This is a genomic window from Falsiroseomonas sp. HW251, from assembly GCF_050563545.1.
In the GTDB taxonomy this organism is placed as follows: Bacteria; Pseudomonadota; Alphaproteobacteria; order Acetobacterales; family Acetobacteraceae; genus Falsiroseomonas.
This window is the reverse complement of the sequence record NZ_JBNXUM010000025.1, coordinates 1-54,876: the sequence shown is the minus strand read 5'-3', so window position 1 is coordinate 54,876 and position 54,876 is coordinate 1. Positions and strand designations below refer to the sequence as shown.

56 protein-coding genes are annotated in these 54,876 nt (G+C 70.8%); 26 read left to right on the top strand and 30 right to left on the bottom strand.

All coding sequences use genetic code 11. The annotated features are described in order from the left end of the window. Positions 1-77 precede the first annotated feature (77 nt). On the top strand, positions 78-641 hold the full coding sequence (locus ACLF3M_RS25460; RefSeq protein ID WP_430659797.1) for a fasciclin domain-containing protein: 564 nt from the start codon (positions 78-80) through the stop codon (positions 639-641). 104 nt (positions 642-745) lie between these two features. Here ACLF3M_RS25460 and ACLF3M_RS25455 read toward each other — a convergent pair whose 3' ends face one another. From ACLF3M_RS25455 to ACLF3M_RS25405, 11 genes are read right to left on the bottom strand one after another with little or no spacing between them, the layout of a single operon-like run. Next, positions 746-3,070: a xanthine dehydrogenase family protein molybdopterin-binding subunit gene (locus ACLF3M_RS25455; protein ID WP_430659796.1), complete on the bottom strand. Its 2,325-nt coding sequence runs from the start codon at positions 3,068-3,070 to the stop codon at positions 746-748. A 14-nt stretch (positions 3,071-3,084) separates the two neighbouring features. After that, positions 3,085-4,491 carry an FAD-dependent oxidoreductase gene (locus ACLF3M_RS25450; protein ID WP_430659795.1) on the bottom strand — a complete coding sequence of 469 codons (1,407 nt, stop codon included), beginning with the start codon at positions 4,489-4,491 and terminating at the stop codon, positions 3,085-3,087. Continuing rightward, positions 4,488-5,090 (bottom strand): cysteine hydrolase family protein, encoded by a 603-nt coding sequence (locus ACLF3M_RS25445; protein WP_430659835.1) that lies wholly within the window; start codon positions 5,088-5,090, stop codon positions 4,488-4,490. Before ACLF3M_RS25445 ends, ACLF3M_RS25450 begins: the two co-directional genes overlap by 4 nt. Before the next feature lies 1 nt (position 5,091). After that, positions 5,092-7,146: a hydantoinase/oxoprolinase family protein gene (locus ACLF3M_RS25440; protein ID WP_430659794.1), complete on the bottom strand. Its 2,055-nt coding sequence runs from the start codon at positions 7,144-7,146 to the stop codon at positions 5,092-5,094. Further along, positions 7,143-8,819, bottom strand: a complete 1,677-nt coding sequence (locus tag ACLF3M_RS25435; protein WP_430659793.1) for a hydantoinase B/oxoprolinase family protein — start codon at positions 8,817-8,819, stop codon at positions 7,143-7,145. The genes ACLF3M_RS25440 and ACLF3M_RS25435 overlap by 4 nt, the downstream gene beginning before the upstream one ends. After that, a complete protein-coding gene (locus ACLF3M_RS25430) occupies positions 8,816-10,207 on the bottom strand; it encodes an MmgE/PrpD family protein (RefSeq protein ID WP_430659792.1) in 1,392 nt (463 codons plus the stop codon). The genes ACLF3M_RS25435 and ACLF3M_RS25430 overlap by 4 nt, the downstream gene beginning before the upstream one ends. Before the next feature lie 13 nt (positions 10,208-10,220). Beyond that, positions 10,221-10,922, bottom strand: coding sequence for an ABC transporter ATP-binding protein (locus ACLF3M_RS25425; RefSeq protein ID WP_430659791.1), 702 nt, complete (start codon positions 10,920-10,922; stop codon positions 10,221-10,223). Further along, complete coding sequence (locus tag ACLF3M_RS25420; RefSeq protein WP_430659790.1) at positions 10,915-11,670, bottom strand: ABC transporter ATP-binding protein; 756 nt, start codon at positions 11,668-11,670, stop codon at positions 10,915-10,917. The genes ACLF3M_RS25425 and ACLF3M_RS25420 overlap by 8 nt, the downstream gene beginning before the upstream one ends. After that, positions 11,667-12,596 carry a branched-chain amino acid ABC transporter permease gene (locus tag ACLF3M_RS25415; protein WP_430659789.1) on the bottom strand — a complete coding sequence of 310 codons (930 nt, stop codon included), beginning with the start codon at positions 12,594-12,596 and terminating at the stop codon, positions 11,667-11,669. The genes ACLF3M_RS25420 and ACLF3M_RS25415 overlap by 4 nt, the downstream gene beginning before the upstream one ends. 14 nt (positions 12,597-12,610) lie before the next feature. Next, the gene (locus tag ACLF3M_RS25410) at positions 12,611-13,489 is read right to left on the bottom strand and encodes a branched-chain amino acid ABC transporter permease (protein ID WP_430659788.1); all 879 of its coding nucleotides are present in this window, start codon (positions 13,487-13,489) and stop codon (positions 12,611-12,613) included. Positions 13,490-13,492: 3 nt separating this feature from the next. Next, positions 13,493-14,707 carry an ABC transporter substrate-binding protein gene (locus tag ACLF3M_RS25405; protein ID WP_430659787.1) on the bottom strand — a complete coding sequence of 405 codons (1,215 nt, stop codon included), beginning with the start codon at positions 14,705-14,707 and terminating at the stop codon, positions 13,493-13,495. Between the two features lie 188 nt (positions 14,708-14,895). On the opposite strand from ACLF3M_RS25405, the gene ACLF3M_RS25400 reads away from it, so the two are divergent. The 7 genes from ACLF3M_RS25400 (at position 14,896) to phnD (ending at position 22,528) form a co-directional block, all read left to right on the top strand. Beyond that, complete coding sequence (locus ACLF3M_RS25400) at positions 14,896-15,150, top strand: hypothetical protein (RefSeq protein WP_430659786.1); 255 nt, start codon at positions 14,896-14,898, stop codon at positions 15,148-15,150. 55 nt (positions 15,151-15,205) lie between these two features. Continuing rightward, positions 15,206-16,084 (top strand): DMT family transporter, encoded by an 879-nt coding sequence (locus ACLF3M_RS25395; RefSeq protein WP_430659785.1) that lies wholly within the window; start codon positions 15,206-15,208, stop codon positions 16,082-16,084. Positions 16,085-16,221: 137 nt separating this feature from the next. Further along, positions 16,222-17,232, top strand: a complete 1,011-nt coding sequence (locus tag ACLF3M_RS25390) for an ABC transporter substrate-binding protein (RefSeq protein ID WP_430659784.1) — start codon at positions 16,222-16,224, stop codon at positions 17,230-17,232. Positions 17,233-17,252: 20 nt separating this feature from the next. Further along, positions 17,253-18,272 (top strand): ABC transporter substrate-binding protein, encoded by a 1,020-nt coding sequence (locus ACLF3M_RS25385; protein WP_430659783.1) that lies wholly within the window; start codon positions 17,253-17,255, stop codon positions 18,270-18,272. 167 nt (positions 18,273-18,439) lie between these two features. Further along, on the top strand, positions 18,440-19,933 hold the full coding sequence (locus ACLF3M_RS25380) for an amidohydrolase family protein (protein ID WP_430659782.1): 1,494 nt from the start codon (positions 18,440-18,442) through the stop codon (positions 19,931-19,933). A 95-nt stretch (positions 19,934-20,028) separates the two neighbouring features. After that, a complete protein-coding gene (locus tag ACLF3M_RS25375) occupies positions 20,029-21,462 on the top strand; it encodes a dihydroorotase (RefSeq protein WP_430659781.1) in 1,434 nt (477 codons plus the stop codon). 49 nt (positions 21,463-21,511) lie between these two features. Beyond that, positions 21,512-22,528, top strand: a complete 1,017-nt coding sequence (phnD, locus tag ACLF3M_RS25370; protein WP_430659780.1) for a phosphate/phosphite/phosphonate ABC transporter substrate-binding protein — start codon at positions 21,512-21,514, stop codon at positions 22,526-22,528. A 6-nt stretch (positions 22,529-22,534) separates the two neighbouring features. On the opposite strand, the gene ACLF3M_RS25365 is transcribed toward phnD, so the two are convergent. Together ACLF3M_RS25365 and ACLF3M_RS25360 are read right to left on the bottom strand one after the other, a co-directional pair. Continuing rightward, positions 22,535-22,870 (bottom strand): STAS domain-containing protein, encoded by a 336-nt coding sequence (locus ACLF3M_RS25365; protein WP_430659779.1) that lies wholly within the window; start codon positions 22,868-22,870, stop codon positions 22,535-22,537. Positions 22,871-22,941: 71 nt separating this feature from the next. Beyond that, positions 22,942-23,931: a Bug family tripartite tricarboxylate transporter substrate binding protein gene (locus ACLF3M_RS25360; protein ID WP_430659778.1), complete on the bottom strand. Its 990-nt coding sequence runs from the start codon at positions 23,929-23,931 to the stop codon at positions 22,942-22,944. A gap of 97 nt (positions 23,932-24,028) precedes the next feature. On the opposite strand from ACLF3M_RS25360, the gene ACLF3M_RS25355 reads away from it, so the two are divergent. Next, positions 24,029-24,766, top strand: coding sequence for an aspartate/glutamate racemase family protein (locus tag ACLF3M_RS25355; RefSeq protein ID WP_430659777.1), 738 nt, complete (start codon positions 24,029-24,031; stop codon positions 24,764-24,766). Between the two features lie 22 nt (positions 24,767-24,788). Here the strand turns inward: ACLF3M_RS25355 and ACLF3M_RS25350 are convergent, their stop codons facing one another. The 5 genes from ACLF3M_RS25350 to ACLF3M_RS25330 form a co-directional block, all read right to left on the bottom strand. Next, complete coding sequence (locus tag ACLF3M_RS25350) at positions 24,789-25,082, bottom strand: hypothetical protein (protein ID WP_430659776.1); 294 nt, start codon at positions 25,080-25,082, stop codon at positions 24,789-24,791. A gap of 207 nt (positions 25,083-25,289) precedes the next feature. Then, positions 25,290-26,027 carry a cold-shock protein gene (locus ACLF3M_RS25345; RefSeq protein ID WP_430659775.1) on the bottom strand — a complete coding sequence of 246 codons (738 nt, stop codon included), beginning with the start codon at positions 26,025-26,027 and terminating at the stop codon, positions 25,290-25,292. Positions 26,028-26,128: 101 nt separating this feature from the next. Beyond that, on the bottom strand, positions 26,129-27,388 hold the full coding sequence (locus ACLF3M_RS25340; RefSeq protein ID WP_430659774.1) for an NAD(P)/FAD-dependent oxidoreductase: 1,260 nt from the start codon (positions 27,386-27,388) through the stop codon (positions 26,129-26,131). 70 nt (positions 27,389-27,458) lie between these two features. Further along, positions 27,459-27,620 carry a hypothetical protein gene (locus ACLF3M_RS25335; protein WP_430659773.1) on the bottom strand — a complete coding sequence of 54 codons (162 nt, stop codon included), beginning with the start codon at positions 27,618-27,620 and terminating at the stop codon, positions 27,459-27,461. A 107-nt stretch (positions 27,621-27,727) separates the two neighbouring features. Continuing rightward, complete coding sequence (locus ACLF3M_RS25330) at positions 27,728-28,213, bottom strand: AtzH-like domain-containing protein (protein WP_430659772.1); 486 nt, start codon at positions 28,211-28,213, stop codon at positions 27,728-27,730. Between the two features lie 47 nt (positions 28,214-28,260). Between ACLF3M_RS25330 and ACLF3M_RS25325 the strand changes: the two genes are divergently transcribed. Together ACLF3M_RS25325 and ACLF3M_RS25320 are read left to right on the top strand one after the other, a co-directional pair. Continuing rightward, complete coding sequence (locus ACLF3M_RS25325; protein ID WP_430659771.1) at positions 28,261-28,884, top strand: M35 family metallopeptidase; 624 nt, start codon at positions 28,261-28,263, stop codon at positions 28,882-28,884. A 250-nt stretch (positions 28,885-29,134) separates the two neighbouring features. Then, positions 29,135-30,400, top strand: a complete 1,266-nt coding sequence (locus ACLF3M_RS25320) for a family 1 glycosylhydrolase (RefSeq protein WP_430659770.1) — start codon at positions 29,135-29,137, stop codon at positions 30,398-30,400. 75 nt (positions 30,401-30,475) lie between these two features. On the opposite strand, the gene ACLF3M_RS25315 is transcribed toward ACLF3M_RS25320, so the two are convergent. Both ACLF3M_RS25315 and ACLF3M_RS25310 read right to left on the bottom strand, forming a co-directional pair. Then, positions 30,476-32,176, bottom strand: coding sequence for a calcium-binding protein (locus ACLF3M_RS25315; RefSeq protein ID WP_430659769.1), 1,701 nt, complete (start codon positions 32,174-32,176; stop codon positions 30,476-30,478). Positions 32,177-32,526: 350 nt separating this feature from the next. Then, positions 32,527-33,819: a calcium-binding protein gene (locus ACLF3M_RS25310; protein WP_430659768.1), complete on the bottom strand. Its 1,293-nt coding sequence runs from the start codon at positions 33,817-33,819 to the stop codon at positions 32,527-32,529. Positions 33,820-34,076: 257 nt separating this feature from the next. Between ACLF3M_RS25310 and ACLF3M_RS25305 the strand changes: the two genes are divergently transcribed. Beyond that, positions 34,077-35,000 carry a polysaccharide deacetylase family protein gene (locus ACLF3M_RS25305; protein WP_430659767.1) on the top strand — a complete coding sequence of 308 codons (924 nt, stop codon included), beginning with the start codon at positions 34,077-34,079 and terminating at the stop codon, positions 34,998-35,000. Here the strand turns inward: ACLF3M_RS25305 and ACLF3M_RS25300 are convergent. From ACLF3M_RS25300 to ACLF3M_RS25285, 4 genes are all read right to left on the bottom strand, one after another. Then, positions 34,978-35,805, bottom strand: a complete 828-nt coding sequence (locus ACLF3M_RS25300) for a YihY/virulence factor BrkB family protein (RefSeq protein ID WP_430659766.1) — start codon at positions 35,803-35,805, stop codon at positions 34,978-34,980. The genes ACLF3M_RS25305 and ACLF3M_RS25300 overlap by 23 nt on opposite strands. 1 nt (position 35,806) lies before the next feature. Further along, the gene (locus ACLF3M_RS25295) at positions 35,807-36,832 is read right to left on the bottom strand and encodes an amino acid ABC transporter substrate-binding protein (protein ID WP_430659765.1); all 1,026 of its coding nucleotides are present in this window, start codon (positions 36,830-36,832) and stop codon (positions 35,807-35,809) included. Continuing rightward, positions 36,829-38,742, bottom strand: coding sequence for a TRAP transporter permease (locus ACLF3M_RS25290; protein WP_430659764.1), 1,914 nt, complete (start codon positions 38,740-38,742; stop codon positions 36,829-36,831). The genes ACLF3M_RS25295 and ACLF3M_RS25290 overlap by 4 nt, the downstream gene beginning before the upstream one ends. Positions 38,743-38,910: 168 nt before the next feature. Continuing rightward, positions 38,911-39,900 carry a TAXI family TRAP transporter solute-binding subunit gene (locus ACLF3M_RS25285; protein ID WP_430659763.1) on the bottom strand — a complete coding sequence of 330 codons (990 nt, stop codon included), beginning with the start codon at positions 39,898-39,900 and terminating at the stop codon, positions 38,911-38,913. Between the two features lie 123 nt (positions 39,901-40,023). On the opposite strand from ACLF3M_RS25285, the gene ACLF3M_RS25280 reads away from it, so the two are divergent. From ACLF3M_RS25280 to ACLF3M_RS25270, 3 genes are all read left to right on the top strand, one after another. Then, entirely contained in the window at positions 40,024-41,607 is a 1,584-nt protein-coding gene (locus ACLF3M_RS25280; RefSeq protein ID WP_430659762.1) for an ABC transporter substrate-binding protein, read from the top strand. A 172-nt stretch (positions 41,608-41,779) separates the two neighbouring features. Then, on the top strand, positions 41,780-42,223 hold the full coding sequence (locus tag ACLF3M_RS25275) for a CBS domain-containing protein (protein ID WP_430659761.1): 444 nt from the start codon (positions 41,780-41,782) through the stop codon (positions 42,221-42,223). Positions 42,224-42,436: 213 nt separating this feature from the next. Further along, positions 42,437-42,817 (top strand): CBS domain-containing protein, encoded by a 381-nt coding sequence (locus ACLF3M_RS25270; RefSeq protein ID WP_430659760.1) that lies wholly within the window; start codon positions 42,437-42,439, stop codon positions 42,815-42,817. Between the two features lie 55 nt (positions 42,818-42,872). On the opposite strand, the gene pdxY is transcribed toward ACLF3M_RS25270, so the two are convergent. Beyond that, positions 42,873-43,805: a pyridoxal kinase PdxY gene (gene pdxY / locus ACLF3M_RS25265; protein ID WP_430659759.1), complete on the bottom strand. Its 933-nt coding sequence runs from the start codon at positions 43,803-43,805 to the stop codon at positions 42,873-42,875. 225 nt (positions 43,806-44,030) lie between these two features. Here pdxY and ACLF3M_RS25260 point away from each other — a divergent pair, with 225 nt between their 5' ends. The 3 genes from ACLF3M_RS25260 to ACLF3M_RS25250 all read left to right on the top strand — a co-directional run bounded on the left by ACLF3M_RS25260 (position 44,031) and on the right by ACLF3M_RS25250 (position 45,741). Beyond that, positions 44,031-44,534, top strand: coding sequence for a hypothetical protein (locus ACLF3M_RS25260; protein ID WP_430659758.1), 504 nt, complete (start codon positions 44,031-44,033; stop codon positions 44,532-44,534). Between the two features lie 294 nt (positions 44,535-44,828). Further along, positions 44,829-45,053, top strand: a complete 225-nt coding sequence (gene rpmE, locus ACLF3M_RS25255) for a 50S ribosomal protein L31 (RefSeq protein ID WP_430659757.1) — start codon at positions 44,829-44,831, stop codon at positions 45,051-45,053. A 220-nt stretch (positions 45,054-45,273) separates the two neighbouring features. Further along, positions 45,274-45,741 carry an Hsp20 family protein gene (locus tag ACLF3M_RS25250; protein ID WP_430659756.1) on the top strand — a complete coding sequence of 156 codons (468 nt, stop codon included), beginning with the start codon at positions 45,274-45,276 and terminating at the stop codon, positions 45,739-45,741. A 209-nt stretch (positions 45,742-45,950) separates the two neighbouring features. Here ACLF3M_RS25250 and ACLF3M_RS25245 read toward each other — a convergent pair whose 3' ends face one another. Together ACLF3M_RS25245 and ACLF3M_RS25240 are read right to left on the bottom strand one after the other, a co-directional pair. Then, positions 45,951-46,385 (bottom strand): endonuclease domain-containing protein, encoded by a 435-nt coding sequence (locus ACLF3M_RS25245; protein WP_430659755.1) that lies wholly within the window; start codon positions 46,383-46,385, stop codon positions 45,951-45,953. Continuing rightward, entirely contained in the window at positions 46,382-46,573 is a 192-nt protein-coding gene (locus tag ACLF3M_RS25240; protein ID WP_430659754.1) for a DUF1192 family protein, read from the bottom strand. Before ACLF3M_RS25240 ends, ACLF3M_RS25245 begins: the two co-directional genes overlap by 4 nt. A 140-nt stretch (positions 46,574-46,713) precedes the next feature. On the opposite strand from ACLF3M_RS25240, the gene ACLF3M_RS25235 reads away from it, so the two are divergent. From ACLF3M_RS25235 to ACLF3M_RS25220, 4 genes are all read left to right on the top strand, one after another. After that, entirely contained in the window at positions 46,714-47,280 is a 567-nt protein-coding gene (locus ACLF3M_RS25235) for a DUF1013 domain-containing protein (RefSeq protein WP_430659753.1), read from the top strand. 367 nt (positions 47,281-47,647) lie between these two features. Then, the gene (locus ACLF3M_RS25230) at positions 47,648-49,093 is read left to right on the top strand and encodes an FAD/NAD(P)-binding protein (protein WP_430659752.1); all 1,446 of its coding nucleotides are present in this window, start codon (positions 47,648-47,650) and stop codon (positions 49,091-49,093) included. Beyond that, on the top strand, positions 49,090-49,581 hold the full coding sequence (locus tag ACLF3M_RS25225; RefSeq protein ID WP_430659751.1) for an ureidoglycolate lyase: 492 nt from the start codon (positions 49,090-49,092) through the stop codon (positions 49,579-49,581). Before ACLF3M_RS25230 ends, ACLF3M_RS25225 begins: the two co-directional genes overlap by 4 nt. After that, positions 49,578-50,447 carry a polysaccharide deacetylase gene (locus ACLF3M_RS25220; RefSeq protein WP_430659750.1) on the top strand — a complete coding sequence of 290 codons (870 nt, stop codon included), beginning with the start codon at positions 49,578-49,580 and terminating at the stop codon, positions 50,445-50,447. The genes ACLF3M_RS25225 and ACLF3M_RS25220 overlap by 4 nt, the downstream gene beginning before the upstream one ends. A 13-nt stretch (positions 50,448-50,460) precedes the next feature. Here the strand turns inward: ACLF3M_RS25220 and ACLF3M_RS25215 are convergent, their stop codons facing one another. From ACLF3M_RS25215 to ACLF3M_RS25205, 3 genes are all read right to left on the bottom strand, one after another. Beyond that, positions 50,461-50,991 (bottom strand): hypothetical protein, encoded by a 531-nt coding sequence (locus ACLF3M_RS25215; protein WP_430659749.1) that lies wholly within the window; start codon positions 50,989-50,991, stop codon positions 50,461-50,463. Continuing rightward, the gene (locus ACLF3M_RS25210; RefSeq protein WP_430659748.1) at positions 50,988-51,470 is read right to left on the bottom strand and encodes a hypothetical protein; all 483 of its coding nucleotides are present in this window, start codon (positions 51,468-51,470) and stop codon (positions 50,988-50,990) included. Before ACLF3M_RS25210 ends, ACLF3M_RS25215 begins: the two co-directional genes overlap by 4 nt. A 94-nt stretch (positions 51,471-51,564) precedes the next feature. Beyond that, positions 51,565-51,741 (bottom strand): YdcH family protein, encoded by a 177-nt coding sequence (locus ACLF3M_RS25205; RefSeq protein ID WP_430659747.1) that lies wholly within the window; start codon positions 51,739-51,741, stop codon positions 51,565-51,567. Between the two features lie 209 nt (positions 51,742-51,950). Here ACLF3M_RS25205 and ACLF3M_RS25200 point away from each other — a divergent pair, with 209 nt between their 5' ends. The 4 genes from ACLF3M_RS25200 to ACLF3M_RS25185 form a co-directional block, all read left to right on the top strand. Continuing rightward, positions 51,951-52,151, top strand: a complete 201-nt coding sequence (locus ACLF3M_RS25200; RefSeq protein WP_430659746.1) for a YdcH family protein — start codon at positions 51,951-51,953, stop codon at positions 52,149-52,151. A 116-nt stretch (positions 52,152-52,267) separates the two neighbouring features. Continuing rightward, positions 52,268-52,756, top strand: a complete 489-nt coding sequence (purE, locus tag ACLF3M_RS25195) for a 5-(carboxyamino)imidazole ribonucleotide mutase (protein WP_430659745.1) — start codon at positions 52,268-52,270, stop codon at positions 52,754-52,756. Continuing rightward, on the top strand, positions 52,753-53,874 hold the full coding sequence (locus tag ACLF3M_RS25190) for a 5-(carboxyamino)imidazole ribonucleotide synthase (protein ID WP_430659744.1): 1,122 nt from the start codon (positions 52,753-52,755) through the stop codon (positions 53,872-53,874). The genes purE and ACLF3M_RS25190 overlap by 4 nt, the downstream gene beginning before the upstream one ends. Positions 53,875-54,091: 217 nt before the next feature. Beyond that, a partial coding sequence (locus tag ACLF3M_RS25185) for an outer membrane protein (RefSeq protein WP_430659743.1) occupies positions 54,092-54,876 on the top strand: 785 nt, incomplete at its 3' end.

The window sequence follows — 54,876 nt, the reverse complement described above, 5'->3', positions numbered from 1 at the left end:
CCTTGGCTACCAACCCCGCCATCGTCGCCGGCCGGCTCGGTCCGATTCGGCGCGCCCCCTTCAGGAAGGATCTGACCGTGGATCTGCGCCGCCCCCTTTCGCGTCGCCTCGCGCTCGGCGCCGGTGGACTGAGCCTGCTGGCCGCCTGCGCCCCGGCCCGCGTGGTGACCGAGGACGGCTCCTACGACCTGCTGACCATGCTGCGCGACAAGCCGGAATACACCCGCTTCGTGAACGCGCTGACGGTCAGCGGCCAGGCCGGCCGGATCGGCCGCCAGAACGGCGCCGTGACGCTCTTCGTGCCGGTGGACAGCGCGATGAACGGCCTGCCGCCGGACCTGCTGCGCCTGCTTGACAGCCCGCCGTCGAGCCCGAGCGCCGAGCAACGCGCGCTCGTCGCGACCTTCGTCAACGCCAATGCCGCCTTCGGCCTGCTGCGCCTGGCCGACATGGAAGCGCGGCGCAATGCGGTGACGACCTGGGACCGCGCCCGCCTGAACGTCGCGCGCACCGGCCAGCGCACCGCGACGATCACCCGCGTCGGCGCCCCCGCCGGCCGCGCGCCGGTGCAGATCACCCGCGCCGACATTCTCGGCAGCGACGGCGTCTTCCACGTCACGAGCGCCCCGATCCTGCCGTAGGGCGCCCTCTACGCCGCGTCTCGGCGTTCCCCCTCCTGCGCATCTCCCACTTCCCCCTCCCCCGCTTTTGCGGGGGAGGGATGGGGAGGGGGCCGCAGCCCGCGCTACCTCATCCCGTTCACCACCCGCCACACCTTCTCCGCCGTCAGCGGCATGTCGATATGCGCGACGCCCAGCGCGTCGCACGCCGCGCTGATGATCGCCGGCGGCGCGCCGCACGCCCCACCCTCCCCCGCGCCCTTCACGCCGAGTTCGTTGACCGGCGTCGGCACGACGTGGAAATCCACCTTGAGGTCCGGCAGGTCCGACGCGCGCGGCATCGCGTAGTCCATGAAGGTCGCGGACAGCAGCTGGCCTGACTCCGCGTCATAGGCCGCCTGCTCCAGCACCGCCTGGCCCAGCCCCTGCGCGATGCCACCATGCGATTGGCCGTGCACCAGCATAGGGTTGATGACGTTCCCGACGTCGTCCACGCAGGCATAGGCGACGACCTCAAGCTTCCCGGTCTCCGGGTCGATCTCGACCTCCGCGACGTGGCAGCCATTGGGGAAATTGCACTCGGTGTCGCGCTTGTAGAGGATCTTCTCGTCGAGGCCGGGCGTCTCGCCTTCCGGCAGGCGGGCGGGGTCGCTCGCGGCCTCGATCACCTGGCGCCAGGTCACCGTCAGGTCGGTGCCGGTGACGCGGAAGCGGCCGGCATCGAGTTCCACGTCGGCGGCCGCCGCCTCCAGCAGATGCGCCGCGATCCGGCGCGCCTTCGCGACCACCGCGTCCGAGGCCCGCAGCGTCGCCACGCCGCCCATCTGCGACGACCGCGACCCGCCGGTGCCGTTGCCGTGCTCCACCACCAGGCTGTCGCCCTGGATCAGTTCCACGTCCTCGAACGGAATGCCGAGGCGCGAATGCACGATCTGCGCGAAGGCAGTCTCGTGCCCCTGGCCGTGGCTGAATGTGCCGACGGTCAGCCGCGCGCGGCCATTTCGCTGCATCGACAGCCGCGCCCATTCCGTCGGCGCACCGCCCGAGGCCTCGATGAAGTAGCCGAGGCCGATGCCGCGCAGCTTGCCCCGCTTCTTCGCCTCGGCCTTGCGGGCGGGGAAGCCTTCCCAATCCGCGAGCTTCAGCGCGATGACCTGCGTGCCCTCGAAGTCGCCGCTGTCCAGCACGTTGCCCACGCAATTCGTGTAGGGCATGCGGTCCTGGGGGATGTAGTTGCGGCGCCGGATCTCGTCGCGCCCGACGCCGAAATGCGCGGCGGCGACGTCGAAGAGGCGTTCCAGCGTATAGGCGATCTCCGGCCGCCCGGCGCCGCGATAGGCGTCCGTCGGCACGGTGTTGGTGAAGACGCAGGAAACGCGCAGGTTCACGGCCTGCAGGTCGTAGACCGTGCCAGCGATGCGCGCGCCCGCCACCGTCGGGATGCGCGGGCCGAAATCCTGGAGATAGGCGCCCATCGCCGCGAGGGTGTGAGTGCGCATCCCCAGCGCCTTGCCGTTAGCGTCGAAGGCCATTTCGGCCTTCGTCACGTGGTCGCGGCCATGGGGGTCGGCGACCATCGTCTCGCTGCGGCCGGAGCGCCACTTCACGGGACGCCCGACGCGCTTCGCCGCCCACAGCACCAGTCCCGATTCCACGAAGCACTTGCTGCGCAGGCCGAAGCCGCCGCCGGTGTCGGGCGAGACGACGCGCACCTTCTCCGGCGGCACCTTGAAGATGAACTTCGCCATGGGATCGCGCACGCGGAACACGCCCTGGGTCGGGCTGGTCAGCTCATAGCGGTCCTCGTCCTTGTTGAAGACGCCAATGGCGACGCGAGGCTCCATCGGGTTGCCGACGACGCGGTTCTGGATCAAGTCCACGCGCGCGACGTAAGCGGCCTTGGCGAAGGCCTGCTCCGTCATCTCGTCGCGGCCATTCGACCATTCGACGCAGAGATTCGAGCCGCGCTCCGGCCAGATCACCGTCGCGTCGGGGTCCAGCGCGCGGCCAGTCTCGGTGACGGAGGGCAGGATCTCGTACTCGATCTCCACGAGTTCCAGCGCGTCCTCGGCCTGGACGCGGGTCTCGGCGATCACCGCGACGACGGGATCGCCAACGAAGCGCACGGCGTCGGTCTGCAGGATGCGCCGCGGCGGGCAGTAGAGCGGCGGCGTGCCGGCGCGCGGCGGCACCTCCACCTGCACGGGAAAGAGGCCGATGCCGTCGGTATCCGCGTCGTGCCCGGTCAGCACCGCGATCACGCCGGGCGCGCCGCGCGCGGGCTCGACATTCAGCGAGACGATGCGCGCATGCGAATGCGGGCTGCGCAGGATCGCGAGATGCGCCTCGCCGGGCATGGAGATGTCGTCGGTGTAGCGCCCGCGTCCCGTGAGGAAGCGCACGTCCTCCTTGCGACGGACCGGCTGCCCGATGCCGAAGCGATCGTCCACGTGACCCATCTTTCCTACCCCGCTGCGGCCTTCGCCGCTTCCTCGCCCGCCAGGTGCCCGAGCGCCACCGCGGTGAGCAATCCGTTGCCCGAGAGATAGCCCGAGGCGTCCGGCCCACTCACCCCCGCCGCGGCGCCGCCGGCGGCGAAGAGGTTCGGGACGACGCCGCCATCGGCGAGCCTGACGCGCGCGCGGTCGTCGATGACGAGCCCGCCCTGGCTGTGGAACAGCGCGCCGGTGACGCGCACCGCGCGGAAGGGGGCGCCCAGCGGCGCCGCGCGCGACCAGTCGCGGCCGAAGGCGTCCTTCGCGCCGTCGCGCTTGAAGCCTTCCACCGCGTCGAAGCTGGCGCGCAGCGTGGCGACGGGCAGCTTCGCCTTGGCGGCGAGTTCCTCGATCGTGTCGGCCGCGATCACTGCACCCTGCTCCTCGGCCTGGCGGAAATCCTCGAACTGGCGCGTGATGCCGGCGATACGTGCGTCGAAGATGTCCCAGGCCACGCCGTCGCGCTGGCGCAGCACGGCGACGCCGGCCTCGGAATAGCCGCTGGCCTCGTTCCAGAAGCGCTCGGCGTCCAGGCTCACCTGGAAGCCGCCTTCCATGATGACCGCCCAGGACACCAGGATCCCCTGAGGATGCGCGACCGATCCGTGGCCCTGGTGGCCCGTCATGTCGCGCAGCGCGGCGCCGATCTGCTCGGCCCAGAGCACGGCCTCGCCCTCGTTGCCGGGGTGGCCGAAGTAGAGCGCGTCGGCGAGGTCGGGGATGTACTTCCGCACAAGCGCCTTGTTGCCGGCGTAGCCGCAGCAGGCCAGCACCACGGCCTTCGCGCCGATCAGTTCCTCGCTGCCGTCGGGGCGCCGCGCGACGAGGCCGCGGATCGCGCCCGACGTGTCGCGCACCAGCGTCGTCGCGCGCGCCTCGGTCAGCAGCGGAATTTCCGCGGTTTCTGCGGCCTGGCGCAGCCGGTCCACGAGTTCCGCACCGCTTCGGCTCGGCAGGCCGTGCATGCGGCGGTTGGTGTGGCCGGGATAGTCGAAATCGTGCACGACGCTGAAGGGCAGCGCGTAGCGGTCAGCCAGCCATTCGATCGCGGGCCCGACGCGCTGCGACACCAGCGCGATCAGCCCGGGATCGGCATGGCCATGCGCCTTCCGCTGAATGTCGGCGGCGAAGGTCGCGGCATCGTCGGTGATGCCGCGCTCCCGCTGGAAGCGCGTTGCGGGCGCCGGGATCAACCCGGCCGAGAGGCTGGTGGAGCCGCGCGGCACGGGATCGCGCTCGATCACCAGCGGCTCGACACCCGCGGCCTGGCAGGCGAGCGCCGCGATCAGCCCCGCGGCGCCGGCGCCGATGATGGCGACGGGGACCTCGGTGTCGAAGCGGGGCTCGGCTTCGGTGACGACGCGCGCCTCGGTCATGTTAGCTTCGCGAGTTCCGTCGCGACGTTGCTGATCTCCGCGACCGGCCTCAACGCGGCGATGGCAGTGTCGTGCAGTTCCTGGCTGAAGGCGGCGCAGCCATCCTCCAACACCGTCACCTGGAACTCCCGGACGTGCGCGCCGCGCACGGTCGACGAGACGCCGCCATTGGTCACGATGCCGCTGACGATCAGGCGCCGGATGCCGACCTTCCGCAGGATCCACTCGAGCCGCGTGGCGTAGAAGGCGTCGTAGCCGACCTTCTCGACCGGCAGGTCGGAGGGTGCCAATTCGTCCACGACTTGATGGCCCCAGCTTCCCATCACGAAGTCGCCCTTCTTGAGGAAGGGCCGCATCTTCTTCAAATGCGGGTCGATGAAGGGCTCGCCGTTCTTTCCCGTGAACAGCGTGAAGTGCGTCGATGCGATCCAGCCGCCCTGCGCGCGGATGGCGCGGGCGAGCGGCGCGACCCGCGCGGGAATCGCCGCAATCGCCGGCGCCGACTGTCCCGCGCGGCCATAGGCGCCGTTCGGGTGGATGAAGTCGTTCTGCAGGTCGCAGAGCAGCAGCGCGGTCTGCGAGATCGGGATATCGTCCATCTCACTCACGCTCGATAATGAGGTTGCCGAAGCGGTCCGTCCGCGCGGTCAGGTCGGGCTCGACCACCACCGTCGCATCGGGCTGTTCCAGGATGGCGGGACCGTGCACCAGCGCGCCCTCCGGCAGGTCGAGCCGCGACCAGACGGTCGCGGCGTGCCACTGCCCGTCGAACCAGACCTGGCGCGCGCCGCGCGCGGCGGCCTCCAGCGTCGCACTCTTCGGCGGCGCCAGCGCCGCCAGGTCGAAATCGGGGCGGATGCCGATGGCCGCCGTGCGCAGCGTCACGATGCGGATCGGCAGCCCCGGCAGCAGGCGCGAGAAGGCCTGCTGGTAGGCCGCTTCGAAGGCAGTGCGGATGATCGCCTCGGACACGCCTGTCGAGCCCTTGATGACATGCAGGGGAAGCGGCACGCCGACGGTGTGGGTCTGGCCGGCATAGTGCATGTCGAGCTCGAAGCGGATCTCGATGCGGTCCACCGGCAGCCCCGCGGCCTCGACGACGGCGCGCGCGCCGCTCGCCTCCTCCACCATGCGCGCATCCAGCGCGGCGGCTTCCACGCTGTCCAGCGCGAGGTTCAGCGTGCGGACCTGGTCGTGGCGGACATCGGCGATGACGCAGCCCAGCGCGGAGGTCACGCCGGGGAAGCGCGGCACCAGCGCGGCCTGCAGCCCCACCTCCTTGATCAGCGCGCCGACATGCAGCGCGCCGCCGCCACCGAAGGGCAGCAGCACGAATTTCTGGGGATCGTGCCCGCGCTCGATCGAGACCAGGCGGATTGCGCCGGCCATCTTCGCGTTGGCAACGCGCACGATGGCTTCGGCGGCCGCCATCGCATCGAGCGCCAGCGGATCGCCGACATGCCTGGAAATCGCGGCCTTGGCGCCTTCAACGTCCAGCCGCGACAGCGCACCGCCGATGGGCCGGTCAGCGTTGATCCGGCCGAGCACGACATTCGCATCCGTCAGCGTCGGCCGCGTGTTGCCCTGGCCGTAGCAGACCGGGCCGGGCCGGCTGCCCGCGCTCTCCGGCCCGACCTGCAGCAGGCCCCCGCGATCCACATGCGCGATGGACCCGCCGCCAGCGCCGATGGTCGTGATCTCGATCATCGGCGAGCGGATCACCAGGCCGAAATCGATCGTCGCCTGCGCCGCGAGTTCCATCCGTCCACCCGTGACCAGCGACACGTCGAAGCTCGTCCCGCCGAGATCGCCAGTGATCGCGTTCTCGAACCCCGCCGCGCGCGCGATCGCCGCCGCTGCGATCACGCCGGCGGCGGGACCGGACAGCGCGGTGCGTGCGGGGATGCCGCGCGCGGTCGCGGTGGACATGATGCCGCCATTGGACTGCACGATGTGGAAGCGGCCGTCGAAGCTTGCCTGGTCCAGCGCGGATTCCAGCTTGCCGAGGTAGTTCGCGACGACTGGCTGGAGATAGGCGTTGAGCGCGGTGGTCGAGGCGCGTTCGAACTCGCGGATCTCCGGCAGGATCTCGCTGCTGACGCTGACATGCGGCGTCGGCCAGATCGCGCGCACGGCGGCCGCGGCCCGCTTCTCGTTCTCGGGGTTGGCGTAGCTGTTGATGAAGACGATCGCACAGGCTTCCGCACCGCGGGCCAGCAATTCGCGCGCGGCGGCCTGGACCGCGGCGATGTCGACCTTCGTGTGGATCGTGCCGTTGGCCAGCGTGCGTTCCGGCACCTCTATCCGCATGTCGCGCGCGGCGACCGGCTCGAACTCGCCCCAGAGGCCCCAGGTCTTCGGCCGGTCGCGCCGGCGCATCTCCAGCACGTCGCGGAAGCCGGCGGTGGTGATCACGCCGAGCTTTGCGCCCTTGCGTTCCAGCAGCGCGTTGGTGCCGACGGTGGTGCCGTGGACGATCGCCTCGAACCCCGCGGGGCCGCCGAGCGTGCGCAGGCCGTTCATGAAGCCCACGGCCTCGTCGCCCCGGTTCGACGGGACCTTCGCCGTGCGGAAGCTGTTGGTCCCGGGGTCGAAGAGGAAGAGGTCGGTGAAGGTGCCGCCGACATCGACACCCACGATCGGCTTGCTGGTCATGCCTTGTACCCGTAGTCGCGCGCCGCCGCTTCCGCGCTGACGAAGCCCAGCCGGATGTCGCGCGCGATCGCCTCCTTCGGCCGCTGCGCGGGATCGCCCCAGCCGCCGCCGCCGGGGCTTTCCAGCCGCACGCGCTGCCCCTGCCCGATCTTCACGCCGACCACCTTGCTCGCCATCGGCGGCGTGTCCCAGCCCGTGTCGGTCTGCCAGGCGAAGCGCGTCAGCGCGCCGTCATGCCCGCCGGTGACGCCGAAAGGCGCGTAGCGCCCGCGCTCGCCAAGCAGCGCGATCTCCGTCGCGCCGGGCGACAGCGCCTCGATCTCATAGACCGCGCCGACGCCGCCGCGATGCTTCCCCGCTCCACCGGAGTCAGGCCGCAGCGCCCATTGCGTGAACATCACGGGATAGGCGGCTTCGAGGATCTCACAGGGCGGGATGGTCGCGGTCGAGATCGGATTGTTGGCGTGGTGCAGCCCGTCGGTCTCGGGATTGCCGCCGAAGCCGCCGCCGAAGAAGGAGAACATGACCCAGCGCGTGCCGTCGCCCCGCTGCCCCGACAGCGACAGCGCGTTGATGGTGCCGAAGGGTGCGGCCGTCGCGCGATCCGGCACGGCGTTGCCGAGTGCGCCGAAGATCACGCCGATCAGCCGCAGGATGGTCTCGGTGTAGCCCGCCATCGGCCGCGGCGCGCCGGCGCCGAGCACCGTGCCGTCGGGGATGACGAACTCGATGGGACGCAGCACACCGGCATTGGCCGGCACGTCGGGAAAGGCATGCTTCAGCGCGACGTAGCAGGCGGCGACCGAGGTCGCGCGGCTGATGTTGATCGGGCCGAGGCAGGCTGCGGAGGACCGCGAGAAATCCAGCACCATCCGCCCGTCACGCACCGTCATGTCGAGCGCGATGGTCAGGCGTTCATCCGTCACGCCGTCATTGTCGAGGTAATCCTCGAAGCGGTAGCGGCCTTCCGGCAGGGTGCGGATCTCGGCTTCCATCAGCGCCGCGGCGCGGTCGGCCAGTGCGGCGAAGGCCGTGGCGAGCTTCGCCTCGCCATGCTCCTCGATCAACTGGACCAGCCGCTTCTCCCCAAGGTCGAGCGCGTTGAGCTGCCCGTTCAGGTCGCCCCAGTTGGAATTCGGCACGCGGGAATTGGCGCTCAGAATGTCCAGGATGTCCTGCTGCATCGCGCCCGCGCGGATCAGCTTCACCGGCGGGAAGCGCACGCCTTCCTGGTGGCTTTCGGTCGCGCGCGGATTGTAGCCGCCGGGCACGTTGCCGCCGATGTCGAGCCAGTGGCCGACGCTCGCGATCCAGCAGAAGACCTGGCCGTCGCGGAAGATCGGCCGCACCAGGCGGAAGTCGTTGAGATGCGTGCCGCCCTCATAGGGATCGTTGAAGATGAAGGTGTCGCCGGGGTCGAGCGGCGTGCCGTTGGCGACCCGACGGATCACCGCCTGCACGGCGAAGGACATCGCGCCGACGAAGATCGGCAGCCCCTTCGTGCCCTGCACCAAGGTCGCGCCGGTCTCGGCGTGGTAGAGGCCGTGGCAGGCGTCGCGGGCTTCCGCGATGATCGGGTTGAAGGCGCTGCGATAGAGCGTCGCGTCCATCTCGTCCGCGATCTGCTCGAGCCTTCCCTTCAGGACGGCCAGCGTGACCGGGTCGAGCGTCATCGCGCCAGCAGCTCCACCAGCGCCGTCGCTTCCCGCTGCGGGCCGAGGGCCATCACCGCGTCCTCGATCGCGCGCGCACGGTCGGCGCCATAGACGGGATCCGCGAGGTCGCGGAACTTCTGCCGTACCTCGGCCTCGGTGTAGGGATCCTCGGTGTCGCCGCGGTTGGTCGTCACCGCGGCCTCATGCACCGTGCCGTCGGCCAGCGTGACCTTCACGCGCGCCGGCCGCAGGCCCGGCAGTTGCGCGGTCATGGCGGGGTCTTCGTCCACGGTCACGCGCTTCGCAAGCGCCTGCACGGCCGGGTTCTCCCGCGCCGGGCCACGGAAGGCCGGCACGGTCGCCGCGCCGTGGACGATCGTCGTCGCCAGCGCGAAGGGGATGGAAAACTTCGCCGCCAGCATGTTGGGCGCGAGCGGGCTGTCGAGCTGCGCCGCCCAGACATAGGTGTCCACCGCGATGCACTTCACCTGGTCCGGTTCAAGCCGGCCTGTCTTCGCCAGGATCAGCCCGAGAGCATCCAGCGCACCATGGGTGTAGCGACAGGCCGCGTGGCGCTTGAAATAGTTGCGCGCGACCTCCCAGCGCGCGCCGAGCTCCGCGACCATTTCCTCCGGCCGGAAATTGGTCGCGGCGACGCTGCCGAACACAGTCTCGACGCCGTCGCGCTCGCCGGCGAAGCCCGCGCGCACCAGGTCCCACACGGTCAGCCCCAGCATGTTGGAGACGCCGCAATAGGTGTTCCGGACCGTGCCGCCTTCCAGCATGGTCTTACGCGACGTCGCAAGGCCGAGCGACGCCGCCATGTTGATGACGCCGCGGAACTCGTCGGCGTTCGCGCCGTGCAGCTTGGCCACGCCCATCGCGGCGCCGAGCGTGCCCCAGGTGCCGTGCGGGTGCATGGCGACGTTGAGCTTGCTCGCGATGCCGACGCGGCTGCCGAATTCGTAGCCGATGGCGAGCGCCGTCAGCAGCACCGCGCCGTCGCCGCGCGGCGCGGCCAGCAGCGCCGGCACCACATGGATCGCGGGATGGCCGCGCGCGTACTGGTTGCCCTCGTCGAGCTCGAGCGACGTGCCCGCCGTGCCGTTCAGGAAGGCAGCGGTGCCGGGCCGCGCGGAGAGCGGCGAGCCAATCACCGGCGCCTCGCCGGTGCCCTCCCGCGCCGTCATGCGCGTGGCCAGCGCCTGCACCTCCGGCTCCTGCGCGCCGGCGCTGATGGCGCCGATGCAATCGAGCAGTGCGAGGCGCGTGCGCTGCGCGACCTCGGCCGGCAGGTCCGCGAAGCGCAGCTTCGCCACGAAACCGCACCATTGGTCGAGCCAGGCCGGGGGTGCGGCCGCCATCAGCACCGAGGCCGGCTCCACGCCCTTTGTCACGATCGCCACGGCGATCTCCTCCTCAAAGTCCGAGATAGGCCCGCTTCAGTTCCGGATCCTCGCGCAGCTGCGCGGAGGGACCCGACAAGGCGAAGGCGCCATGTTCCAGCACATAGGCGCGGTCGGCAATCTCCAGGGACTGCGCGACGTTCTGTTCCACCAGCATGATGGAAAGCCCCTCGCCGTGCAGGCGGCGGATCAGCGCGAACATCTCCTCCACCAGGAGCGGCGAGAGACCCAGCGAGGGCTCGTCCAGGATCAGCAGCCGCGGCTCCGCCATCATGCCGCGGCCGATCGCGAGCATCTGCTGCTCCCCGCCCGAGAGCGTGCCCGCGGCCTGGCCGACGCGCTCCTTGAGGCGCGGGAAGGTCGCGAAGACGCGCTCGATGTTCCGCGCGCGGCTCGGCCTGGCGCGGCGATAGGAGCCGAGTTCCAGGTTCTCCCGCACGCTGAGGTTGGGGAAGATCTTGCGGCCTTCCGGCACCTGGATCAGGCCTAGCGCCATGATCTCCGCCGGCGAGCGTCCCGTGATGTCGGTGCCCTCGAAGGTCACGCGGCCGGCGCGCGGCTTTACAAGGCCCGACAGCACCATGTTGAGCGTCGTCTTGCCCGCGCCGTTCGATCCCAGGACGGCGACGATCTCGCCCGCCTTCACCTCCAGCGAGACGCCTTCCAGCACGCGGGTCAGGCCATAGCCCGCCACGAGGTCCTTCACCTCAAACATGGGAAGCCAGCTTCTTCGCCGCGCCATGCCCGAGGTAGGCCTCGACCACCGCGGCATCCCGCACGACCTCGGCCGGCGTCCCGCTGGCGATGATGCGCCCCTGGGCCAGGACGTGCACGGCCTCGCAGAGGTTCATCACGGCCTGCATGACATGCTCGATCATCAGCACGGTGACGCCGCCGTCGCGGATGGCGCGCACCACGGGGACGATGTCGCGGACCTCGGACGGGTTGAGGCCGGCCAGCACCTCGTCCAGCAGCAGCAGCTTCGGCCGCGTCGCCAGCGCCTTGGCGAGCTCCACGCGCTTGCGCCCCGCGACCGTCAGCGCGGCCGCGGGCTTGTCGAGATCCGGCGCCAGGCCGACCTGCTGCGCGACCTGCTCTGCCACCGCGAGCGCATCCGCGCGCTTGCGATGCCGCAGGAAGGCGCCGACGGCGATGTTCTCGCGCACCGACAGTCCCGCGAAGGGCTGCACGATCTGGAAGGTGCGGGCGATGCCGTCGCGCGCCAGCAGATGCGGCGCGCGGCCGGTGATCTCCTCCCCGCGCCACAGCACGCGGCCGCTGGTCGGCTTCTGGAAGCCCGAGACGATGGCGAAGAGCGTCGTCTTCCCCGCGCCGTTCGGCCCGATCAGGCCGGTGACGCTGCCTTCCTTCACCGCGAAGCTCGCGTCGGAAACGGCCAGCAGCCCGCCGAAGCGCATGGACACGGAGTGGACCGACAGGAAGGCGGGATCGGGCTCGATCATCGCGCCCTCCAGCGTCGGATCAGCGTCGGCAGGTCGCGCGGAGGATAACGCACCACCAGGATCAGCAGCACGCCGAAGATGACGAGATCCACGCCCGGGATGCGGCCGACGAGCGACTTCGTGAACTCGCTCAACCCATGCAGCACAATGCCGCCGAAAACCGGGCCGAAGACGGTGCCCGCCCCGCCCACGATCGGCGCCAGCAGTGCCTCCACGCTGATCCAGGTGCCATAGGCGATGTTGGCGTCGAGATAGAGGAAGTACTGGGCGTAGAGCCCGCCCGCCGCCCCGGTAATGGCGGCCGAGATCGCGATCGCCGCGAGCTTCACCCCGAGCGCATCCACGCCGAGGGCGCGCGCAGCGTCCTCGTTCTCCCGCACGGCGACAAGCTGCGCGCCAAGGCGCGAGCGTTCCAGCGCGCGCGTCACCACCAGCGCCGCCGTCACCAGCCCCAGCGTCACCCAGTAGAAGCTCGCCCGCGACGCGAACTGGAAGTTATCGGGACGGACGTCGAGCCTGATCAGCGTCCCAGCCGCGCCGCCCGTGAACTCCGCGGCATTGGCCAGCACGCGCAGCACCTCGGCGAAGGCGAGCGTGACGAGTGCGAAGTAGCTGCCGCGCAGGCCGGAGCGGAAGGAGAGGAACCCGATGACGACGCCGACCACGCCAGCCGCTGCGATGCCGAGGGCGAAGCAGAGATAGGGGTTGATTCCGTAGCGCGCCTGCAGGATGGCCGTCGCATAGGCGGCCGTGCCGAAGAACGCCGCGTGGCCGAAGCTGTACTGCCCGCCATAGCCGCCCAGGATGTTCCAGCCCTGCGCGGCCAGGCAGATCACCAGCGAGACGATGGCGAAGTTCAGCACCGTGCCGGCGCTGACGAAGACCGGCAGCAGCGCGGCAATCGCGGCGAAAGCCAGGATGGGCATAAGATCGCGGGCAGTCACGCCTTCGCCCCGAACAGGCCCGTGGGCCGGAACAGCAGCACCGCGATGAAGATGACATAGATGCCGAGTTGCCCGAGGCTGTCGCCGAAATAGAGGCCCGACAGGCTTTCGACCACGCCGATCACCAGGCCGCCCAGCAGCGCGCCGGGCACGCTGCCCATGCCCCCCAGCACCACGATGGTGAAGGCCACCAGCACGAAGGCGTTCCCGACGCGCGGATTGACGTAGAAGAAGGGCAGCAGCAGGCAGGCCGCGACCGCCAGGCACGCCGCGCCGATGCCGAAGGTCACGGCGTAGACGTGGTTGACATCGATGCCGACCAGCGCCGAGCCCGTGCGTTCCTTCGCCACCGCCCGGATCGCGCGGCCGGTGTCGGTCATGCCCAGCAGTACGAAGAGTACGACCGCCACCACGCAGGCCGCGCCGAAGCCGACCACGCGCGGGAAACTCAGCAGCATCGGCCCGAGCTCGATCACTTCCATGGCGTAGGGCACCTGCACCGACAGCGTGTCGGAGCGGAAGATCGCCAGCATCAGGTTCTCGATGACGATCGAAAGCCCCAGCGTCACCAGCAGGATGTTCGAATCCTGCCCGCGGCTTGCGGGGTTGATGACCAGGCGCTGAACGCCGTAGCCCACGGCGAAGAACAGCGGCACCAGCGGGACGATGGCGATGTAGGGATCGAGCCCGAAGACCTTCCACGCGACGAAGGCGGCATACATCGCCAGCGTCAGCAGCGCGCCATGGGCGAAGTTGATGATGTGGAGCACGCCATAGACCAGCGTCAGCCCCAGCGCGACCAGCCCGTAGACCGCGCCGGTCAGGAGGCCGTTGAGAACGGCCTCGCCGACGATCTCAGGCGGGAAGGATCGCAAGACCTACAGCGCGGGCCACGGGAAGATCGGCCGAGCATCCGCGAAGGCGTCGGGGAAGATCACCTTGATGTCGTTGTCCTGCACCTGCGTGTTCACCGCCGCCGCCGCCATGTTCTGGCCGTTCTCGAAGCGCGTCGGGCCATAGGGCATGACGTGGCGCGTGAAGTTGCCGTCGGTCTTGCCCAGCGCCTCGATCACCGCGCCGCGGTCGGCGCGGCCGGCACGCTCCAGCGCATCGGCCATCAGCATCACGGCGGAGTAGTTCATCGGCACGTTGTAGAGCCAGAAGCGGTTCTGCGCCTCCACCGCGCGGCGAAGCTCGGCGGTCTTGGGCTTGCGCGGATCGGCCCAGTGGTTGACGTCCATCACCAGGTTCGCGGCCTGGGGGAATTCGCGCACGAAGCGGAAGTTTGACGCCGCGCCGTTCAGCACGCAGTAGATCGCCTTGGGGCGGATGCGGCGCTGCTGCAGGGTCTGCGACAGCAGCACGAATTCCGCGTAGTAGCTGGACGGGATGATCAGGTCCGGATTGAGCGCGCGGATGCGCAGCGCGATGTTCGACATGTCGCGCGCCGGGGTCGGATGGCTGATCGTCTCCAGGATCTCGAAGCCGCGCGGCGGCAGTTCCTGCGCCATGGTCCGCGCCGCACCGGTGCCGAACAGGCCGTCCTCATGCACCAGCACGACAGTCTTCGCTGGCCGCCCCGCCGCGTTGTTCAGCGCGACCAGGTTGTCCAGCGCGCTCCGCGTCACGCTGCCCGCGCCGGGCGAGAAGCGGAAGGTGTTCTTCAGGCCGCGGCTGACGATCTGGTCGCTGACGCCGACATCCACGATGTAGGGCAGGTCGTAGCGCGACGCCGCCTGGGACGAGGCCAGGCAGATCGGGCTGGCGAAGCCGCCGACGATGCCGACCACGCCCTCGCTGTTCATCCGCTCGACCTCGGCCGTCCCGCCTTCAGGGGTGGAGCGTGCATCGCCGAACACCATCTCGATCCGCGCTCCGCCGATGGAGCGGATGCCGCCGCCGGCGTTGATCTCGTTGATCGCGAGCTCCGCGCCCAAGCGCCCGTATTCGCCGTCCTGCGCCAGCGGACCGGTCACGGGCTGCAGGATGCCGAGCTTGATGGCGGCGGGCTGCGCGCCGGCGATCCCGGGTGCGGCCAGCGCCGCGGCGGCGCCCATCAGCGCGGCGCGACGGCTCAGGGTCGGGGCGGTCATCGGTCGTGGTCTCCCTTGGGGGCCGGCATTCGTTGCGGCAGGCCGTGGCTGTATCTGAACCCGGCCGCGCCGGCAGGCAAGATAGCCCATTCGCCGCCTCACGAGGCACGGAACGAACGCGCGGCCCGCGTTGACGATCGCGCCGCGCCCCCGTAACCCCTTGCCCACCGAAACGGGGGAGGCACCGCATGCGTTCGTTCGAAGGCCAGTTCAGCGACAACCGCCCGATCCGGCGCTCTCCGCAGGAGAAGCGCAAGCTCGTGGCGGAGCTGAGGGAGACGCTGAAGAACCTCAAGCCCAGCGCCGCGCCGGCGACCCGCACCGCGATCGTCGCCCGCATCAAGGAGCTCGAGGCCGAGCTCGCCGCCGGTGCCCCGCCGCCCGCCGCGGAGCCCGGGCCCGGCGCCAGCCCGCGCCGCTACCGCGACCGCGACCGCGGCTGACATCGCGCGCGGACCGGTCGCCCGCCGCCGCCCCCTCCCCCGGGCTGTCGCCACCATGACGCCAGCCGCCACGCCCATCCCGCGCGACGCGCGCCGCGCGCTGGCGGGGATGGGGCTGATGGCGCTGTGCTGCCTGCTCTTCGCCGCCATGGGCGCCTGCTTCCGCGCGGCGATGCTGGAAGGGCTGCCGCCGGCGCTGATGCCCTTCGCGCGCGGCGTCTTCACCACCCTCGTCGTGCTGCCCTTCTTCCTCCGCCGAGGCGGGCTCGACCTGCGCACGCGCGCGCCCGGTGCGCATCTGCTGCGCATCGCGGCGGGGCTGACCGGCTTCTACCTCGGCATGCTCGCGATCCTCTGGATGCCGCTTGCCGACGCGGTTGCGATCATGCATGCACGGCCGCTCTGGGCGCTGCCGCTGGCCTTCCTGATCCTGCATGAGCGCGTGGGCTGGGACCGCGCCATCGCCGCGGCGGTGGGCTTCGCCGGCGTGTTGCTGATCGCCGGCCCGCAGGGCGAGCTCTCGGCCGGGACGCTGGCCGCGGTCGGCGGCGGGATCTGCGGCGCGCTGGTGCTGATCTCGATCCGCATCCTGGCCGCGACCGAGCCGCCGTCGCGCGTCGTCGCGCTTTATGCCGTTGCCTCGGTCGTGGTCTGGGGGCCGATCAGCGCCTTCGTCTGGGTCACGCCGTCGTGGAACGCGATCGGCCTGGTGGTGCTGGGATCGCTGCTGGCGATCGCGGGTGATTTCTGCGCGTCCTGGGCGGCCCGCCGCGCGCCCGTCGGGCTGCTCGCGCCAATCGAATACGTGCAGATCCCGGCGAGCGCCCTGCTCGGCATGGCCTTCTTCGCGGAGACGCCAGGCTGGTCGCTGCTCTGGGGCACGCTGATCATGATCGCCGCCACGCTGTATCTCGCGCGGAGCGCCGGCCGATGAAGGGCGCGGGGATCTTCGCCGCGGGATCCTAGACCACGCCCTGGTGGGGCGTGCAGGCACGGCGCTTGCAGCCCGCGGGGCAGGCCACCCCCGCCCCGGCGCCCCGCGCCGTCTCCTGCCCGCCGGAGAAGCACCCCATGCCCCGTTTCCTCGCACGGCTCGCCTTCGCCGCGTTGCTGCTCGCCCCCTTCGCCGCGGCGGCTCAGGAGCCCGTGCGGATCATCCTGAACTGGCGCATCGAAGGCCCCAACGCGCCCTTCTTCCTGGCCGAGGACCGCGGCTTCTTCCGCGAGGAAGGCCTTGCTGTGCGGCTCGATCCCGGCGAGGGCTCGTCCGCCCCGATCGCGCGCATCGCCGCCGGCACCTACGACGCGGGCTTCGGCGACATCAACACGCTGATCGAGTTCACCGCCCGCCAGGCCGAGCGCCGCGTGGTGGCCGCGATGGTGCTCTACACCCGTCCGCCCATGGCCGTGGTCAGCCTGGCCCGCGCCAACATCCAGCGTCCCCAGGACCTGGTCGGGCGCCGGGTCGGCGCGCCGCAGAACGACACGGGCTTCCGCCTGTTCCCGGCCTTCGCGACGCTGGCCGGCATCGACGCCGCGCGCGTGAACTTCCAGGCCGTCGCGCCCACCCTGCGCGAGACCCTGCTCGTCCGCGGCGACGTGGAGGCGGTGACGGGCTTCGACTCCACGGTCTGGTTCGCGCTGAAGGGGCTCGGCGTCCGGCGCGAGGATGTGCGCTTCATGTACTACGGCGACCACGGGGTCGACGTGCTGTCGAATGCCATCCTGGTCTCGGCCGAGATGGCGGAACGCCGCCCGCAGGTCGCGCAGGCGCTGACGCGCGCCGTCGCGCGGGGCTGGGTGGAGGCGATCCGCGACCCCGCCGGCGCCATCGCCCACATCGCCCGGCGGGAGCGCCTGATCGACCCCGTGCTGGAGCAGGAACGCCTGCAATGGGTGATCGACAACCAGATCGTGACGCCGGAGGCCCGCGCCGACGGAATCGGTCATGTGGACCCCGCCCGGCTTGACCGCGCCATCGATATCGTGACTCAAGGGTTTCAGTTGCCCCGCCGCCCCGCCGCCGCGGAGATCGTCGATCCCCGCTTCCTGCCGGCTGCCGCGCTGCGCCGCCTGAACTGACCCGAAGGGAGAAGCCTCGCATGACCCTCGCCCGCCGCACGATCCTCGCAGCCGGCGCCGCCGGCCTCGCGCTGCCGACGATCCGCACCGCCCAGGCGCAGACCGCCATCCGCTTCAGCCTGGACTGGGCGCTGCAGGGCAACCACGGCATGTGGTCGCTGGCCGAGGACCGCGGCATCTACCGCCAGAACCAGCTCGCCGTGCGCATGGACCGCGGCTTCGGCTCGGGTGATGCGCTGATCAAGGTGGGGTCGGGCGCCTATGACCTGGGCTTTGCCGATTTCTCCGGCGCGGTGAAGTTCAACGCGGAGAACCCGCAGAACCGCCTGGTGATGATCTACCCCGTCTTCGACCGCACGGCGGCGGCGATCGTGACGCTGCGCGGGCGCGGCATCGAGAAGCCGCAGGACGTCGCGGGCAAGACGCTTGGTGCGCCGGAAGGCGAAGGCTCGCGCCTGCTCTTCCCGGCCTTCGCGCGCGTCGCGGGGATCAATACCGGCTCGGTGCGCTGGACCTCGATGGCGGCCAATCTGCGCGACACCATGCTGCGCACCGGCCAGGTGGATGCCGTCACGGGCTTCCTCTTCACCGTGCATTTCAACCTGGTCGGCCTCGGCATCCCCGAGGAGCAGATCCTGTCCTGGCCCTATGCCGAGCACGGCCTGGACCTCTACGGCTCCGGCGTGTTCTGCCGGGCGGATTGGCTCGAGCGGAACCAGGAGACGGCATCCCGCTTCGTGAAGTCCTCGGTGGAGGGCCTCAAGCTGCTGCTGGCCGACGTGCCCGGCGGCATGGCCTCGCTGAAGCGCCGCGAGCCGCTCTTCGACGAGGCGCTGGAGGCGCGCCGCTTCGCCATGACGCGCGACCGCTCCATCATCACGCCGAACACGCGGGCGAACGGGCTGGGCTATCTCGACATGGCGCGTGCGCAGCAACTGGTGACGGTGAACGCCGAGGCGCTGGGCGTCGCCAACCCGCCGAGCGCCGAGAGCATGTTCACTGACCGCTATCTCCCGCCGGCGAGCGAGCGGCGGCTGTAAGGGGCGGGCGTCCTTTTCCCTCCTGACTTTCCCTCCCCCGCTCCAACGCCTCCCTCCCCCGCTAGCGGGGGAGGGATGGGGTGGGGGTGCTTCGTCACGCGCATCCCTTATTCTGGCACCCCCACCCTGACCCTCCTCCGCCTGCGGGGGAGGGAACCGGAGCCCGCATGACCAAGCTCCTTCTCACCGGCGCCCGCGTCCTTTCCGCCGACGCGCTGTCGGCGCCTTTCGCAGACCTCCTCGTCGAGGACGGCCGCATTGCCGCTATCCTGCCGCCCGGCACGCAGGTCGCAGACGCCCAGACCCACGACGCATCGAACCGCCTGGTCATCCCGGGCCTGGTCAACGGCCACACCCATGGCCATGGCGGCCTCGCCAAGGGCTCGGGCGACAAATGGGACCTGGCGCTCCTGCTCGCCCACGCGCCCTGGGTGGGCGGGGGCCGCAACCTCCGTGACAAGTACCTCTCGACCGCGCTGAACGCCGTCGAGAACCTCAGGAAGGGCTGCACCGCCGTCTTCGACATGCCGGCCGAATTCCCCGCGCCGACCGTCGAGGGCCTGGACGCGATGGCGGACGCCTATGCCGCCGTCGGGCTGCGCGCGGTGCTCGCGCCGATGGTCGCCGACCTCACCTTCTTCCAGGCGACCCCCGGCCTGCTGGAGGCCCTGCCCGAGGAACACCGCACCCGCGCTGCAGGCCTGCGCATGGCGCCCGCCGCCGACACCCTGGCCGCGATCGGCACCGCCGCGCAGTCCTGGTCGCATGGCCGGCGCAACATCCGCCTGGGCTGCGCGCCGACCATCCCGCTGCACGGTACGGAGGAGTTTCTCCAGCGCTGCCGCGCGCTTTCGGCGCAGTACGGGCTGCCGATGCAGACGCACGTCTCCGAAGCCCGCTACCAGAACGCGGGCGGTGAGATCCGCTATGGCGGCGCGACGCTGCTGGAATACATGGACCGCATCGGCCTGGTCGGGCGCTGGTTCAGCGTCGCGCATGGCGTCTGGCTGACGCGCTCCGACCTCGAGCTGCTGGCGAAGCGCGGCGGGAGCCTCTCGCACAACCCCGGCGCCAATATGCGGCTCGCTTCCGGCATCGCCCCGGTGCGCGAGGCGATCCGCGCGGGCGTGACGGTCGGCATCGGCACCGACGGCTCCTCCTCCTCCGACAACCAGAACATGTTCGAGGCGATGCGCCTCGCTGCCTTCGCCTCCCGCCTGTGGGAGGATGCCGAGGAGGCCGAGTGGCTCGGCACGGCGGAGACGGTCAGGCTCGCGACGGCGGGGTCGTCGCGCATCGTCGGCCATGACGAGGGCGGCGTGATCGCGCCGGGCAAGGCGGCGGACCTCGTGCTGCTCGACCTCCGGCACATCAACTGGATGCCGTTCAACGACGCCGCCAACCAGCTGGTCTGGACCGAGGATGGCAGCGCGGTGACCGACGTCATGATCGCCGGCGCCTGGAAGCTGCGCGACCGCGTCGTGCTCGGCCTGGACGAGGCGAAGCTGGCCGCGGAGGCGCAGGAAGCCGCCGATCGCCTGCGCGGCGCGAATGCCGAGGTGAAGGCCTGGTGCGAGGCCGTCGCACCGCATGTCGCCTGCCATTGCCGCGCGCTGGCGAAGGGCTGGACGCGAAGCAAGCGGCTGCTGAAGGCCGAATAGCTCCTACCTCCCCCGCCCAGGATCTCCCGCCCCCGCCAGCGGGGGAGGGACGGGGCGGGGGCAGCGCACCCCATCGTCGTTGCCGGAACCACCGCATGACCGAAACCCTCGCCGACCTCCTCATCACCGGCGGCACCGTCGTCAACGAAAGCGCGCGCTTTCCCGCCGACGTCGCGATCAGAGACGGCGTCATCGCCTTCGTCGGCCACCCCGCCTTCGCGCCCAGGGCGCGCGAAACCCTCGACGCGAAAGGCCGCCTCGTCATCCCCGGCGCGATCGACGTGCACACGCATATCCGCGAGCCGGGCATGACCCACAAGGAGGACTGGACCACCGGCACCCGCGCCGCGGCGGCGGGCGGCGTCACCACCGTCTTCGACATGCCGAACACCGAACCCGCGATCGCATCGGTGGAGGCGCTCGATCGGAAGAAGGACGCCGCTGCGCGCCAGGCGCATGTGAATTACGGGCTCTACGGCATCCTGGACGAACGCTCGCTCGATCATCTCCCGGCGCTGGCGGAGGCCGGCGTCATCGGCTTCAAGCTCTTCTACGGCAACACCACCGGCAACAACCCCGCCCCCAACGATGGCGCCGTACTGGAAGGCTTCGAGGTCCTGGCCGAGCTCGGGCTCCGCTGCTCGATCCATGCCGAGAACTCGCCGATGCTGTTCTGGCGGGAGAACCGGATGAAGGCCGCGGGCCGCGACGACGCCTTCGCGCATCTCTCGGCGCGCGCGGACATCGTGGCGCTCGAATCCCTCAACCGCTGCATCGTGCTGAGCGAGTGGACCGGCGCGCGCATCCACATCGTCCACGAATCCTGCATGCGCTCGATCCCCGTCATCCGCGACGCCAAGGCGCGCGGCGTCCCGATGACGGTCGAGACCTGCCCGCAATACGTGCTGATCGCCGCGGAGGACCTCATCGGCGACAGGGCGCGCATCGCCCGGCTCAACCCGCCAATCCGGGAGGGGCGCCAGCGCGAGCCGATCCTGCAGGCACTCCTCGACGGAACCATCGATATCCTCGGCACCGACCACGCCCCGCATGCGATGGAGGAGAAGCAGCACGCGAGCTTCTGGGACAATGCCTGCGGCTTCCCCGGCGTCGAGACCTCGATGCGGCTGATGCTGACCTTCGCACACGAAGGCCGGATGAGCGTCGAGCAGTATGTCCGCATGGCCTCCGCCGCGCCGGCCAGGGCCTTCGGGCTTTATCCGAGGAAAGGCGTCATCCAGCCCGGCGCCGATGCCGACATCGCCATCGTGGACCCCGCGCAGCGCAAGGTGATCCGCGGCGCCGAACTGCACAGCGAACGCTCTCGCTTCACCCCCTTCGATGGGATGGAGACCGTCGGCGGCCCGGTCGCGACCATCGTGCGTGGCCGCGTGGTGATGCGCGACGGTCAGGTGCTGGACGCCCCGGGCTGGGGCCGGATGGAACGGCCGCAGATGCCGAAGGGCGAGCCGCGGAACCCGGCCACCACCACCAAAGCGATCCTGCAGCGCGACGCCCGTCCCTGGTGAGGTTTCGCAACACCGGCAAAGGGTGATTTCGCGGCCGCATGACACTATCATGGCAGCAACCGTCGCCGCCGGAGTGTCCGTCATGTCGATCAGCCGCCGTTCCGTCCTTGCCGCCGCCGCGCTCGCCCCCGTCGCGGCGCAGGCGCAGCAGGCCGCGACACCGCCTGCCCGCGAGGCACACCCGATGCCCGCCAAGGGCCGCCGCGCCTGGGCCGCGCAGGTCCCGCAGATCCGCATCGGCATCCTCGGCGGCGAGAACGAGTCCGACCGCATGGGCCGCTACGGCGCCTATGGCCGCCTGATGGAGGAGACCTTCGAGGTTCCGGTCCGCCTCTTCCAGGCCAGCGACTATTCCGGCGTGGTGCAGGCCTTCGCCGGCCGCCACATCGAGCTCGCCTCAATGTCGCCCGCCGCCTATGCCGCGGCCTGGGTCGAATCGAACGGCAACGTGGAGCCCTTCCTGGTCACGCAGGAGGCGGACGGCAGCACCAGCTATGTCGCGGTGATGTTCACCCGCGCGGATTCCGGGATCACCAGCCTCGAGCAGATGCGCGGCAAGTCCATGGGCTGGGCGGATCCGAACAGCGCGTCGGGCTACCTCATCCCGCGCGCGGCGCTGCGCCAGCAGGGGATCAACCCCGACCAGTATTTCGGCCGCTCCGGCTTCGCCGGCGGGCATGAGCAGGCGATCGTCGCGGTGCTCGGGCGGCAATACGATGCCGGCGTCACCTGGGCGTCGGGCATCGGCGATCCCGCCGAGGGCTTCAGCCGCGGCATGCTGCGCGCGACGGCCGAGAAGGGCCTGCTCAACATGCGCGACCTCCGGCTGATCTGGCAGTCCGGGCCGATCCAGAACGGCCCGCTGGTGGTGCGCAAGGACACGCCGGCGGAGTTCAAGGCCGACATGACCGCCTTCCACCTGGCGCTGCCGACCAGCCACCCCGACATCCACCGCGCGGTGGAGCGCGGCACGACGATCGGCTGGGTGCCGACGAAGCACGAGGATTACGAGCTCTTCGTGCAGATGCGCCGCGAGGAAGCCCAGCAGCGCCGCCAGCGGAACTAGCGGCGCTCAGCGTCCCACCAGCGCCTTTGCGTCCTCGATGGTCGGTGCGATCGGGATCAGGCTGTCGAGGCAAGCGGTCTCGAAGACCTGCCTGCAATCGGGATGCACGGCCGCGATCGCCAGGCGCCTGCCGCGCTTCTTCGTCGCGCGCGACGCCGACAGCAGCATGCGGATTCCGAGCGAGCCGCAGAACGGCACCTCCGCCATGTCGAGGATGACACCGCCCGGCGCGGCTTCCACCTGCGCCCTGAACTCGTTCTCCAGCTTCACCACCGCGGCGAAGTCGAGGAAGCCCGACGGTGCGATCACGCGCACCCCGTCGGGGAGATCGGTCACCCGCATGGACCCTCCGCGGCGGGCGTCCCGATCCGTGCCCGCAACAATCCCGCATCAAAGCGCGGCGGAAGGGCTTGTCAATCCACCGTCGCGCCGGCGTCGCGCACGATCTGTGCCCAGCGCGCGACGTCGCGTTCCTGCACCGCGCGGAACTCCTGCGGCGTGCGCACCGACGGCGGGTCGATACCCTGGGTCCGCACCAGCCACTCGCGGAATTCCGGCTCGTTGACGATCCTGACGATCTCCTCGTTCAGGCGGCGCACGATCGGTTCCGGCAGGCCGGGCGGGCCGAAGACGCCGTACCAGGTTGTGCTCTCGAAATCCGGCAGGCCGCAGGCCTCGGCGACCGTCGGCACCTCGGGCAGCGCCGCCACGCGGCTGCGCGTGGTGACCGCAAGGCCCCTCGCCTGTCCCTGCTGGATCATGCCCATCGCCGGCCCGACCTGGTTGAAGAAGAAGTCGGTGTCGCCGCCGAGCAGCGAGGTCACCGCGCCGCCCTGCCCGTTATAGGGGACGTGCTGCACCTCGATCCCCGCCCGACGCGCGAACAGCGCGCCGGCAAGGTGGGTGGAGGCGCCGTTGCCGGTGGAGGCGTAGTTGAGCGCGCCCGGCCGCGCGCGGGCCGCGGCGATCACGTCCTGGCAGGACCGGAACTGCGGGCGCTTCTCGATCGAGGTGGTGAGGATGTTCGGCACGTCGCCGAGATGCGCGATGGGCGTGAAATCGCGCAGCACGTCGAAGGGCAGGCGCCGGTAGAGCGTCTGGTTGATGGCATGTGTGCCGGCGGTCGCGAACAGGATCGTGTAGCCGTCGGGCCTGGCCTTCGCGACGGCATCCGAGGCGATGTTGCCGCCGGCGCCCACGCGGTTGTTCACCACCACGGGCTGCCCGAGCGCGCGCGACAGCGGGGCCGCCAGCCGGCGCTGGTAGATGTCCACCCCCGACCCGTTCGGGAAGCCCGCGAGGAACTCTATGGGCCGGGACGGCCACGGGGCTTCCTGGGCGCGCACGGGCAGCGCGGCAGCGAGCAGCAGCGGCAACACAAGCAGGCGGCGCGTCAGGGGCATCGGTCGGTCACTCCGGCGGTTGCCCCGAATTGAGGGCGTCGCCCGATCCGAGGCAACCCCCGTCGCGCGGCGTGCCAACACGGACTAGGCTCGGGCCATGACCCGCAACGACATCGCGCCCCGCCTCGCCCGCGGCGGGAAGTCCATCTACGGCGCCCCGCTCGGCATCCTCATGCTGGAGGCGCGCTTCCCGCGCATCGCCGGCGACATGGGCAATGGCGAGACCTGGCCGTTCCCCGTCCTGTTCCGCGTCGTCCGCGGCGCGAGCCCGGAGCGGGTGGTGCTGAACGGTGCCGCGGGCCTGCTGCCCGACTTCGTCGACGCCGCGCGCGACCTGGTGGATCTCGGCGCCGACGCCATCACGACGAACTGCGGCTTCCTGACCCTGTTCCAGGCCGAGCTCGCCGCGGCGGTGAGGGTGCCGGTCGCGACCTCATCCCTGCTGCAGGTGCCCTGGGTGCAGGCGATGCTGCCGCCGGGCCAGCGGGTCGGCGTGGTCACGGTCAGCAAGTCGAGCCTGACGCCCGCGCATCTCGATGCCATCGGCGTCCCCCGCGACATCCCGGTCGAGGGCACGGAGGATGGCCGGGAATTCTTCCGCGTCCTGATCAGGGCCGAGGCGCAGGACATGGACGTGGCGCTGGCCGAGCAGGACATCCTGGACGCCGGGAGGCGGCTTGTCGCGCGTCACCCCGACATAGGCGCGATCGTGCTGGAATGCACCAACATGCCGCCCTACGCCGCCGCGCTGCGCGACGAGCTCGGCCTGCCGGTCTACGACATCTACTCCATGATCACCTGGTTCCACGCGGGGCTTCGGCCGCGGCGGTTCTGACGGGCCGGCCCGCCCCCGGCCTTCACCGCCGCGCCAGGCGCCCCAGCATCGCCGCCAGCCCGGTGTCGCGCGGCATCTCCTCGAGGTCGAGCACATGCACCCGCGTCGGCTCGGCCTCCGCCACGCCCGGCGCAGCGTTGTCCAGCGCGGCGCTGACGGCGTCCCGCAGTGCGGCGAATTCACCGGCCGATCGCGCGCGCTGCGCGGCGAGCGCGACGATCGCGCCGACGGCGCTGGCCAGCGGCGGCGTCAGCCGGGGATCGCGACGCGACATCATCTCGGCGGGGGCGAGGCGGGGAGAACCGGTACGGGGCATGTCAGCGAGTATCCTTCGCGCACGGGGGAGCCGCCCGCGAACACCTGACACCTCCGGAGGTTAACGAGAGGTAAACGGCTTGGCCCGCCGGAAGGCCTTTGGAACGAAAGTGGTTAACGCCCGCCAAGCCCCCGGACGGCGCCCATGAAAAAACCCCGGCCGTCTCCGACCGGGGTTCCCATCCGTCGCTCCCTGGGGCGCGCGGCTCTACTTGATGGTGACGGCCTGGCGGCCGCGCTGGCCGTCACGGACGTCGAGCGCCACCTTCTCGCCCTGCTGCACGTCCTGCTTTCCGGCGCGCTGCAGAACGGAGGAGTGCAGGAACACGTCCTGGCCGCCATCGTCCGGGGTCACGAAGCCGAAACCGCGGACCTGGTCGAACCACTTCACGGTGCCGGAGACAGCGTAGGTCGGGCCGCCCTCGTCGCGGTTGAAGTCGCGCCGGGGGGGACGGTCGCCGAAGCCGCCGCCGCGCGGGGCGCCGAAGCCGCCGCCGGGCGGACCGCCGAAGCCGCCGCCGCGCGGGGCGCCGAAGCCGCCACCGCCACCACCGAAGTCACGGCGCGGGGGACGATCGCCGAAGCCGCCGCCGCCGAAGTCGCGACGCGGGGGACGGTCGCCGAAGCCGCCGCCGCCGCCGAAGTCACGGCGCGGGGGACGGTCGCCGAAGCCGCCGCGGGGCGCGCCGGCGCCACCGCCAGGGCCCTTCGTGATCCCGTGGATGCGGGTGACGAGGCGCCGGCCCTGCCGGTCGGTGCCGATCTCGCAATTCAGCTTGTCGCCGGTCTCCGGCGGCTCGATGCCGGCCTCGGTCAGCGCGGAAGCGTGGAAGAAGACGTCCTGGCCATCCGGCCCGAGGACAAAACCGAAGCCCTTCCGGGCATTGTACCACTTGACCTCGGCCTCAATCGGGCCTTCGCCACCCTGCTCATTGTCGGGAAACACGATCTGTATCTATCCGTAATTATCGACACGACCGCGCACGATGCAGGGCCGCCACTTCTGACCATGGCACCGGCGCGCCTTGAACGCCAGCAAAAACGATGTCACGCGAATCGGGCAGGGGTGAACGGGTCAACAGGTATCTCGGGTGCGCCGCCCGTCAGCATCGCCGCCACCAGCCGCGCCGTCCGCGGCCCCGCCACCAGCCCGACATGGCCATGCCCGAAGGCCAGCAGCACGTCGGGGCTGGCGGCCGCCGGCCCGATGCAGGGCAGCCCATCCGGCATCGAAGGCCGGTGCCCCATCCAGAACCTCACGCGTTCCGCCGGCAGGTCGCGCGGCAGGTTCGGGAAGCTCCGCAGCAGGTGGTCGCGCAGGATCCCGGCCCGCTTCCAGTTCGGCGCGGCGTCCAGCCCCGCGATCTCCACCTGGCCGGCGCATCGCAGCCCCCGGTCGGTCCAGGTGATGGACATCTTGCCGTCGTAGGGCATCAGCGGCGTGCGCGGCCCGGTCGGGCTGTCCAGCACCATCGCGTGGTAGCCGCGCTCCGTCTCCAGCGGCACGTCGGAACCCGCCTGTGAGGCCAGCTTCCTCGAATAAGCGCCGGCGCAGATCACCGCCTTGTCCGCCGCGACCTCCCCGCCATCCGTCAGCACGGCGCGCAGCCGCCCGCCCTCGATCCGGAAGCCCATGGCCTTCGCGCGCTTCAGCGCCGCCCCCTCGGCCACGGCCTGCGCCACCAGCGCCGCGACATAGGCGCCGGGATCGCGGCAATGCCCACCCTCCTCCACCAGCACGCCGAAGCCGTAGCGGCGATCGAGCTCCGGCTCCTTCTGCCGCATCTCGTCGGGGCCGAGCTCGATCCACTCGATGCCGACCTGGCGGCGGACGCGCCAGGCCATCGCCTCGGCCTCGAACTGCGCGCGGTCCTCATAGACATACATCAGGCCGTTGCGCTCGATCAGACGATCCACGCCGGCCCGCGCCGCGAGGTCCTTGTGCAGCGCCGGCGCGCCGGCCAGCAGCGGCCGGATCGCCTGCGCGATGCGCAGCACCTTCGGCTCCGTCCAGCCCGCCAGCAGGTACTTCACCAGCCAGGGCGCCACCTTCGGGAAATAGGACCAGCGAATCGCGAGCGGCCCGAGCGGGTCCATCAGGAACCGCGGCACCTTCTTCCACAGCCCGGGCACGGACGGCGGGATGACCGACATCGGGCTCAGCCAGCAGCCGTTGCCGTAGGACGCGGCCTGCTCGCCCCCGGGATCGCCGGGCTCCAGGATCGTGACGCGAAAGCCCGCCGACAGGGCCTCCAGCGCGGTCGCCGCGCCGACGATGCCGGCGCCGATCACCACCACATGGCTCATCGGGGCTTGCCTGCTGTAAGGAGAGCCGCCGCCGGCGGATCGGGGATGACGGGAATGGACACGCAGGCCCTCATGCGAAGCAGATGCTGGACTCCAGGGCCTGCTGCACCGCGCGAGGCTGCGCCAGCCCGGCAGCCCCGACCGCGGCGTGCTGACGACCCGGCTCGAAGCCATCTTCGAGGAGATCGCCCGGCACATAAAGCCTGCCCTCGCGATCGAGATCGGCACGCATGAGGCCGCCTGGTCCCGCCGCCTGCGCGCCGTGCTGCCCGACACGCGCTGCCTCGCCTTCGAGGCCAATCCCGCCGTCGCCGCCCGAGCGCTGACCTGCCACGCCGACTATCGAGCGCCGCGCATCTCCCGCCCGGGATCGCCACCCGCCAGCAGCGACACATGCGCCGAGACCACGCGCCAGCCCTCCGGCAGGCGCGCCATGATCTTGGTCTCGCGCCCGATCAGCCCGGTGCCGACGCGCTCGTATTCCAGATGCGTCGCCGCGAAATCGCTGCCGAAGGCGACGATGTGCACCCGGCGCTGCACGCGCTGCGCATAGGCCTTGACGCTCGACCGGAACGCCCTGATCGCGTCATGGCCATACAGGATCTCCGTGATGCCGAAGCGCACGGTGCGCGGATCGGCCCAGAAGATGGCGTCGAGCTCCTCCGCCCGGCTCGCCATCAGCGCGGCCTCGTAGCGGTCGAAGACGGCGCGGACCTCCGCCAGCACCGCGGGATCGTCGAGTTCCACACGCACCCCCTGTCGGACGCCGCGCAGACTGCCCTGCCGCGACGCGGCTGCGAAGAGCGGCGGCCATGCCGCGGCCACGATCGCGTCTCGATCCCGGCATGGGGGATGGTGCAGGATGCCGCGCGATGATCCCGCCGCGCCGCCTCGCCGTCCTCCTCGCGCTGATGGCACTGGCCTTCCCGGCCGTCGCCCAGCCCCGCCAGACCCTGCCGTCCACCAAGCCCCAGGCCGCCATGCCGGTGCCGGCGGATATCCCGGGCCCGGCCTGCCTGCCTTCCCACCGCCAGGTCTTCACCGACGCCGTCGCCACCGCCCGCCGCCACGTCACCGCAGCCCTGGTCGTGCTGCGCGACCAGCCCGACCACCCCGAGGTGCAGCGCTGGTTCGGCAACGCCCCGCGGGACGAGGTGCGGGGACGGCTGAAGATGGTCGCGGCCTGGTTCATCGAGCAGCAGGTCCAGCGCCTGGAATGCAACGACCCGCCGGCCTGCAAGGACAGCCGCATGGCCTATGCCGCGGCCGGACGGGGGCTGCTCGGCCTCTGCCCCGCCTTCTTCCGCGCCAGCCTGACCGGCTTCGATTCGCGCTGGGGCATCCTGGTGCACGAGGTCTCGCACCTCGTCGCAGGCACGCGCGACCATGCCTATGGCCGCCGCGCCGCCCTGGCGCTGGCCACGAACGAGCCCGGCCGCGCCGCGGAGAACGCCGACAACTACGAGTACTTCGTGGAGACGCTGGCCTCGCGTTAGGCGCGCCTGACTGTGTTCGCCAGGATGCGGGTCAAGTTTTTTGCGTGGGCCGACGGCTAATACCCTCACTGCGCCCAGCCGGGGCGCGCATAGTTGGGGTTATCGCAGTCAGGACGGTCGGGGTTAATTCGCGCAGCGCGCGCTTTCTCACTTCACGCAATGCTGATCGCCGTGGTATACAATAGTCCGTGAGCGCCGGACCGGGGGGACCGGCAAGGGCGCCCGCTCCTTCGGACCCAGGAACAGCACCATGCTCGACGCCACGATGCCTGCTGGCGAGACCTACGCCAGGCTCGTCCCGCATCACGGCTTCCTCTTCGCGACGGGGATCGAGAACAGCGCGCCGACGATCGAGGCCGGCCGCATCCGGCGCGACCAGCTGGCCGAATGCGGTCACTACGACCGCTGGCGCGAGGATTTCGCCCTGGTGAAGGAGCTGGGCTGCGACGCGCTCCGCTACGGCCCGCAGCTGCACACCGCCTTCCGCGCCCCCGGCCTGTACGATTTCGGCTTCGCCGAGGAAGGCTTCGCCGAGCTCCGGCGCCTGAACATCCGCCCGATCGTCGATCTCTGTCATTTCGGCGTACCGGACTGGATTGGCGATTTCCAGAACCCGGACTTCCCCGAGCTGTTCGCGGACTACGCCCAGGCCTTCGCCGCGCGCTTCCCCTGGGTGCAGCTCTACACCCCGGTGAACGAGATGTTCATCACCGCCGTCTTCTCCGCGAAATACGGCTGGTGGAACGAGCAGCGCCACGACGACCGCAGCTACGTCACCGCGATCCGCAACATCGTGCGCGCCAATGTGCTCGCGATGCGCGCCATCCTGCGCATCCGCCCCGACGCCATCTTCATCCAGTCGGAGTCGACCGAGGCCTTCCATGCGGAGTGCCCCGCCGCCCTGCCGCATGCCGAGTTCCGCAACGCCGAGCGCTTCCTGACGCTCGACCTTAACTACGGGCGGCGCGTGGACAGCCTGATGTACGAGTTCCTGATGGACAACGGCCTGACGCGCGAGGACTACCACTTCTTCCTGAAGGAGGCGCCGGCGCTGAAGCGCCACTGCGTCATGGGCAATGACTGGTACCAGACCAACGAGCACCTCCTCAACAAGGACGGCCATGGCCGCTGGGCCGGCGAGGTCTTCGGCTACGACACCGTCACCCGCGACTACCACGCGCGCTACGGCCTGCCGGTGATGCACACCGAGACCAACCTGGATGAAGGCCCGCGCGGGGACGAGGCCGAGCATTGGCTCTGGAAGCAGTGGTCGGGGATCCTGCGCCTGCGCCGCGACGGCGTGCCGGTGCTCGGCTTCACCTGGTACTCGCTGTGCGACCAGGTGGACTGGAACCATGCGCTGCGGGTGCAGCGGGGCGACGTGAACCCCCGCGGCCTCTATGACCTCGACCGCAAGCCGCGGCGCGCAGGAATCGCCTACAAGCGGCTAATCGAATCCTGGCGCGAGGTCCTGCCGACCCAGTCCTGGTGCCTGCAGGTGCCGCTCGCGGCCTGAAGCCTTCCTTCGCCATGCTTCGCCCTCCCCCGCTTTCGCGGGGGAGGGCCGAGGTCGGGGCGATGACCTCCCCGCCTAGAGGATGAAGTCGGACGCCGTCAGGCCCGTCAACCCCTCGACGAAGATGACGAAGTCGGCGTTGAGGTCGCCATAGATCGCGGTGCCGGTCAGCGAGCCCTCGGTATCCTCCTTGATCCACACGTCGCCGGCCGAGCCGAACATCGCACCCGTGCCGGTGAAGCCGAAGGCCTGGTTGCCGGCGACGGTGCTGTTGGCGTCCATGGGCGAGAGATTGATCCGGTCCACCCCCTTCTCGAAGTCCTTGATCACGTCCATGCCGAAGGCGTTGCTGTCGGCGATCGAGGTGTAGCTGAAGTAGTCCACCCCAGCCCCGCCCCAGAGGTGATCCCAGCCCGCGCTGCCATAGATCATGTCGTTGCCGTCGTTGCCGTACACGGTATCGTCGCCCGTGCCGCCCGAGACGGTGTCGTTGCCGGTGCCGCCCTGCACCTCGTCGTTGCCGGCGTCGCCGACCACCACGTCATTGCCGTCGTTGCCGTAGACCTTGTCGTTGCCGTAGAGGAAGTCGTTCCCGGCGGCGCCCTGGACGTAGTCGTTCCCGGTCCCGGCATAGACCCAGTCATTGCCGCTGCCCGCATGGAGGCTGTCGTTGCCGCCGGCGCCGGTCAGCACGTCGTTGCCGTCCATCCCCTTCAGCGTGTCGTTGCCCGCCAGGCCGGTGATCCCGTTCGCGAGCTCGTTGCCGACGCCGAAGCGGCCCGCGGCGCCGGTGGTGAAGGTCAGGTTCTCGACATTGGCGCCGATCGTGTAGCTCGTCATCGCCACGCGCGCCGTGTCGATGCCGGCGCCCGCGCCCTCCACGATGGTGTCGTTGTCCACCAGGACATAGGTGTCGTCGCCGGCGCCGCCCTGCAGCGTATCGGAGCCGTAGTCGCCCTGCCGCGTGTCGTTGCCGATCTCGCCGAAGAGCCGGTCATGCCCGGCCCCGCCCTGCACCAGGTCATTGCCGGCGTCGCCATGCAGCGTGTCGTTGCCGTCGTCGCCGCGCACGGTGTCGCGGTCATTGCCGCCATAGACCAGGTCGTTGCCGCTGCCGCCCTTGACCACGTCATTGCCGGCCGCCCCGCTGACCGTGTCCGCGCCGCCGGCGCCGTCCAGGTTGTCGTTGCCGTTCTGGCCGTAGACCTTGTCGTCGCCCGACCAGGCGATGACGGTGTCGTTGCCGTCGCCGGCCCAGACCGTGTCGTTGCGGTCGGACAGCTCAATCCTGTTCGAGAGCGTGTTGCCGGCGATGTAGGCCCCATTGCCCGCCCCGGCCGCGCCCTCGTAGGTGCCGTTCGTGTCGTCCCAGTTCACGCCGACCAGGGCTGAGGTGAAGATCTTCGTCACGGCGAGGTTCTCGACGAAGGCCGACATCGTGTGGGAGGCGTTGCTGTTCATCGCGATCAGGACGGTGTCGATGCCGCCGCCCTGCGCGTTGTCGTCCTCGATGATGGTGACGGCGTGGTCCTCGCCGCCGAGGATGTAGGTGTCGTTGCCCGCGCCGCCATGCAGGACCGCCGTCGCGTCGTAGATGTCCATCGTGTCGTTGCCGGCGCCCGCATAGACGATCGAGCTGCCGACCGACATGTCGCCGGGATTGCTGATGAGGCTGCCGAGGTTGGCCGCCGTGAAGTAGTCGTTGCCGTCGCCGAGATAGGCCGTGGTGTTGCCCTGCGCGGCCCAGACGACGTCGTTGCCGCCATAGGTCTGCACGATGACGTCCTCGTCATAGGCCTGGCCCTCAAAGACGTCGTTCTCGTCCTTGTCGCTGTTGACGTTGATGCTGACAGTCTCGGGGTTTCTCCGTTTCGATCGCCTGTGCGCCCGTTGCGCACCGCGTTGACAGGGTTATCGGGCAGCGACATGTCCGCCTGACTTCGCGGCGTGTTTCCGTTGCTTCGCCGCCCGACTGCGCCTGGCTACACTGTTTCGGCCGGTTGCCGCGCCGGGCCCGCGGCGTCGCGCCCCGGCGTCCCGGAACGCGAAAGCCCTCCTCCGCGTGGGCGGAGGAGGGCTCTTCGATCGGCGCGCCGGCAGGCGGCGATCGCCTGCCGCTGGCCGCGTCAGAGCATGAAGTCGTTCGCGGTCAGGCCGAAGACGCCCTGCACGTAGATCGAGAGGTCCGCCACGGCATCGCCGTTGAGGTCGCCATACACGAAGCTTCCGGCCACCCCGTCCTGCACCCAGAGATCGCCGGCGCTCTTGAACATCGCGCCCGTGCCGGTGAAGGAGAAGCCGTCATTGCCGGTGCCGTTGGTCGTGTTGGCGTCGATCATGGACAGGTCGATCTTGTCCAAGCCCTTCTCGAAGTCCTTGATCGCGTCGATCGAGAAGGCCGTGCTGTCCCCCGCCGCGCGGTAGCGGAAGATGTCGGCGCCGGCCCCGCCCCAGAGCTGGTCCATCCCAGCGTCGCCGATGACCACGTCGTTGCCCTCGCCGCCATAGACCGAATCCGCGCCGGCGCCGCCGCGCAGGACGTCGTTGCCGCCCTCGCCCTCGACCTTGTCCTTCCCGTTGTCGCCGAACAGGCGGTCCTGGCCCGTGCCGCCCTTCAGGCGGTCGTTGCCGTCGCCGCCGTAGATGAGGTCGTTCCCGCCGTCGCCGTTGAGCGCATCGTTGCCGCCGCCGCCGCGCGCCACGTCGTTGCCGTTGCCGCCGAAGACGGTATCGTTGCTGGCCCCGCCGCTCGCGGTGTCCCGGCCGCTGCCGACCTCGAGCCAGTCCGCGCCGCCACCACCCGCAACGCTGTCGTCGCCGAGCGCGGTGACGATCCTGTTGTCGAGCGCGTTGCCGATCGCGGTGCGCGCGAGCAGGCCGTCGTAGTCGGCGAAATTCCAGGTGAAGGTCAGGTCCTCGACATTGGCGCCGAGCGTGTAGCTCGTCAGCGTGGTCTCGACGCGGTCGCGGCCTTCGCCGGCGTATTCCGTGACGACGTCCTTCGCATCATAGACGACGTAGACATCGTCGCCGGAGCCGCCCCACATGGAATCGGCGCCAAGACCACCATCGACCGTGTCGCTGCCCGCCCCGCCGAACATGCGGTCGGCGCCATCCTGGCCCGCCAGGGAGTCGTTCCCGTCCCCGCCGCCGAAGGTGTCGTTGCCGACGCCGCCATAAAGGGCATCGTCGCCCGCGTCGCCCTGCAGGTTGTCGTCCCCGAGGCCGCCCGTGATCACGTCGAGCCCTCCGCCGCCCCACATCGTGTCGGAGCGGTCGCTGCCGGTCATCGTGTTGTCGAGCGCGTTGCCATGGACATTCACGCCCGCGCCGGCGCCGGCGCTCGCGTCATAGACGCCGTCGGTCTCGTCCCCCGCGACGTAGTTGCCCTGCCAATCGACCTTGTAGACCTGCGTCACCTCGAAGGTTCGGACCTCCGGCTGGAGGTAGATCTCGGTGCCGAATTGGTAGGCTTCTTAGAGCAGGATGGACATTTGATCGCTTCCGTTTCTGATCGAGGGTGCGCCCGATGCGCGCCGTCGTGGCGGCGTTATCGGGTTCCGGCGTTTCGGCGGCATGTCGCGCCCCGTTTCCGGCGCTTCGCGTCCGCACCGAAGGCGGAAACCATGTTTCGGAGCTGTTTCGTGCCCCGGCCCGCCCGCCCTATGCTGCCGCCATGACCGAGCTTCCCGGCGGCATGCCCCATCCCGACCGCGACCTCGCCGGCCACGGCCCGAACCCGCCCGATCCGCGCTGGCCCGGCGGCGCGCGGCTCGCGCTCTCCTTCGTCGTCAATGTCGAGGAAGGCGCCGAGCTCGCGCTGTCCTCCGGCGACGAGCGCAACGAGAGCGTCTACGAGGCGCGAGAGGAGGTCGTCGGCCATCGCGACCCCTGCATGGAAAGCCACTACGCCTATGGCAGCCGCGTCGGGATCTGGCGGATCCTGGACGCCTTCGACCGCCACGGGCTGAGGGCCACCTTCTCCGCCTGCGGCCGCGCGGTCGCCGCGACGCCGGCACTGGCCGCGGCGCCGCATGCGCGCGGCCACGAGGTCTCGGCGCATGGCTGGCGCTGGCAGACCCATGCGGGCATGGCGGAGGCGACCGAGCGCGCCGTCATCGCGCGCACCGTCGAGGCAATCACCGCGGCGACGGGCGAGCGCCCCGTCGGCTGGCATACCCGCAGCGCGTCATCCGTGAACACGCGGCGCCTGCTGATGGAGGAAGGCGGCTTCCTCTACGACTCCGACTGCTACGACGACGAAATCCCTCGCAGCGTCGTCCGCCCCGATGGGCAACCGCACGTCATCCTGCCCTACGCCTTCGACTGCAACGACATGCGCTTCCAGCCCGGCGGCGGCTTCGTCCAGGCCGACGACTTCTCCCGCTACTGCATCGGCGCGATGGACTGGCTGCTGGCGCGGGACAGGCCGGCCATGCTGTCCATCGGCCTGCACCTGCGCATCATTGCTCGCCCGGCCCGGATGCCGGGGCTGGACGCCGTGCTGGCCCATGCCGCGAAGACGCAAGGCATCTGGGTCGCGCGCCGCCGCGACATCGCGCGGCACTGGCTCGATGTCAGCGCCCCCTCTCCCGCCTGATCGCAGCGTCGAGCTCCGCGCCGAGCAGGATCACGTAGACGCTGACCCAGAACCACATCAGCAGCGCCACCGCCGCGCCGAGGCTGCCGTACAGCGCGTCATAGGTCGCGACATTGGAGACGTAGAGCGAGAACAGGACGGAGGCGACCGCCCAGAGCATCGTCGCCGCCACCGATCCCGGCGAGACGAGCCTCCAGCCCGGCGGCGGCCGCGCCGGCCCGAAGCGGTACAGCACGCCGACCGAGACCAGCACCGCCAGCAGCACCAGCACGAGCCCGAGCCCGCGCAGCGCCAGCGCGGTTGCCGGCGGCATGCCGAGCCATTCCAGGCCCCGCGGCAGCGCCACCAGGAAGGCCAGCCCCACCACGACAGCGACGATGGCGCCCAGCGTCAGCAGCATCGCGGTGGCGTAGAAGGCCAGGACGCCCCGACCCTCCTGCTCGCCCTGCGCCAGGTTCAGCGCGCCGAGCATCGCGCGAATGCCGGCGGACGCCGACCAGAAGGCAATCAGCCCCGCCACGATCGCGGTCCATTCCAGCCTGGCGCGCGGCGCGGCGACGAGCTCGTGCACGCGCTCCGCGATCAGCTCCTGCCCGGCCTCCGGCACCACGCCCTCCATGAGGTCGAGCTGGCTCTCCACCGTGACGGGGTCGAAGAACAGGCCATAGAGCGCGACCAGCAGCGAGATCGCGGGGAACAGCGCGAGCATCGCGTAGAAGGCGCAACCCGCCGCGACCAGGGAGATGCGGTCGGAGGTCGCGACCGCATAGGCCTGGGCGAGATGCCGGCGGATCTCGTCGAGCACGCTACCGGATGGGCGGCGCGTACATCAGCCCGCCACGCGTCCAGAGGTCGTTCAGCCCTCGCTGCAGCCCGATCGGCGACCCGCGGCCGAGATGCCGGTCGAAGATCTCGCCGTAATTGCCCACCGCCTTGATCGCGTTGTAGGCCCAGCGCCGGTCGAGCCCCATGAAGCCGCCATGGTCGCCCGAGACGCCGAGCAGCCGGCGCACCTCGGGCCTTTCGCTCCGCAGCATCTCGTCCACATTGGCCTGGGTGACGCCGTATTCCTCGGCCTCGATCAGCGCGAAGATCGTCCAGCGGACGATGTCGAACCACTGATCGTCGCCCTGCCGCACCGCCGGCGCCAGCGGCTCTTTCGAGATGATGTCGGGCAGCACGACGTGGTCCTCGGGCCGCGGCATCGTGCTGCGGTGGCCGGCGAGCTGGCTGGCGTCGGTCGAGTAGGCGTCGCAGCGGCCGGCCTCGTAGGCGATGCGGGTCTCCTCGTTCTGCTCGAAGACGACGGGTCGGAAACTGATGCGGTTGGAACGCGCCCAGTCCGCCAGGTTCAGCTCGTTCGTCGTGCCCGAGGTCACGCAGATCGAGGCGCCGTCGAGCTGGCTGGCCCGCGTAACCCCGGCGCTGCGCCGGACCAGAAAACCCTGACCGTCATAGAAGGTGACAGCGGTGAAGTTGAGCCCGTTGGCGGTGTCGCGCGTCTGGGTCCAGGTCGTGGTGCGCGGCAGCACGTCGATCTGGCCCGACTGCAGCATCGCGAGCCTCGCGGCCGAGGAGGAGACCAGGAAGCGCACGCGCGAGCCGTCGCCGAGCACCGCCGCGGCGATCGCGCGGCAGGTGTCGGAATCGAGCCCTTGGTGAATGCCGCGGCTGTCCGGCGCGCCGAAGCCCGGCGCACCGGGATGCGCGCCGCAATCCACCGTCCCCTTGGAACGCACGGCCGCCAGGGTCGGCCCGGGTGCCGCGGTCTGCGCCAAGGCCGGCGCGGCCAGCAGCGCCGCGGCCATCGCGAGAAGGCTACGCCTGATCATCGTCCTGTTCCCCCCTGGGTGCGGGCGGCGGTTCGGCCCGACGCCCATTGAAGCGAGGCCACGCCGGCCAGCGCGGCGACGCCGACGAGAAGCCGGTTGGTGTCCGTCGTGACGTAGCCGAAGGCGGTGAAAAGCCCCGCCAGCCCCATCGCGATCCGCACGGCCCAATGAGTCGGCGCCAGCAGGAAGCCGGCATAGCTCGATGTGATGAGCGTCAACGCGACGACCTGGATCGCGCTGGCCGTGACGATCTCCACCAGCCCGCCCCGCATCATGATGCCGGGGTCGTAGATGAAGGCGAACCCGACGGTGAAGCCGGCGATGCCGAAGCGCGTGGCATGCACCGATGTGATGGTGGGACTGGCCTTTGCGATCGCCGCGGCGGCGAAGGCAGCCGCGGCCACCGGCGGCGTCGCATCCGCGATCACCGCGAAGTAGAAGGTGAAGAGGTGCGCGGCCAGCATGTCCACGCCCATGCCCTTGCCGAGTTCCAGCACCTGCGGCACGCCGATCGCGGCGGCGATGATGTAGGACGGCGTCGTCGGGATGCCGAGGCCCAGCACCAGCACCGTCGTCGCCAGCAGGATCAGCAGAAGCGCGAGGTTGCCGCCGGCGAGCTGCTTGATGATGCCGCCGAAGGCCACGACCATCCCGGTCGCGGTCAGCGCGCTGACCACGATGCCCGCGCCCGCGATGGACACCGCCAGCGGCGCCATGGTCAGGCCGGCATTGGCCAGGCTCTCGACGATGTCGCGCGGCGACATGCGCGTCCGCGCCCGCAGCAGCGACACGAAGACCATCGCGACCGTCGCGCAGAAGGCGGCGTAGTTGCCGGACCAGCGTTCCGTCATCAGCCAGACCAGCAGGATGATCGGCAGCACGAGATGCGCGTCGGCCAGTACCTCGCGCCAGGCCGGGATGTCCTTCAGCGGCATCGGCTCGATGCCGAGCTTCTTCGCCTCGAAATGCACGGCGGCGAGGATGGCGAAGTAGTACATCACCGCGCCGATCGCGGCGGCGACGACGATGTCGCCGTAGGGGATGTTGGTGATCTCCGCCATGACGAAGGCGGCTGCGCCCATGACGGGCGGCATCAGCGCGCCGCCGACGCTCGCCGCGCTCTCGATCCCGCCGGCGACGGCAGGGCGGTAGCCGATGCGCACCATCAGCGGGATGGTCATGGCGCCGGTGGTGATGACGTTGGACACCGACGAGCCGCTCATCGTTCCGAACAGGCCGGAGGTCACGACCGCGACCTTGGCGGGCCCGCCGCTGTAGCGACCGGCGACCGCGGCGCCGATGTTGGAGAACAGCCGCCCCGTCCCGCTGCCCTGCATGAAGGCACCGAACAGGATGAAGACCGCGATGGTGGTGGCGACGATGCCGGTCAGCGGGCCGTAGACGCCGCCCGCCGTCGGCACCAGCCAGGATGCCTCCACGATCTCCGCCGGCGTGAAGGGTCGCGCGTTCAGCACGCCCGGCAATGCCCAGCCCCACTGCATATAGGCGAGTGATCCCGCGACCATCCAGGCCAGCCCCGGCTCCACCGCGCGCCGGATCGCCTCGAGCAGCGTCACGATGCAGGTGATGCCGAGCACCATCAGCGTCGGCCCGAAGGGGTCCACGTATTCCATGCGGTCCGCGACCGCCATCCAGTTCCACATCACCCAGGCATGCGGGACGGCCGAGGCGACCGCCCAGAGCCAGTCGAGGAGGGAGGGCCGGTTCTTCGGGGACGACGCGAAGGCGGGGTAGAGCAGGAAGAGCAGCGGTGTGAAGACGAGCAGGTGGAAGCCGCGCATCTGGATCGGCTCGGGGAAGCCGAAGCCGCCGAAATAGAGATGCACCGCCGCCGCCGCGGCCGCCCAGAGCCAGCAGATGGTCTTCAGGGGGCCGGAGAGGTCACGCATGCAAGGGGTTGTTCTTCAGCGGAGGTGGCTGCCCCCTCCCCGCCCTCCCCCGCAACCGCGGGGGAGGGAGAAGCGGCGGCGGCGGAGTGCGCAAGAGCCCTCCCCCGCAGTTGCGGGGGAGGGTTGGGAGGGGGCCTCTAGTCGCCGAACTGCGCGACAGGACAGCCGTCACGCCGCCGGCATCGCGCCGACTTCGCGGAACGCGCGCGCCGCGCCCGGGTGCAGAGGCACGCCGCTGTAGCGCCAGGACGTCGCGGGATCCCACGACGCCATCGACGCATGGATCTGCACCAGGCGCTGCCCGCGGTTCCTGATCAGCGTCCGCGTGATCCGATAGGCGACGTCGTCGGACACGCTGGCATGGACCATCAGCACGGTGTCCATCGTGGTGACCTTCACGTCGCGGTCCTGCAGGGTGGGATAGGTGCCCGCGGGGATGACGCCCTCGGCATACGCGAAGGCGTCGATCAGGTGCTTGCGCACCTCGTCCGGGAACTCCACCAGGCGCGCGTTGCGACGGCCCTGGCCGATCTCGGTCAGGATCGCGGCGGGCTTGGCCAGCGCGGCATAGAGGTAGTCCACCTGGCCGTCGGCGAACGCCGCGGCGATGTCGGTGTAGCTGCCATTCAGGTAGCGCCCGCCGCCGTTGCGGATCGCGTCCGGCGAGGTGCCGTAGAACCGCAGGATGCGCTGCAGCGTCGTCTCGTCGGTGCTGCTGCGCTGTGGGCAGGCGATCTTGAGGCCGCGCTGCGTCAGGATGCCGCGCATGTCCTCCGGCCCCTGGCCCGTGACGCGGATCAGGTTGTGCTCGGTCGGGCTGTAGCCCGTGCCGAGGCTGCGCAGGTTCTCGTGCTTCTGGCTGTAGGGCTCCTCGCCCTTCGCCGCCGCGGCGGTGAAGGTGTCGATGCCCCAGCCCAGCGGGGACTGGTTGTTGTTGACGCGCGTGGAGTTCGCGACGCCGCCGCCGGGGACCACGCGGATGCGCAGGTCCGGGTTGTCCTCCGCGATCAGCGACGACAGGCCGGCGGCGATGGTGTACCAGCCGCCGCCGACCGACCCCGCCACCCATTCCAGCGTCTGCTGCGCGGCGGCGGTGCGCACGAAGGGCGCCGCCAGCGCGGCGCCGAGCGCCAGGCGGCGCGGGATCATCAGGGCCATGGTGTCTCTCCCCTCGGGCCTTCCTCGATGCCGGGGATCATGCGCGGAGGCCGGGCCTTCCGTCCACTCCCGCCCGGCACGGTTGCGTGCCATGCTGCGCCATCTTCCGGGAGAACCTGGCCCATGCGCCGCCGCACCCTGCTCTCCGGCCTCGCCGCCGCCCCCTTCCTGCCCGCCGCGCCCGCCGTCGCGCAGGGCACCGCCGCCACCACGCTGCGCTACATGCCGCAGGCCGACGTCACCTCCATCGACCCGATGAGCACGACCAGCTACGGCGTGCGCAACCACGGCCACATGTGCTGGGACACGCTGTACGGCCCGGACGAGACCTTCGTCATCCGGCCCCAGCTCGCCGCCGGCCACGCGGTGGAAGACGACGGCCTGCGCTGGGTCTTCACGCTGCGCGACGGCATCCGATTCCACGACAACGAGCCGATCCGCGCCGCCGACTGCGTCGCCTCCATCCAGCGCTGGTGGGCGCGCGACACGATGGGCCAGACGCTGCGCGATCGGACCGACGAGATCCGCGCGCTGGACGACCGCCGCTTCGAGATCCGGCTGAAGCAGAAATTCGGCCCGATGCTGGAAGCGCTGGGCAAGCCGAGCTCCTACCCCTGCTTCATCTTCCCCGAGCGCTTCGCGACGGTCGATCCCGCCCGCCCCTTCACCGAGGTCGTGGGCTCCGGCCCCTATCGTTGGGTCGCGGCCGAGCGCCTGTCCGGCGCACGCGCGGTCTACCGCAAGTTCGAGGGCTATGTGCCCAACCCGAACCCGCCCAGCCTGCTCGGCGGCGCCAAGCTCGCGCATTTCGAGCGCATGGAGTGGAACTGGATCCCCGACGCCGGCACCGTCGCCGCCGCACTCCAGGCCGGCGAGATCGACATGTACGAGCAGATCGCGCCCGACCTGCGCAGCGTGCTGCAGCGCCACCGCGACATCGTGGTGGACCGCATCGACGCCGGCGGCACCGTCGCGCATCTCCGCTTCAACCAGCTGCACGCGCCGTTCGACAATCCCGCGGTGCGCCGCGCCCTGCTGCATTCCATCAGCCAGGCCGATTTCATGACCGCCATCATGGGCACGGACCGCCGGCAATGGGCGGATCAGATCGGCGCCTTCCCGACCTCCTCGGTGCTGGCGAACGACGAGGGCATCGGCGTGCTGACCGCGCCGCGCAGCACCGACCGCGCGCGCGCCGCGCTGCGCGAGGCCGGCTACGCCAACACCCCGGTCACCGTCCTGCACCCCACCGACGTCACCAACAACAACACGCTGACGACGCTGCTGACCGACACGATGAAGCGCAGCGGGCTGAATGCGGAAAGCGCCACCAGCGACTGGGCGACGGTGCTGCAGCGCCGCGCCAACCAGAACCCGCCGGCGCAGGGCGGGTGGAACGCGGTGATCGTGCTGTTCGGCGGCGTGGACCTCGCGAATCCCGGCGTGCATCCGCTGCTCCGCGCCAATGGCCGCGCCGCCTGGTTCGGCTGGCCGACCAGCCCGCAGCTCGAGGCGCTGCGCGAGGAATGGCTCGCCGCGCCCGACCTCGATGCGCAGAAGCCGATCGCGCGGCGCATCCAGGCCGCGCTGTGGCAGGACACGCCCTACATCCCGCTCGGCCAGTACTACACGGACGCCGCCTATCGTCGTGGCCTGGTCGGGATCCAGAAGGGCATGACCCTGCCGCTGAACCTGCGCCGCGGATGAATTCGCGCAGCCGGTGATGGACGCGAATTCACCCCGGGGAAAGCGGTTCTCGCCCGCTTCTTCGTTGCGCGAAGCCCGCGGCTCCGTGCATGAGGGCGGTCCTTGAGGAAGGCACCCACGGGGCGGCTAGACCCCGGCGCGACATGTTTCCCGCGAACCGAGGTGCACCGTCATGACCATCGCCGCCGTGCTCAAGCAGAAGGGCTCCGCCGTCATCTCCGTCACGCCGGAGACGTCGGTCGCCGACGTCGCCCGCATCCTGGAACAGCGGCGCATTGGCGCGGTGATGGTGCTGGATGGCGGCCGCAACGTGCTCGGCATCGTCTCGGAGCGCGACATCGTCCGCGCGCTGGCCACCCGCAAGGGCGGCATCGAGGGCATGGCCGCCGAGGAGCTGATGACCCGCGAGGTCGTCATGATCGGCCCCGACGCCCCCGTCGAGGCCGCGCTGCGCATCATGGACGAGAACTACTTCCGCCACCTGCCCGTGGTGGACGACGGCGGCATGCTGCTCGGCCTGGTCAGCGTCCGCGACCTCGTGCGCTACCGAATCGCGCAGCAGGAGCACCAGGTCGAGAGCCTGACGGCCTACGTCACGCGCAGCTACATGCACTGAGCCGCCCTCCCTCTCCCCCACGCCGGGGGGAGAGGATGGCCTTCCTTCCTCGCCCTGAGCGCACGGACCGGCGTGCCGGGATCGCCCGCAGCTTGCGTCGTTGTCGTCCGGCCGGTCGCCGGAACATGACGGAATGGTTGCAGGCAGCGGCCGCCTCCTGATATCAGCGCTCCAAGCGGGGAGGCGAAGCGACACACCGGTCGGAGGCCCCCCATGAGCGTTGTCGTATCCACGCCCGATCGCTTCCTCCCGCCCCTTGCCGTCTCGCCCGAGGAACCCGCCGCGGAAGCCGCTCGGATGATCGCCTCGCGCCGCGTCGGCGCCGTGCCGGTCCAGGATCGCCATGGCCGCGTCGTCGGCGTGGTCAGCGAGCACGACATCGTCCGCGTCGTTGCCCACCGCGCCCAGGGGCTGCGTGGCCTCGCGGTCGAGGAGGTGATGACCCGCCACGACGCCGCCATCCACCCCGGCACGCCGCGCGACGCTGCCATCGCGATGATGCGCGCGCTCGGCCTGCGCCACGCCCCGGTCTGCTGTGCGGAAGGCCGGCTGCTCGGCATGGTCGGCCTCGGCGACCTGACCGCGCCGGCCTGACCCGGCGCCGCGCCGTCCCGCGGGCGCAGGCTCACCGGGTCGCTGGCGTGAGCGCTCAGCAGGGTTCGGCGCGGAAGACCCGGCTCGGCGTCACGAATTCCTCCTGCGCGGCGACCGTCAGGATCTCGCGAGACCCCGCCTCCGCGGTCCGCCGCAGCAGGCCGTAGATGGATGACGCGGCGGCCGAGAGCGCGACCCGCGCCTCGCCCCAGCGCAGCCTGTGGAACAGGAAGAGCGCGGCGATCGCGTCGCCCGCGCCGTTGACCGACAGCGGCAGCAGCGGCGTGCGGATGCGGAAGAACTGCCCGCCCTCGCCGGCCAGCAGCTCGATGCAGTCGTCGGGCGTGTCGGCGACGCGCAGCGAGGTCACCAGCACGCAGCGCGGCCCCTTCGCCTGCAGAGCGGCGATCGCGGCCTTGGCGTCCTCGAGCGTCGCGACGGCCTGGCCCGCCAGCCATTCCAGCTCGAACTGATTGGGCGTGACGATGTCGGCGGCGGGGATGGCACGGTCGCGCATGAATTCGGGGATGCCGGGGCGGACGAAGACGCCGCGGCCGACGTCGCCGATCACGGGGTCGCAGCAATACATCGCCGCCGGATTGGCCGCCTTCACCCGCGTCGCGGCGGCCAGGACCGCCTCGCCGATTTCGGCCGCACCCATGTAGCCCGACAGCACCGCGTCGCAGCGCGGCAGGGCGCCGCGCTCGGCGATGCCCTCCACCAGCTCGTGGATCAGTTCCGCCCCGAAGACGCTGCCGCGCCAGGCGCCGTAGCCCGTGTGGTTGGAGAACTGGACGGTGTTCACCGCCCAGACCTCGGCGCCGAGCCGCTGGAGGGGGAACACCGCCGAGGCATTGCCGACATGGCCGTAGGCGACCCAGGACTGGATCGAGAGGATGTTGAGCGGGCGACCCGCATCGGGGCTCCCATGCGCGCCGCCTTCGCGGCGTGCAGGGGGTCCATCGGCGGGCGAGACGGCCTGGTTCACGCGCGGTCTCCGGAATGCTGGCGGACGCTAGCGCCTCGGTGAACGAGCCGGAAGCGGCGCGGCCCCGTTTCGCTGTCGTCACGTAATGGCAGCACCACGGCAATGCGCCACCGAGTAATTGGGCCGGTTGCGGCCGCCAGGATCGCCCCATGGGCCGATCCGAGGCGTCAAACTCACCTGCGCCAGCCTCTCGCCTGCCCAACGCGAGGGAGGCGGAGGCCGCCGATGAACCCGCTGGACGCCTGTCCCAACGCCCTGCCGTTCAATGATTCCGTCTTCGGCAGCGTGTCGCGCCGCCTGGCGAAGGCCGTGTTCGCCAGGCTCCCGAAGCTCCGCCGGCACGCTTTCGTCGTGCAGTCCGAGGACGAGCCGGACGGATTGACCCTGGTCATTCGCGTTCAGCCACCCTGCGGCGCCACGGACCGCCCCATGGCGATCTGGGTCTGCCAGGGTAATCCGAGCATCGGCTACGGCCCTGAGCATACGCATGAATGCCCGACCGACAGGGGCATCGCGTGGGTCGTGGACTGGGCTGCCGCCATCCTGCGCGACGACGTGGTGATCATGCAGGATTTCGGTTGGGTGGCGGACGAGGGGGCGTGGATCGACCTTCGCAAGCCCGATGCGCTGCTGGAGGAGTTGACCCATCCCTGCTCCTCGGGACGGATACGTCTGAGGACGTGGTCCGGTTGGGGCGACCGGGAAGTCTGCCTGGCAGACTTCACCTGACTAGGGCCCCGTTAGACAACGCCGCGCGGGTCGGTCCGGCGGGTCTTTTCCGCCCTGGGTTCGTCAGCCGGCTTGCCGATGGAACAACCATCGGCTGCGCCGTCGGCCTTCGGCGTCGCGGCAGTGCCGCGACCCTGCCCAGGCCGGAAAATCCCTCACCGGCCCTCAGCCGCGGGCATTGTCTAACGGGCCCTAGGACGCGGCCGCAGTTGCGCCCCGGCGCGGCGTCTTCTATACGCCGCCCTCCCGTGCCTGCCGGTCACCGTCGGCGGGTCCATCTTCCGTGAGCCCGTCATGAAGCCCGACATCCACCCCGAGTACCACGAGATCACCGTCACCATGACGGACGGCACCAGCTTCAAGACGCGCTCCTGCTACGGGAATGCCGGCGACACGCTGCGCCTCGACATCGACCCGAAGTCCCACCCCGCCTGGACCGGCCAGCAGCGGGTGGTGGACACCGGCGGCCAGATCGCGAAGTTCAACAAGAAGTTCGCGGGCATCGGCCTGAAGAAGTAGCGCCCCCTTTCCGGGCTGTCCTGGACGGCGCGCCTCCCCGACGGGGGGCGCGCCGTTCGGCGTTTCGGAGGGTCTTGAACCCGGGCCTGCCGCGTTCCAGCTATCGGTCGTCGAGGGTGCCTCCGGGGCCCCCGGCGCGGACAGGAAGGGTCGCCCGCACGGGGATCCGAAGATCCTGGTCCGCAGGACAACCGAGCTTGCCGATCGAGGAGCTCTACCGATGAACGCTTTCGACGTGTCCCCCCTCCTGCGTGCCGCCATCGGCTTCGACCGCATGGCCCGCCTGGTCGAGACCGCCCGCGCGGCCTCCGAGGGTCCTGCCTACCCCCCGTACAACATCGAGAAGACCGGCGATGAGAGCTACGAGCTCGTCATGGCCGTGGCCGGCTTCGGCCCGGGCGACATCGAGATGACGGTGCACGAGAACACCCTGACGGTCGCCGGCAAGGCGCCGCAGCAGGGCGACCCGCAGCGCCTGCTCTATCGCGGCATCGCCGGCCGCGCCTTCGAGCGTCGCTTCGTGCTCGCCGACCACATCGTGGTGGAGGGCGCGAGCCTGGAGAACGGGCTGCTGCATGTCAGCCTGAAGCGCGTGGTGCCGGAGGCGCTGAAGCCCCGCCGCATCGCGATCCAGGGCACGGCGCCCCGCGCGATCGCGAACGCCGAGGTGCAGGCCGAGGCGGCGTGACGAGGTACGCCCCCAGGCCGGGGTCACGACCCGGCCCGAGGACGTGAGAGAGGCCGGCGGAGCAATCCGCCGGCTTTTTTTGTGTCTCCCTCGCCCACCCCTGCCGTTGCGTCCCCCTCCCCGCTCCCTGCCCCCGCTCCTTGCAGCCGCGTACCTTACCCCCTCCCCCGCAGTTGCGGGGGAGGGATGGGGAGGGGGCCGGCGCCTCCCTACCGCATCCTCTCCACCACCACCCGCGCAATATCCGCCACCACCCCGTCCAGATTCTCGACCACCTCGCTGTTCCAGTACCGCAGCACCTGCCAGCCTGCTGCCGCCATCGCCTCGTCCCGCGCCGCGTCCGCTTGACCGCCGTGCTGCCCGCCATCCAGTTCGACCACCACCCGCGCCTCCACGCAGGCGAAGTCCGCGACATAGGGCGGCACCGGATGCTGCCGGCGAAACCGCACACCCAGGGCGCCGCGCCGCAGAGCCGCCCAGAGACTCTTCTCCACCTCCGTCCCATTTCCCCGCAGGCGCCGCGCGGAGGCGATCAGCCGCGTCGAGGCCTCGAAGGCCGGGCGCGCGACGGCCCCCTCCCCGCCCTCCCCCGCGACTGCGGGGGAGGGAGCAGTGAGTAGCGGGGGAGGGTTCTCCCGCTTCATCCCTGCGGCTTCCGGAAGAACAGGTCCGCCGCCGCCTTGCTCGCGTCGCGCTTGGCGATCTCCCGCTCCACCCGCTCGATCTCCTCGCGCAGTTCCGCGATGTAGGCGCGCAAATCCTCCACCCCCCACCGGTCGATCACCGGCGGCGTGAAGCGGTTCGCCGGGCGCGGCCCCTCGGGCTCTTCCATCCAACCCCTCCTCCGTGACACCGCCGGGCTTTGACCGGACCCGGCACCCTCCTTATATCCCACCGCAGACGAGGCGGGGCGCCTCGGCGGGCGTCCGGGCTCGCCCGCGCTTCCCCCGTACCCGGACGCAAGGCCCCACCATGAAGACGCCCCTGATGCCCAAGGCCACCGCGGTGTGGCTGATCGACAAGACCTCCCTCTCCTTCGAGCAGGTTGCCGATTTCGTCGGCATGCACCCGCTCGAGATCCAGGCGATCGCCGATGGCGAGGTCGCGCAGGGCATCGTGGGCTACGACCCCATCGCCAACGGCCAGCTGACGCGCGAGGAGATCGAGAAGGGCGAGGCCGACCCGTCCTACCGCCTCCAGCTCCTCGAATCCTCGATCCCGCTGCCCAAGCCCCGCGGCAAGGGCGCGCGCTACATCCCCGTTGCCAAGCGCAACGAGCGCCCCGACGCCATCGCCTGGCTGCTGCGCAACTTCCCCCAGCTCTCCGACCCGCAGATCGTCAAGCTGCTCGCCACCACCAAGGAGACGATCCAGAAGGTGCGCGACAAGTCCCATCCGAATACCGCGAACATCAAGCCCCGCGATCCCGTGACGCTCGGCCTCTGCACCCAGGGCGCGCTGAACGAGGCGGTGGCCGCGGCGAATCTGCGCACCGGCGCCACGAACACGACGCCTATCGCCGCCGACGACGCGGCGTAACCGGGCAGCGGCTGCCCACGGGCGCGGCAGTCTCGGGCGCCCGCCAACGCCCACCCGGCCGCTTAGCGGCCAGGTGGGGGTTGGCGCAGCCTAGGCCAACGCAGCACACCCCTGGCACACCCCTTGCTCGGCGCTCACCGATGAGCGCGTTTCTCGCCACGCCCGCCTGCCGCCCGCACGGACGCCTCCGGCGCCCGGGCCGGCCGCCGCGTGCGCACGGCCTCGCCCGCGCCCGCGGGCGGTGGCGACCAGCCGGCTGATCCCGCCGCCGTCGCGTCCCACCGGGACGCGCGAAACCCCAAGCGCGCCCCGACCGGGACGCGCGGACGGCCAGCCGCGTCCCGTTGCCACCAGCCCGAGGTCCCGCATGACATCCGCCCTCGCCGCGCTCGAGCGCCAGGTCGCGCGCGAGCTCGAGATCCTTGCCTATCCCGCCGCGAACTGGGTCGTGCCGGGCAGGGCCCCCGACGGCAGCACGCCGCTCGATTGCGCCATCATCGGCGCCGGCATGTTCGGCCTCGCGACCGGCGGCCTGCTGATGCGGGAGCGCGTGACGAACATCGCCCTCTTCGACGCCGCGCCGGAGGGCCGGGAAGGCCCCTGGGTCACCTTCGCCCGGATGGCCATGCTGCGCACGCCGAAGGAGCTCTCGGGGCCGGAGCTCGGCATCCCCTCCCTTTCCTTCCGCGCCTGGTGGGAGGCGCAGCACGGCGCGGAGTCGTGGAACGCGATGTTCCGCATCCCGCGCACCGCCTGGATGGACTACCTCGGCTGGTTCCGCCGCGTCATGGCGCTGCCCGTCAGCAACGGATGGCGCCTGGTGTCGCTCGAAACCGTCTCCGACACGCTGTTCCGGCTCGGCTTCGAGACCGCGGAGGGTCCGCGGACCCGCCATGCCCGCACCATCGCGCTGACCACCGGCGGCATGGGCGGCGGTGGCTACGCCATTCCCGACGGGATCCGCCGCGCCGTCCCCGCCGACCGCGTCGTGCACGCCATGGACGTCTTCGATCCCGCGATCTTCCGCGGCAGCCGCCTCGGCATCCTCGGCGCCGGCGCCTCGGCCTTCGACCTCGCCATCGCCGCGCTCGACGCCGGAGCGGCGCGCGCCGAGGTCGCGGTGCGCCGCGCCGAGTTGCCGCGCGACAATCCGCGGCGCTGGATGGAGAATGCCGGCTACCTCCAGAACTACGTGGACCTGCCGGACGCGCAGAAATGGAAGGTCACGGCGCATCTGCGCGACATCGGCCAGCCTCCGCCGCAGCCGACCTTCGACGCCTGCCTCGACCGCGCGGGCTTCGTGCTGCGCACCGGCTTCCCCTGGGACAGCGTCCGCTGGACCGGCGAGGAGATCGTGGTGGAGGGCGGCGGCCAGCGCGCGATCTACGACCACCTGGCGATCGCGACGGGCTTCGTCGCCGATCTCTCGCTGCGGCCGGAATTCGCGCGGATCGTCCGCCATGCCGCGCGCTGGCGCGACCGCTTCACGCCGCCGCCCGGCGCGGACAACGCCCGCATGGCCGCCGCGCTCTATCTCGACCGCTTCTGCGCCCTGACGGAACGCGAGCCCGGCACCGCGCCCTGGCTCAGCCGCATCGTCACCATGATCGGCGCGGCGAACCTGACGCAGGGCCCCGTCGCCTCCTCGGTCTCCACGATGAAATACGTCACGCCCCGTTTGGTGGAGGGCATCAAGCGCGCGCTGTTCCTCGACCAGCAGGACGCCGACTGGACGACGCTGCTGACGGGCGACCATGCGGAGCTGCGCCCCTTCACGCTTCCCGAAGCCAATATGCCGGAGAAGGCCGCATGAACATCGTGAAGGTCACGCCGCACCGGGCGACCGCGGAGAACATCGCGCCCTTCGGCACGCTGATCGAGCCCGGTGAGGACGGCACGCCCTTCGGCCCCGCCGACGCGCCGCTCGAGCTGAATGGCGGCACGCCGAGGCTCTACATCATGCGCCTGCCCAACCGGGGCCTGGTCGTGAAGTCCATCACGCGGCACAGCCGCGTCACGCAATGCCTCGCCGCGACGAAGGGCATGGAGTGGTTCGTCTGCCTCGCCGCGCCCGTGGACCCCGATGCGCCGGAGAAGCCGGCTCCCGAGAAGATCGCGTGCTTCCGCATCGGCGGCGACGTCGCCCTCGCGCTGAAGCGCGGCACCTGGCACGCGGGGCCGTATTTCGCGGCACCCCAGCAGGATTTCCTGAACCTCGAACTCGCCGACACCAACACCGTGGACCACGACACCGTGCGGCTGGACGCGGAATACGGCCTCGCCTTCGAGATCGTGCCGTGAGGAGCCACGGCCGCTACCCCTTTTCCGCCATCGCGCACCGCCCGGCCTGGACCTGGCCGAACGGCGCGCGGCTCGCGGTCTATGTCGCGGTGAACCTGGAGGCCTTTCCCTTCGGCGAGGGGCTCGGCATTCCGCTCGTCAACCCGCAGCCCGAGCCCGATGTGCAGAACTTCGGTTTCCGCGACTGGGGCAACCGCGTCGGCGTGTGGAACCTGCTCGACGCGCTGGACGAGCACGCCATCCCCGTCGCGGCGCTGCTCAACACCGCAATCTACGACCTCTGCCCGGAGGTCGCGGCCGCCTTCCGCGCCCGCGGCGACGAGGTCGTCGGCCATGGCCGCACCAATGCCGAGCGCCAATGCGACATGGACGAGCCGACGGAGCGCGCGATGATCGCGGCCTGCCGCGCTCGGATCGCCGCCGAGGAAGGCAGGCCCCCGCTGGGCTGGATGGGCCCCTGGGTCGCCGAGACCGCGGTCACGCCGGACCTGCTGGCCGAGGCCGGCTTCGACTACGTCATGGACTGGACGCATGACTGCCAGCCCACGCGGCTGGCCACGCGATCCGGCCGCGACCTCGTCGCCGTTCCCTATTCCCGCCCGACGAACGACATCCCCGCGCTGCACGCCGCGAAATGGCCGCCCGAGGTCTGGGCCGATGCGCTGATCGACGGCGTCGAGGAATCGCTGCGCCTGTCGCAGCGCTGGCCGCTGACCTTCAACCTCTCGCTGCACCCCTTCCTGGTGGGGCACCCGTTCCGGCTGAAGCACCTGCGGCGCGTCCTCGTCCATATCGCGGCGGCGGGCGACCGGATCTGGCTCTGCCGCCCCGGCGACATCGCGGCCGTGGCACGCCGCCTGGCCTGACGCGCGGCCCCGTTCAGGGCTGGGTCTGGGACGATGTCAGCAGCGGCTGCGCCGGCGGCGCCGGCAGGGCGGGCGGCACATTGCCGGGGTCCAGCATCTCCGCCGGCGGCGGCAGCGCCATCTCCAGCGCGCGCAGCCGCTGCTCGATCTCGGGCAACTTCCGATCGGGCTGGCTGGCCAGCAGCGCGACGATCCCCCCGACCTCCCGCGCTGTCTGGTCGACGACCAGGAAGGCCTCCCGGGCCGCCTTCTGGTTCCCTTCGAACTTGCCGGACAGCGCCAGGCCGCCGGCGAGCGCCGCGAGAGACCCGATCCAGGGGACCAGCGTCGCCACGTCGACCGCGATACCCAGCGCTGCCGCCGGCCCCGCCAGCACCGGGACGGCGAGCGTGCCGAGCGTCGCGACGGACACGCAGAGCTTGTGCGCCAGCCCGTAGCGCTTGGCCTTGCGGCCATAGGCCGGCTGCTGCGCCTTGCATGTCGCGCTGATGGACTTCGCATAGGCCGCGATGCGATCGCGGCGGGAAGCCGTGCCCTCGCTCACGACGGCGCCGCCTCGGCCGGCGTCCCGTCGAACGCGGGAAAGCCGGCCGCGCCCACCCGCCGCCCTTCGCGCAGCGCGTCGCGCTGCTGGCGAATAACCGCGAGGCCCGCCTGGACCTGCATGGCCGACACGTCGCGGGCGGCCGCGCGCCGCTGCCGTCCGGACAGCCGCGCCAGATCGGCCCAGCCGAGATGCAGCCGCCGCGCCTCCGCCGCGGCCTCGGCCGGCTTCGCGCCGGCCCAGGCCACCACGACTACGGCGCTCAGGATGCCCAGCGGCACCAGCGCCGCCAGCGGCCGGTCCGGCATGATCGCCACCACCCAGAACATGCAGAGCGACCCGCCGCCCAGCACCAGCAGCAGCGTCGCCGCCTGGTTCCACCAGCGCGCTTCCACCGCGGCCGCCGCGGCCTCGCTGGCGGCCTCGATCTCGATCTCGATGAGTTCCTCGGTCAGCGTTGCCAGGGAAGGCGATTCCATCATCGCGAGCGCGCTCCGTCCTACTCCGCGGCGGGAAGGCTGCCGCGGCGATTGCACAAGAAAAAGGCCGGGGGATCGCCCCGGCCTTGAACGCCTAATGGACCAGGCTGCCCTTCAGCCTTTCCATCTCCTCCTTCAATCGCAGCTTCTCCCGCTTCAACCTGATCAGTTGCTCCGCGTCGGGCCTCGGACGGTTGTCCTCGTCGGCGATGCGGGCCTCGAGGACCGCGTGACGCTCCTCGAGGGTGCGGAGGCGGGGTATTTCGGGCATGCGCGATGTCCCTGCTTGTTGTCCGCAGGGGCGGAAGGCGGCCACCGGGGATCATGCGCAGACGTCGCGCACCCCGCGAACCGTCACTTCTGCCCCCACGCCTGTCATGTTATCTCCATGACGGGGCGGTCTCCAAAGGGATTTTGGGGCCGTCCCGGACCCGTCCCGCGGCCGGGCCGAAGGCCGCAACTCTTTTCCGACCGGGGCGCATGCTGGCCGACAAAGACAGCCTCCTCCGCCGCCTGCACGAGTTGCGAAGCGAACACCGCGACCTCGACACGGTGATCGCCAGGCTCAGCGAAACCGGCGTGGACCCGCTGCAGCTCCAGCGGCTGAAGAAGCGCAAGCTGAAGCTGAAGGACGAGATCGCCTGGCTCGAGAGCCGGCTCATCCCGGACGTGATCGCCTGATGCCCTCAGACGCCGGGCGGCCGCTCCGCGGCCTTGGCTTACGCGCCTACCCGCTGTTGCGCCCTGCCCCGATGCCACGCTGCGCGCGGCGGGCCTGCGGGCCGCGGAGCTGAACGATGGACGCAGTCTCCCCTCTGGTCGGCATCATCATGGGCTCGACCTCCGACTGGGACACGATGCGCCACGCGTCGGAGGTGCTCGCCGCCCTCGACGTCGCGCATGAATGCAAGGTCGTCTCCGCCCACCGGACTCCGGACCGCATGTACGACTATGCGAAGGCCGCCGAGGGGCGCGGCCTCAAGGTCATCATCGCCGGCGCCGGCGGCGCGGCGCACCTGCCGGGGATGACGGCATCATTGACGACGCTGCCCGTGCTCGGCGTGCCGGTCGAGAGCCACGCGCTGCGCGGCCAGGACAGCCTGCTCTCCATCGTGCAGATGCCGGCCGGCATCCCGGTCGGCACGCTGGCCATCGGCAAGGCCGGCGCCACCAATGCCGGGCTGCTCGCCGCCGCGATCCTCGCCACCGCCGATCCGGCGCTGGCGAAGCGGCTCGCCGCCTGGCGCGCGGCGCGGACGGATGCCGTGCCGGACGCCCCGGCGTGAGGGCACCGCTTCCCCCGGGCTCGACGATCGGCATCCTCGGCGGCGGGCAGCTCGGCCGGATGTCGGCGCTCGCCGCGGCCGGGCTTGGCTATCGCTGCCATGTCTTCGCGCCCGAGGCCGACAGCCCCGCCATGCAGGTCGCCGCCGCCCGCACCGTCGCACCCTACGAGGATGCGGCCGCGCTCGCCGCCTTCGCCGCCGCCGTGGATGTCGTGACCTTCGAGTTCGAGAACGTCCCCGCGGCCACCCTCGACGCGCTCGCCCCCCTCGTCCCCTGCCGCCCCGGCGTGGAGGCGCTGCGCATCGGCCAAGACCGCATCCTGGAGAAGCGCTTCTTCGAGCGGTCCGGCCTCCCCGTCGGCCCCTGGCGCGAGGTCGCAACGCGAGAGGCGCTGGACGCCGCCGTCGCCGAGCTCGGCCTGCCCGCGGTGCTGAAGACGACGCGACTCGGCTATGACGGCCGCGGCCAGGCCGTGCTGCGCGGTCCCGCCGACCTCGACGCGGCCTGGGCGCGCCTGGCCCCCCGCCCCCTGATCCTCGAAGCCTTCATTCCCTTCGAGCGCGAGGTCTCCGCCATCGCCGCGCGCGGCGCCGACGGCGCGGTCGTCACCTTCGACGCGACCGAGAACCGGCACAGCCGCCACATCCTCGACCTCTCGATTGCCCCCGCCCCGGTGCCCGGCGCGGTGGCGGCCGCCGCGCGCGGCCATGTCGCTCAGCTGGCCGGGCAGCTCGGCCTGGTCGGGCTCCTCGCGCTCGAGATGTTCCTGCTGCCCGATGGAAGCCTGCTGGCCAACGAGATGGCGCCGCGGCCGCACAATTCCGGCCACTGGACCATAGATGCCTGCCTCTTCGGCCAGTTCGCCCTGCATGTGCGCGCGGTCGCCGGCCTGCCCCTGCCGCAACCGCAGCGGCATCACGATGCGGTGATGAAGAACCTGGTGGGGCCCGAGGCCTTCGCCGCCTGGGCCGACCTCGCCGCCATGCCCGATGTCGCGCTGCACCTCTATGGAAAGGGCGAGGCGCGGGAGGGTCGCAAGCTCGGCCATGCCACGCGGCTGCTGCCGCTGGGCAGCGTCGCAACGGCGGGGGATGCGGGGCTGCTCTCGCCGGTGTGACCGTGCTGCCATCCCCCCCTGTGGCCGCTTCGCCACAGTGCGGCAATTCCGGTCCCTTCACGCTGTCAGCGCACCGAATCAGGTGGTAGGGTGCACCGCATGCAGCGTCCCGGGGGTTCCGCCCCTGGTGCAGGTTTGATCGGCGGTGATGCCGGTCAGGCCCGCACTGCCGGAGTGGAGGGACGGTTGCGATGGAATTGGTTCGAGGAGAACGCGAATGAGCCTTCGTAAGGCCCTTCTAGCCGCGACGGTGCTGGCCCTGCCGGTCGCCGCGCAGGCCCAGCCTGTCACCGGTCTCTATGTTGGCGCCGGCGCCGGCGTGAACTGGCTGTCCGAATCCGACCTGAAGCCGCAGACGCCGGCGGTGAACGCCGCGACGGGCGCCGGCAAGGTCAGCTTCAACACCGGCTTCGTCGGTGTGGTCAGCCTGGGCTACGGCTTCGGCAACGGCGTCCGCGTCGAGGGCGAGTTCAGCTTCCGCACCAACGACGTCAGCGGCATCTCCGGTTTCCCGAACATCAACATTCCGGCGCCGCGTACGCAGAATGGCGACGTGCAGAGCTACGGCTTCTTCGCGAACGTCTTCTACGACTTCAACCTCGGCCCGAACGCCTTCGTCTATCCGTACATCGGTGCCGGCGCTGGCTACGTGATCCAGAACTGGAACAGCGTGACCTTCCGTGGCCCGGCCGGTGCGGCTGGCCCGAACATCACGGTGGACGGCGACAACAACCAGTTCGCCTGGCAGGCGATCGCCGGCCTGGCCTTCCCGATCGCGGCGGTCCCGGGCCTCTCGCTCACCGCCGAGTACCGCTACATGCAGACGCTGTCGGGTAACGTCGACACGCTGATCCGCACCTCGGCGCAGACCCCGCTTGCGCGCGGCCAGGTCGACGTCGACAACCAGAACCAGAGCCTGCTGCTCGGCATCCGCTACGCCTTCGGCGTGGCCCCGCCGCCGCCGCCGGTGGCCCCGGCCGTTGCCCCGGCGCCGGCCCGCAC

What these genes read in the sequence shown, in the direction of transcription:
- ACLF3M_RS25420 (WP_430659790.1), bottom strand. Translation starts at nt 11,670, where the DNA reads ATGATCGAGCCCGATCCCGCCTTCCTGTCGGTCCACTCCGTGTCCATG.
- ACLF3M_RS25305 (WP_430659767.1), top strand. Translation starts at nt 34,077, where the DNA reads ATGACCGAGCTTCCCGGCGGCATGCCCCATCCCGACCGCGACCTCGCC.
- ACLF3M_RS25320 (WP_430659770.1), top strand. Translation starts at nt 29,135, where the DNA reads ATGCTCGACGCCACGATGCCTGCTGGCGAGACCTACGCCAGGCTCGTC.
- ACLF3M_RS25325 (WP_430659771.1), top strand. Translation starts at nt 28,261, where the DNA reads ATGATCCCGCCGCGCCGCCTCGCCGTCCTCCTCGCGCTGATGGCACTG.
- ACLF3M_RS25235 (WP_430659753.1), top strand. Translation starts at nt 46,714, where the DNA reads ATGAAGACGCCCCTGATGCCCAAGGCCACCGCGGTGTGGCTGATCGAC.
- ACLF3M_RS25245 (WP_430659755.1), bottom strand. Translation starts at nt 46,385, where the DNA reads ATGAAGCGGGAGAACCCTCCCCCGCTACTCACTGCTCCCTCCCCCGCA.
- ACLF3M_RS25205 (WP_430659747.1), bottom strand. Translation starts at nt 51,741, where the DNA reads ATGCCCGAAATACCCCGCCTCCGCACCCTCGAGGAGCGTCACGCGGTC.
- ACLF3M_RS25450 (WP_430659795.1), bottom strand. Translation starts at nt 4,491, where the DNA reads ATGACCGAGGCGCGCGTCGTCACCGAAGCCGAGCCCCGCTTCGACACC.
- purE (WP_430659745.1), top strand. Translation starts at nt 52,268, where the DNA reads ATGGACGCAGTCTCCCCTCTGGTCGGCATCATCATGGGCTCGACCTCC.
- ACLF3M_RS25435 (WP_430659793.1), bottom strand. Translation starts at nt 8,819, where the DNA reads ATGACGCTCGACCCGGTCACGCTGGCCGTCCTGAAGGGAAGGCTCGAG.
- ACLF3M_RS25280 (WP_430659762.1), top strand. Translation starts at nt 40,024, where the DNA reads ATGCGCCGCCGCACCCTGCTCTCCGGCCTCGCCGCCGCCCCCTTCCTG.
- ACLF3M_RS25225 (WP_430659751.1), top strand. Translation starts at nt 49,090, where the DNA reads ATGAACATCGTGAAGGTCACGCCGCACCGGGCGACCGCGGAGAACATC.
- ACLF3M_RS25230 (WP_430659752.1), top strand. Translation starts at nt 47,648, where the DNA reads ATGACATCCGCCCTCGCCGCGCTCGAGCGCCAGGTCGCGCGCGAGCTC.
- ACLF3M_RS25375 (WP_430659781.1), top strand. Translation starts at nt 20,029, where the DNA reads ATGACCGAAACCCTCGCCGACCTCCTCATCACCGGCGGCACCGTCGTC.
- ACLF3M_RS25365 (WP_430659779.1), bottom strand. Translation starts at nt 22,870, where the DNA reads ATGCGGGTGACCGATCTCCCCGACGGGGTGCGCGTGATCGCACCGTCG.
- ACLF3M_RS25350 (WP_430659776.1), bottom strand. Translation starts at nt 25,082, where the DNA reads ATGCCCCGTACCGGTTCTCCCCGCCTCGCCCCCGCCGAGATGATGTCG.
- ACLF3M_RS25200 (WP_430659746.1), top strand. Translation starts at nt 51,951, where the DNA reads ATGCTGGCCGACAAAGACAGCCTCCTCCGCCGCCTGCACGAGTTGCGA.
- ACLF3M_RS25395 (WP_430659785.1), top strand. Translation starts at nt 15,206, where the DNA reads ATGACGCCAGCCGCCACGCCCATCCCGCGCGACGCGCGCCGCGCGCTG.
- ACLF3M_RS25440 (WP_430659794.1), bottom strand. Translation starts at nt 7,146, where the DNA reads ATGACCAGCAAGCCGATCGTGGGTGTCGATGTCGGCGGCACCTTCACC.
- ACLF3M_RS25405 (WP_430659787.1), bottom strand. Translation starts at nt 14,707, where the DNA reads ATGACCGCCCCGACCCTGAGCCGTCGCGCCGCGCTGATGGGCGCCGCC.
- ACLF3M_RS25290 (WP_430659764.1), bottom strand. Translation starts at nt 38,742, where the DNA reads ATGCGTGACCTCTCCGGCCCCCTGAAGACCATCTGCTGGCTCTGGGCG.
- ACLF3M_RS25425 (WP_430659791.1), bottom strand. Translation starts at nt 10,922, where the DNA reads ATGTTTGAGGTGAAGGACCTCGTGGCGGGCTATGGCCTGACCCGCGTG.
- ACLF3M_RS25260 (WP_430659758.1), top strand. Translation starts at nt 44,031, where the DNA reads ATGAACCCGCTGGACGCCTGTCCCAACGCCCTGCCGTTCAATGATTCC.
- ACLF3M_RS25380 (WP_430659782.1), top strand. Translation starts at nt 18,440, where the DNA reads ATGACCAAGCTCCTTCTCACCGGCGCCCGCGTCCTTTCCGCCGACGCG.
- ACLF3M_RS25270 (WP_430659760.1), top strand. Translation starts at nt 42,437, where the DNA reads ATGAGCGTTGTCGTATCCACGCCCGATCGCTTCCTCCCGCCCCTTGCC.
- ACLF3M_RS25250 (WP_430659756.1), top strand. Translation starts at nt 45,274, where the DNA reads ATGAACGCTTTCGACGTGTCCCCCCTCCTGCGTGCCGCCATCGGCTTC.
- ACLF3M_RS25445 (WP_430659835.1), bottom strand. Translation starts at nt 5,090, where the DNA reads ATGGACGATATCCCGATCTCGCAGACCGCGCTGCTGCTCTGCGACCTG.
- rpmE (WP_430659757.1), top strand. Translation starts at nt 44,829, where the DNA reads ATGAAGCCCGACATCCACCCCGAGTACCACGAGATCACCGTCACCATG.
- ACLF3M_RS25355 (WP_430659777.1), top strand. Translation starts at nt 24,029, where the DNA reads ATGACCCGCAACGACATCGCGCCCCGCCTCGCCCGCGGCGGGAAGTCC.
- ACLF3M_RS25360 (WP_430659778.1), bottom strand. Translation starts at nt 23,931, where the DNA reads ATGCCCCTGACGCGCCGCCTGCTTGTGTTGCCGCTGCTGCTCGCTGCC.
- ACLF3M_RS25210 (WP_430659748.1), bottom strand. Translation starts at nt 51,470, where the DNA reads ATGGAATCGCCTTCCCTGGCAACGCTGACCGAGGAACTCATCGAGATC.
- ACLF3M_RS25390 (WP_430659784.1), top strand. Translation starts at nt 16,222, where the DNA reads ATGCCCCGTTTCCTCGCACGGCTCGCCTTCGCCGCGTTGCTGCTCGCC.
- ACLF3M_RS25385 (WP_430659783.1), top strand. Translation starts at nt 17,253, where the DNA reads ATGACCCTCGCCCGCCGCACGATCCTCGCAGCCGGCGCCGCCGGCCTC.
- ACLF3M_RS25415 (WP_430659789.1), bottom strand. Translation starts at nt 12,596, where the DNA reads ATGCCCATCCTGGCTTTCGCCGCGATTGCCGCGCTGCTGCCGGTCTTC.
- ACLF3M_RS25240 (WP_430659754.1), bottom strand. Translation starts at nt 46,573, where the DNA reads ATGGAAGAGCCCGAGGGGCCGCGCCCGGCGAACCGCTTCACGCCGCCG.
- ACLF3M_RS25340 (WP_430659774.1), bottom strand. Translation starts at nt 27,388, where the DNA reads ATGAGCCATGTGGTGGTGATCGGCGCCGGCATCGTCGGCGCGGCGACC.
- phnD (WP_430659780.1), top strand. Translation starts at nt 21,512, where the DNA reads ATGGCAGCAACCGTCGCCGCCGGAGTGTCCGTCATGTCGATCAGCCGC.
- ACLF3M_RS25335 (WP_430659773.1), bottom strand. Translation starts at nt 27,620, where the DNA reads ATGCGTGCCGATCTCGATCGCGAGGGCAGGCTTTATGTGCCGGGCGAT.
- ACLF3M_RS25275 (WP_430659761.1), top strand. Translation starts at nt 41,780, where the DNA reads ATGACCATCGCCGCCGTGCTCAAGCAGAAGGGCTCCGCCGTCATCTCC.
- ACLF3M_RS25400 (WP_430659786.1), top strand. Translation starts at nt 14,896, where the DNA reads ATGCGTTCGTTCGAAGGCCAGTTCAGCGACAACCGCCCGATCCGGCGC.
- ACLF3M_RS25295 (WP_430659765.1), bottom strand. Translation starts at nt 36,832, where the DNA reads ATGATCAGGCGTAGCCTTCTCGCGATGGCCGCGGCGCTGCTGGCCGCG.
- ACLF3M_RS25285 (WP_430659763.1), bottom strand. Translation starts at nt 39,900, where the DNA reads ATGGCCCTGATGATCCCGCGCCGCCTGGCGCTCGGCGCCGCGCTGGCG.